Here is a 57,671-nt window from a genome sequence, read left to right on the forward strand (position 1 = left end):
GCCGATTTTCTATACCTCTGCGGATTCCGTTTTCCAGATTGCCTGCCATGAAGAAACATTCGGTTTGGATAAGCTGTATGAATTATGTGAGATCGCCCGCGAAGAACTGAATCTCGGTGGTTATAACATCGGTCGTGTTATTGCCCGTCCGTTTGTGGGTGATAAAGCGGGTAACTTCCAGCGTACCGGTAATCGCCATGATTTGGCGGTTGAGCCTCCTGCCCCAACCATTCTGAAGAAACTGGTTGATGAAAAACAGGGGGAAGTGGTTTCCATCGGCAAGATAGCCGATATTTACGCTAATGTTGGTATCACCAAAAAAGTGAAGGCAACAGGGATTGATGCTCTGTTTGATGCTTCATTGGTTGAAATGGAACAGGCTGGGGATAACACAATCGTGTTTACCAATTTTGTTGATTTCGACTCATCTTATGGTCATCGCCGTGATGTGGCAGGTTATGCGGCAGCGCTTGAACTATTCGACCGCCGCTTGCCGGAGATGCTGAAACGGGTTAAAGAAGATGACATTCTGATCCTGACGGCTGACCACGGTTGTGACCCGACCTGGCCAGGCACAGATCATACTCGTGAGCACATTCCAGTGCTGGTTTATGGGCCAAAAGTGAAACCTGGCTCATTGGGGCATCGTGAAACATTTGCAGACATTGGTCAGACAGTGGCGAAATATTTCAACCTGACGCCAATGGATTATGGTAAAGCGATGTTCTGATTTTTCCGGGGACGTCATTGGCTGCCCCGATATTTACCTATTTTTAATTACTCAATAAAAACAAGGAATAAATTTATGGCTACCCCACATATTAATGCTGAGATGGGCGATTTTGCTGATGTTGTTCTAATGCCAGGTGACCCACTACGTGCAAAATACATTGCGGAAACCTTTTTAGAAGATGCCCGTCAGGTTAACAATGTTCGTGGTATGTTGGGTTTCACCGGTACTTATAAAGGCCGCCGCATTTCAGTGATGGGTCACGGTATGGGCATTCCATCCTGCTCCATCTATGCGAAAGAGCTGATCACCGAGTTTGGTGTCAAAAAGATTATCCGTATTGGCTCCTGTGGTGCAGTGAGTAAAGACATTAAAATTCGTGATGTTGTGATTGGTATGGGGGCTTGTACTGACTCCAAAGTCAATCGTGTGCGTTTTAAAGATCATGATTTCGCGGCAATCGCTGATTTTGATTTGGTTCGTAATGCCGTTGATGCCGCTAAAGCGAAAAATATTAACACACGTGTTGGCAATATCTTCTCTATAGATCTGTTCTATACCCCAGATACACAATTGTTCGATATAATGGAAAAATACGGCATTCTGGGTGTTGAAATGGAAGCGGCAGGTATTTACGGTGTTGCGGCTGAATTTGGTGCAAAAGCACTGACGATCTGTACTGTTTCAGACCATATTCGCACAGGTGAACAAATGACTGCTGAAGAGCGTCAAACAACTTTCAATGACATGATTGAAATTGCACTTGAATCTGTTTTGTTGGGTGATAATTAAAAAAGCCTAAGTAATTTTATCCTCTGATTAAAAATAAAAGCTCTTCTCAACAATGGGAAGAGCTTTTTTGTTGCTCAAATTAATACCTTATTTAAACAGATTGTTTAAAAATAACTCTCATCTATTTATTCAGTTGCCATTTTATTCCACATTAATACACCTGTAAAAAGAGTGGAGAAATCAATCTAACAAAAAGTAAATGTTTTAAATAAAAATAATAATTTAATTATATTATAATTAGTTTGTTAATTTTATGTTTTTGATAAATAGTTTGTTTTTATTTTGATATAAGCCATGAGGACAATAGTAAAAACTATATTTAATAATTATTTTGATATAATCATATGACTATTTTTTTCGGAAAGATAAAGTCGCTCAATAAAAACACACAAACTAAGATTCTGAACTATTCATCTTTGTTCGATACAATTTAGGAAAATAACCCAAATTCACAAAATTGACAGTAAAATATACTACTGCTTATGGGGACTTTTTGATAAAAACTCATATTTCATACGCAGTTAAGGAGCATTACCAGTTTTATCGGCTGAAATTTGACTTAAGGATTTTTGTGTAGAATGATACCGCCGGTTTGGTTTATTTGAATCAGTCAAGCTATCTGTCAAAAAACTAAATAGTCATTATCCTAAGTATCAGAAATTAATTTCTGTACTTCGGTTTCTCTTTATATATAAGTCTGTCATTTTTTAATTAAAAGGTATAAATTCGATTATGAAAATGAATAAATTGGCAATGATTTTAGGTTTTGGTGTGGCTTTAACAGCAGGTGCTGCAAATGCGGCTAACCAAGGTAATGGTACGGTTACATTTACTGGTTCTATCATTGATGCACCTTGTTCAATTAAAAATACCAATATTGCAGTTGATATGGGGGCTGTTTCCAGCCACATCTTGAAAAAACAAGGGCGTTCAGAATCTAAACATTTCAAAATTGAATTAGAAAACTGCACTATACAGACTCTGAAAGGTGTAGAAACGACTTTCACTGGCTCTATGGCTAGTGGTGAGCCAGGTTATTTAGGTATTGAAGGAACAGCGAAAGGTGCGGCAATTGCTATTACTGATGCTGGTAATAACAGATTGCCTCTGGGAACAGCAAGTAAACTATTATCTCTGCACGAAGGTAACAATGATTTACAATTTGCAGCGTACCTGCAAGGTATTAATTTAAGTGATGAGAAAGGTGAGAGCTTAGTTGTCCCTGGTAACTTCACTGCTATTGCTAACTTTACATTAAATTATCAGTAATATTTTTACTGACTGATAATTTTGGTAATTAAACATCAGGAAATTCATGCTACTGATTTACCGGGTTTCTTGATGTGTCTTTAGGGTATTTCTGGGAACTAATATGCTAGCAGGACATGATTAGAATATTCTATAATGTGCTTTGTCTTATTGATATAAATCAATATTATTGTCAAATTAGTCAGCAGAGTATGGCATTAATAGAATTATTCCCATAGAAGTAATTTGAAATACCCTTTTTTATTGATTTAATCTATGGTGTTCTCTATTGGTGGTATTCGGAAAATAAAGATATTTTGCCATGTTAAGTAATTTTTAATGGCTACCGATGGTGACATGTTTCCTCTACTTCCCGCTGTACGGTAATTCAGTGAATCACAAACAGAGAACGTAATATATTACGGATAAGCAGGACATGTGGTTACTCCTGCAATCCCCGGTATCTGTAGGATCCTTAAGTGAGAGCGATGAACTTTAATGATGCGATCTATTAGGCGATAGTCCTATACGCATACAGACTTGGCAGTATCAGACAACAGCTAATTTCAAATTGGGTTATTAACGATTCATTGCTCAGAGGATGTTATGGCTTTGTTTTCAGATTCTATGAATCATTATTTTTCTTCTATTAATAAAAAAAAGAACAGTAATAGGATAAACACCTTTAATAAAAAATACGTGATTAATAAAAAGAAGATAACGAATAAAATACAAATAGAACACTTAATATCCGGAATTAAACCTCTTTCTGTTTTGATACTGTTTGCAGTGTCCGGTATTCAGATCGCTTATTCTAAGCCAATTGAATTCAACATTGATGCGCTGGATATCAGTGAACGTAGCAATATTAATTTAGAACAGTTCTCTCGGGCAGGCTATATCATGCCGGGGAATTATATGATGGCTGTTCGGATGAATAAGCAGGAATTTCCAGATACTTATTCTATCGATTTTATTGCTTCGGCTGATGATTCGAAAGGTAGTGAAGCCTGTATATCTCCCGAATTAATCAAACAAATTGCTCTTAAACCAAAGTGGGCTGAAAAATTAGGTTGGCAGAATGAAGGAAAATGTCTTGATCTCAATACACTACCGGGTATGTCAGCAAGGGGGGATCTGGCCACTTATACGTTGTATCTGATTGTTCCTAAAAGCTATCTGGAATATGACTTGCCGGATTGGGATCCTCCTTCCCGCTGGGATGAGGGGATAACCGGATTATTGTTTGACTATAACGTTAATGCGCAAACATCGAAACCGACTCATGATCGTAATAACCAACAAATAAGTGCTAACGGAACAGCGGGCATGAATTTGGGTGCATGGCGTTTTCGGGCTGACTGGCAGGCCAGATATCATCGTTTCAAGACCAAACATGATAAAGCAGATAACTCACATCGAACCGGTGGCAAAGAACGCCGTGACTGGGATTGGAGCCGATACTACCTGTATCGTGCACTTCCCCGTTTAGAAGCAAAGTTGACGTTGGGAGAGGATTACCTCAATTCTAACCTCTTTGATAGCTTCCGTTATACCGGTATCAGTTTGGTGACTGATGAGAACATGTTGCCACCGAACTTACGCGGCTATGCCCCTGAGGTTACTGGTGTTGCGAGAACCAATGCCAAGGTGACGATTAGTCAGATGGGGAGAGTATTGTATGAAACTCAGGTTGCGTCAGGGCCATTCCGAATTCAGGATCTCAGTGATGCAGTTTCAGGCGCTTTGGATGTCAGAGTTGAAGAGCAGGATGGAAGTGTACAGCAGTTTCAGGTTAACACTGCAACGATCCCTTACCTGACACGTCCGGGACGTGTGCAATACAAGTTGGTTGGTGGACAATCTACCAATGATAAGCATCGTCGTGAAGGGCCGGCCTTCGGTCTCGGAGAATTCTCCTGGGGGATCAATAACGGCTGGTCATTGTATGGTGGTTTTTTGGGAGCAGGTGACTACAACGCTTTATCACTGGGGGTTGGTCGTGACTTGATGGTGTTGGGTGCATTGTCGTTTGACGTGACGGAGTCAAGAGCAAAATTGCCGGGAGAGAAAAAAACCTTTACCGGGGGATCTTATCGTTTCAGTTATTCGAAACGTTTTGATCAATACAACAGTCAGGTGACTTTTGCCGGGTATCGTTTCTCTGAACGTAACTTTATGAATATGGGGCAATATATCGATCGCCGCTATCGCAACGTTTCTTCCGATAGTGGAAAAGAGATGTATACCGTGATGTTTAATAAACAGTTTACAGATATTGGCCTCAGTGCTTACCTCAACTATAGCCATCAGACCTACTGGAATCGGTCAGCAAACGATTACTATAACGTATCTCTGACTAAGTATATTGATATTGGGCGTTATAAAAATATCAGTGTGAACCTGTCAGCTTACCGTAACAACTTTGATAATAAAAAAGATGACGGTATGTACCTGAATCTTTCTATTCCATGGGGAGAAAGTAGCACCTTTAGCTATAACGGAATGGCCAATCGTCAGGGAAATTCCCATTTGATAGGTTATTTTGAGCGTATTGATGATCGCAATAATTATCGCATATCAGCCGGTACGAATATTCGTGGTAAGGCATCAGCAAATGGTTATTACACCCACTATGGTGATCGGGCATTGCTGACTGCCAGCGCCAGTTATCAGGATGGTGGCAATACTACCGCAGCACTCGGCTTGCAGGGGGGAGTTACTGTCACTGCCAATGGTGCAGCTTTGCATCGTACTAATATGCCTGGTGCAACCCGCCTGATGGTGGATACAGAAGGTGTTGGCAATGTTCCTGTCCGGGCATTCGGTTCGTCAGTATATACCAACCATTTTGGTAAAGCTGTGCTGGTAGATGTAAACAATTACTACCGTAATACCGCAAATATTGACTTAGACAAATTACCGGACGATGTAGAGGCATTGCGCTCTGTTCAATTGGCAACATTGACAGAAGGTGCGATTGGTTATCGTAAATTTCAGGTCATATCAGGGCTCAAGGCTATGACAACTATTCGTTTGCCTGATGGTTCATCTCCACCTTTTGGGGCATCTATCGTAAATGCAAACCAACGGGAAATCGGGATTGTCAATGATGACGGATATGCCTATCTGACCGGAATGAACAAAGGTGAAAAACTGAAAGTGCATTGGGATGGACGTGCTCAATGTGAGATTACCGTGCCAGATGAAATTTCGGCAGATTATTTAACTGCATTTTTGCTACCTTGTCAGTTTTTAAAAGATGAAGATAAATAAAATGTAATAAAAAAATCCATTTAATTGATCTTTAATAGAGTATTGCATTGCTTTATTTGGCATAGGTATACCGATATTAGTCGGCACCAACAATATAAATATGATCTTTTTTGAGTATAAGCAGATGACACTATGAAACTAAAAAAAATTCTAATGATGGCGGCCATAACGGTAACAAGTTTAATGTCAGTGCATCAAACAATGGCGGCGATAGCATTGGATCGTACCCGCATTATTTTTAATGGGAATGAAAAATCTGTCAGCCTGAATATTGAAAATCAACATCTTGATTTGCCGCATTTAGCACAGGCATGGCTTGAAGATGATAAGGGAAATAAGATCAACAGCCCACTCGTCGTTATTCCCCCTGTGCAGCGTGTTGAAGCTGGAGCGAAGAGCCAAATCAAGATCCAGACACTGCCAGCAGTGACCCAGTTGCCACAAGATAGAGAAAGTGTGTTTTATTTCAACGTTCGTGAAATACCACCGCGCAGTGAGAAACCAAATGTCTTGCAAATAGCTTTACAAACGAAAATCAAATTGTTCTACCGCCCGGAAGCAATTATCGCCCGTCGTATTGATCATGATAACCCATGGCAGGAAAAACTGACCTTAAGCCGTCAGGGAAACCAATATGTGGTGAACAATCCAACACCTTATTACATCACGATTTCAGAAGCTTCAAATAAGGTAAATGGTAAAAGTGTAGACGGTTTTAAACCCTTAATGCTGGCGCCCAAAAGCAGTGACAAACTGGGAGGAACGGTTAGTTCATTCGGTAATCAACCGGTACTGACTTATGTTAATGATTATGGTGGACGCCCACAGTTAACATTCAAATGTAGTGATAATACTTGTGTAGTGACGAAGATTGTAGATGCAGGAAATTGATTAGCTCTTGGTAGCCATATCCCGTCATAAACAGCTTGATGGGATCATAAAGCAGATTTCACCAGATCGTAACGGATTTTGGGATAAATGATAATGAATTTGTTAAGTATGAAGCTCTTTCACTACGCACTGAAAACATTGGTGCCACCGGTATTATTTCTGCTGGGGATTGGCAGTCAGCAAGGTGCTTATGCAAAAGATAACCTACGCCAAAATGTCAGAATCACGATGACTGTACTCGCTCCCCCTTGTGTGATTAAACCGGAAGATAAAGTTATAGAAGTTAATTTTGGCAACATTATCAACCGGGATCTTTATCTGCATCACCGAACGCCAAGCCAACAGCTCCGGCTACATTTGGAAGAATGTGATCCCAGGGTGGCCCAGACAGTGAAAATCAGGTTTGTCGGACAGGAAAGCAGAGAGCAGCCCGGATTATTAGCATTCGGTCATGGCAGCAGTGCTTCAGGTGCAGCCATTGGTATGGAAAAACTGGATGGTACACCACTCCCTTTTAATAAAACGGCTCAATTTAGACTCTCTGATACGAGCAGTAACAATGTAATCCCGTTTCAGGCATATGTAAAAGCTGATCCTAGTGCGCTGCTGCAAAACAAGATTGGTGTAGGAGAGTTCAATGCAATGGCAACTTTTGAGCTCAGTTATGAATAGCGATTTCGGCTTCTTTTTTACCCCATGATATTCAACCTGAGTTTGATGTTATTTAGGGAAATAAAATTATGCACCATATTAAAAAATCGTTGATGAAGTTCGCAGCATTGTTGCTTTTCCTTAGTGCTCCATATGCCTATGGTGGAGCTTATGTTATGCCAGTGAATACTATTATATCGGGTAAACGAATTATCACTACCATGGAGATTATTGAATGGACAGAAGAAGAGGGGATCGGCAATCCTTGCTATGGTAATGAGCCATGTTATGTTGGCCCTGATGTTCAATATAGTAACAACCAGCCGGGCATGTATGGTTCCTGTATTGAGGCAAATGTATGCCTGAATGACGCACATAAGTACCGGACAACCGCAGAAGTCATGCGAGCCTACAAAAGACAGATCGGAATTCCTATACGGGTGACATTTCCTATTATTAGCGCAGATGCCGAGTGTATAGGTTTGTTTTACACCAAGCAGATATCATCAGGTTATGGTATCGCAATGAAATTTCCTAACTCCACTTGCAACAAATTACCACCTATAAATCAAAGCTGTGAAATCAGCATACCTTCTGAAATTGCCTACGGGGAATTAAAAGCTTCAGAAGTTAATAACGCCACTCGCTCAATTAATGGGCAATTCAAATGTGCACTTCGTAGCAACAAGATAATGTTGCAAGTCAAATCCATTAATAGTGAGCCAAAAATTTATCTCGATACTAATAAGCAAATTTACTCGACATTGCAGATTGATGGAAGGGATGCGACAGATGGCGTGCATGTTATCGCCCAGGGGAAAAATATTCCCTCGAATTTTACCCTGACATCAATATTGCACACATTAACACAACCAAAAGCCGGTAAGTATGAAGGTACAGCAGTTGTTTTATTAACCTATTTATAAATTGAGAGTAAAGAGATTATGCGAGTCAGTATGCTGGTAGGTAAAAGGATCCAAATGAAGCGAAAAGAGCTTGGGATAACAGCAGCAGAGCTGGCGGACAGAATTGGCGTCAGCCATCAGCAGTTATCACGTTATGAACGGGGAACTAACCGAATTAGTCTGGAGCAGCTAGTTGTTGTCTCTATTACCCTGAAAACACCGGCAAGCTGGTTTCTGGAAGATTGTTTTATTAAGCCCGCACCTCAAATGAAAAACCAACATACCTGTGTGGCTGAAACAATATTAGATTTATATTGAACAAAAAGTATTAATTAAAAAGACAGTTATTAATTTTGTATAAAAGCCATCTCAAAACAGGGATGGCTTTTTCTTTATCAGAATATTTACAGATGGGATGAACTCTCAGACTAATATGGATATGAGCCACATTAACCCCTTACAAAAAACTAATTGATTGTTGTATTTTGAAAATAAAATTAAGTTTATTTGCCGTTATTTTGTTGTTCAATTGTAATTAACCCCAATTCCGCTTAAGCTATTACTGAAATATCTTCTTCTGAGTAGAAAATTTTCAGTGATGGCTTTTTCTCTTTAAGGCAGTAAGCAATCAATCCCGTTAAAATGGTTAACAAAAAACCGGTTATACTTCGGTGACGAGAATGTTCTAATTGAGAGCCGTTTTTTAATTGTCCATTAATCGTTTCAATGATAAAACGCTTTTTAAGCATAACCTTATCCCACTCAGCCAGTGCAAGCGCTTTCATGTTGCGGCGCTTTTTCGTGATAAAGGTGATATCCGTTTTAGCTAAATCATCCGCCAATTCCTGACTCAGATATCCTTTGTCGCCGTAAAGAGAACCCGTGAGATCTTTTGATAATTCGCGTACAGGCTCCCTATCATCCACATTACCCGGGGTCACTTTAAGCGCTAAAATTTCGCCCAGATGGTTAATAATCAGGTGTAATTTGAACCCATAGAACCATCCCATTGAGGTTTTTCCGCGTTGCGCTATGCCCTGAAAGACCTTATGACGAGGAATACGGATGTTATGACAAACGCGCAAACTCGTGGAGTCGATAAAAGCAATGCCTGTCGGTTTTCCTTTTAATTGAGTCAGATAACTGGATAAGGGGACCAAAACGGACGGGGCAACGCTGATAAAACGGGTATAACTGAGCAAGGAGGGGAAGTCGCGGTGATGGTATTGCCAGATATGCTCCAAATAAAAGTTTTTAAAATCACGGTAATGCGACCGCTGAAAGCAGAATTCAGGTTAATTAAATATGCGGATTTCAAACTATACATAAAATTATAGCGGATAGTGTATAGCCATTACTGATCCCCAGATAGACAACCGTCACCGTGACATCACGCGATCTGGCTACATTGAGTTCCTGCCCCAATAAAGAGAAATAACCATCCAGAGCAGTAAGTTCAATTACACCAGATTCACCGAATCGGGATTCGACAGCGTTATAAGTTGTATTTTTAACCACATGAGTTTTATGCAGTTTAGTAACAAATTGATAAACAATGAGGATATCGATATAAACATAATATTATAATGCTTTATATATAATCTACATTAGCTGAAATGGCATTCAATAATTTACTGTTATGTGATAACAGGTCATAAGTGTTGGGTTTCTTATGTGAATATAAAATCCAAATGGAGAAGAATATTAATTAAAATATTAACGCGAAAACATGACTTATTTTAATTATCGAAACAATTATCAATAGATCAAATAAAGGAAATATCAAATTCAAACTTAATTTAGAGGATAGGATCCTATCCCTTAATTCTTGGTCATGAACCCAATAGTTAGATTGCTTGTGAAACATAATAGTTACACTCAATGAATGTTCCTATCACCTTATCGTGTATTGCTTCGGATTTAGAATACCCTATCGTTTTTCGATTCAGCCTATTTATCCGGATACGGAGGGTGAGATGAGTTCTCTCAATACGTTGGGTAAATTTCTTTCCTGTGAGGTGTTTTTCCTCAGGAAGGCAATCGTAAACGGCATCATTATCTGTACAGGATCGGATGCTGAAAGGGGCAGGAGTGCCAGCAGTTTTTTCAACGTTTTCCTGCTGCGAGCCCCAAACACATGCGCCACTATCCGCTTCCTATTCGGCTCCCAAGCATACCAGAGCCAGCGCTGATTTTTCTTATTACCGATAAATGACTACTGTTCGTCTATTTCACAGACAATCTGAATATCACTGCCTGCAAGCGGCACGGCCTGAGCCCGCCTTCTATGAAGGCGGGCTTTATTTCTCCCCAAAGTGGTATAATAACATACCTAAAAATCAATAAGGCAGAACCAAAACCTATTTCTGACCATCTTCACAGGAGATGGTTATTCAATTAAGAATAAAAAAATCATTCGAGAAATAATGTTTTTAATTCCCATAACAAATTATATTTATATTCACTAAGTAACAACTAAGCTTTCTCATTAAGAATTATTTTATGCTTTAAAATTTGATACATAGATTCTTGGATTAAAAATTCAACCAAACAATCCACTTAACAATAAGTAGTAGAAATTACATATCATAAAAACGTCCATCTCACTATATATGCGCCAGCATCCAGTTTAATCGCAATTTTATTTAATCTAAAAAGTTCACTAGATTGTTTTTTAAGTTCATCAGGAGATAATTTATCTTGCATTGAAACATTGAAACTATGTGTTATTGAATCTTTGATTTCATCTGTGAATGCAGAATAAATTTCAGTACTTATTTTAGACATAACAATCACCTTATTTAAAAGTTAATGTAATAGATATTTTACGCATCAACTAGCCAATTAAAGAATTAATTATAATCTTCATTAAGTTATAATTAATCGAATAAACTCAATTACCCATATACTTTCAATATAAAATTAAAATCATAAAAAAACTTCATTAATAAAACATAAAAACTAATGCTTAAGGTTAGTTTTTTCGATTATATTAGTGACAACACATCATATATCCAGATAAATAACTCTCTATTATAGTTATCTCTTTAAACCCATTGAGTATATCACTGGACATACGTTCCTATTTCCCATTAACCAGTAGTTGCTTTATCTTCTGATATTCAGTCTAATTTTGCCTGCTATTTTCTAAACCAAAATATATAGAAAAAATGACAAAGATATTTATCTTGATTTATTTTTATAACTTCACAAAAAATATCATACTCGACATACAAATAACGAATACCTTATTCGAATTTCCTTGGCATTTTACACCATTATCTTTATGTATAGATATCTCCATTTAATATATAGGATAAATCCACACATGCTTAACTTTGATAATTTCCTAAGATATAAATATGAACCAAGCTTGTATAATAATCAATTTCTCTCATCTAATTATAGACATTATCTAACAATGGGTAGATTATTCACTCATCAATATGTTTATCATTGTTATTTAGATTTACTTCCGACAAATTATCCCACCTATCTTAATTTAAAAATCATTAATACATATGCATTTGCAAAAATAAACTTTGGCTCAATAATTGAAAATTATGTTTTAATAGGACCACTATTATGTCATGTTAAAATTTAACAGATTAAATTAATTATAACCAATTAATTTCAAACTCAAACTACTTATTTCATTCTCCATATATACAAGATCATATTTTACCGTACCAAATAGTCTTTTCTCTATATTTTAAAATATTAGTACACATTGGAGTAATTTCAACAATAAATTATGAAATACACATGGAATTTTAAAAAAACAAATTAATAATAATTTTATTATTTTTTATCATTTAATTGAATTTAAAAATAATTTAAAAAAATTAACATAATCTTATTACTACAGCCGTGACCCGCATTATATCATGATGGCTCTCTTCTCTATCCTAACCCCTAGGGAGGTGTCACATGACATCACCTATCAACACCTGGGAACAGGAACTGTTGGCTGCCCCATTCCCGTCTGGCTCCACTGTTTCATCCTGCGGGACCTCAACAACGTTGATCTGGGCGATGTGCAAGGGAGTCTAACTCAGTTTTGTCCAGAAGCAAGTTAGAGATAACACATGAATAATCGGCTAAGGTTTGCTCGCACTCCAATGACCAAAGCGGGCAGACCGTATGTGATCCAATACAGCTTATTCGCCCTCAATATTCTGGTAATACACCAGCCGGATATAGCGTTCTCACGCATCGCCATGCCCTAAATCCATCGACACCAGTGTGCCAGTGCTTCCCGCTCCCGCCCGCCTGTCAGGCATGAGTAAATTTGCCGATGGAGGCGTTTACGGCCAATGACATCATGGATATTTATCGTTGTCGCTGGCAAATAGAACTGTTGTTCAAAGAGCTAAAATCCCACACAAACTGGCACGGGTTTGCGACAAGGAAAGAAACGTTAGCACGGGGCTTATCTGGCTCAGGCCAATAATAGGAAACTGGCTTCAAAGAGCCTGGACGGAAACGTATCTTTGGCTGGAAAAAGCGCAAGCATATTTATACCGGAACGCTATCAAAACGCAACAAAGAAAATCGTGTAGAAACAAGATATTGGATGCGTTTTTTGAAAGGCATAATTCTTAAGATCCTGTATATGATAACGCCCAAAGAAAGTATTTAGAGAGCCCACCAAGATAACTAAAGAAAGAAATTTAATTAATCAACACATCAAAACACACAAATAAGAAAAACATCAAAAGAATGCACTACGAATTGTTATTCAACCTAATTTATTAAAAATAATAATCAATATTTAAAAAATAACAAAAAATACAAATAAATTAATATTAGTAACTTAATTGGCAATTTTTACTTGCATATTCTATAAATTATCTATACTTAGTTCAGCTAATAAACATTAAAGGTATAAATCATGGTAACAAAAAAAGCGCTTCTAATGACGTTGGCTACGTCTTGCTTTATATATGGTTCATTTGCCAATGCAAATTCACATACTATAGGAATAGGATATGCGAAAAGTAAGATAGCCAAAGTAACAAAACTTCAGGGAGCTAATATTTACTATCGCTATGAATGGGATTCTCCAATCAGTATTGTTGGAACATTCACCTATATGAGAGGAGATGATTCGTTACCCAGTTTTCTGGATTATTACAGATCACGAGCCGTGCAGAGCGGGATAACACAATTACCAGATCCAAGAAAAAAAATACCATTAAAAGACGCACTAAAGGAATACTCTGGTCCAGTAACTGAAAAACCTGATGCAAAATACTTTTCCCTGATGCTGGGACCTGCCTATCGTATAAACGATTATGTAAGTATATACGGTTTACTAGGGATTTCACATACATCGTTCAATGCAAAACGATGGACAGATAGTTATTATCTCAATCACCCTTTTATAGTTAACTCAGAAGACCTAAGTCTTCGGGGAATAAATCAAAATAACTATCAGCAGGCGGGAAAACATGTGTCTATTCGGGTTCCTCAAAAGACAAATAATATTGCCTATGGTGCCGGTATTGAAATCAATCCCGTTAAAAATATCAGCCTTTATTTCAATTATGAAGGCTCCATAACGAAATACCAGAGAATGACAACTGACCCCTTTTCATATGAGGCCTTTGCTAACGGCAGAAATGGACCATATGATACAAAATCAGCCAAAACTAAGTTAATACACGGATTTAACATTGGTATAGGATATAAGTTCTAATTAGAAAAACATAAATCACTATGTGAATAAAATAAACAATAGTTTTTTCATATTTTATAAATCACGCTTTATTCAGCTTTATGTATGGTTCATTAGCTAATGCTGATACACATACCATAGCTGCTGGGTATGCAAGAGGCAAGATAACCAAACCTGCTGATAAGATTAATCTCAATGGATTTAACATTCATTATCGCTATGAATGGGACTCCCCAGTCAGCATAATTGGTCAGTTCACTTATATGCAGGGTCGTGGTGGCAGGAGTTTTCGGTTTAATAATTATCCAAGTGGTGATACGACTGTTATTGCACCTACATATTTTGAGGCAAGAAATTCATATAAAGCAAAATATTTCTCCCTAATGGCAGGCCCAGCTTACCGCATAAATGATTATCTGAGCATTTATGGTCTGCTTGGTATTTCTCATGTAACATATCATATAAGTGCCCCCTTTGGAGTGAGTGATAATATTAATAATATAGATCCTACGACTGGACAAGTAGCAACGTGGAGAGGCCTCGGATGGAATTCTTACAATGAAAATATCGATAACAAGCATAATACTAAATTTTCTCTACGCACTAATAATATTGCCTATGGTGCTGGTATTGAAATTAATCCTGTCAAAAATATCACTCTTTACCTCGCTTATGAAGGTACGCTGTCAAAATTTACTGACACAGTTCCATATGGTGAGGGAACAAACAATTATATTAATGGATTTAATGTTGGTATAGGATATAGATTTTAAATAAAAAAAATAGCAATGTTTTAAATTTAATTTGAACAGAAGGAAGGTATTACTCAAATATTACATGTCATTGAATATTGATTAGTACCTTCCTTTTTTCATTCGATGAACACTCTGCTCCACTTTTCAAGTTACTTTTACAACGGAGGAAGCTCAGACAATGGCCAGCGAGCTTTAACAGTCACACCTAGAGCGCCTTTGGTAACGCTTTTCAAGCGGATCATCCCTGTTAATGCAATCATTGCTCCATTATCAGTACAAAATTCAGGGCGGGCATAAAACACTTCACTACGCAATTTTTCCATCGTATTTTGCATACTAATGCGTAATGCCCGGTTTGCACTAACCCCTCCCGCCATAACTAATCGTTTAAAACCAGTCTGCTCTAGTGCCCGTTTGCATTTTATTGTCAGCGTATCAACAACAGCATTTTCAAAGGCATAAGCAATGTCTGCTTTAGCCTGTTCATCTTGTTCAGCATCATCACCAAGAATGTGCTTATGAATCGTATTGGCTGCGAAAGTTTTCAAACCTGAGAAACTAAAATCCAGTCCCGGACGATCTGTCATTGGACGAGGGAAAACAAAACGACCTGCCTTACCTTTCTGTGCCATGCGGGAAAGAGCCGGGCCGCCAGGATAATCCAGTCCCAATAATTTTGCCGTCTTATCGAAAGCTTCACCTGCGGCATCATCAATGGATTCACCCAATAATTTATATTCACCAATACCAGTCACACTGATGAGCTGAGTATGTCCACCAGAAACCAGTAATGCAACAAAAGGAAATTCAGGTCTATTTTCCTCTAACATAGGTGCCAATAAATGGCCTTCCATATGATGAACAGGAATGGCGGGAACATCCCACGCGAAAGCCAATGAACGGCCAATAGTTGCTCCAACCATCAATGCCCCTACTAAGCCCGGACCTGCGGTATAAGCAACAGCGTCAATATCTTTACTCGTTAAACTCGCCTCCTTCAAGGCCGCCTGAATCAGCGGAACCGTTTTACGGATGTGATCACGGGATGCAAGCTCAGGCACAACCCCTCCATAATCAGCATGTAGTTTTACCTGACTGTACAATTGATTGGCTAGCAGACCGGATTTGTCATCATAAATTGCGATTCCAGTTTCATCGCAGGACGTTTCTATACCTAAGACTCGCATTGTACTTGCACTCACCACTATAATTAAAGCAAACGCCAGTGTATCACTATCTACTTACAACCACTATTCACATCAACTCAGTTATAATCGTCTCCATTTACATGCTGACTCTTTCTTCTGTTTAGTCTATAATCAGACTCCTACTTGAATATCCTGTGTGGTTAATGTTAATAACGTCAGCATTAGATTGTTCGTTTTACGTCCAAAAAAAACAAACTATAATCTGTGGCGTTGTATGTTTCAATTTTCCTCGGCACTTTACAAAGCCGTGTTCATTGAAGTAAAATTCCGCACCATTTTTAAAGACGGCTGGCACTATCACGCCAGCGACAAACCCGATTTCTATTGAGGTGAGAGGCACATGCCAGTAATTAAAGTACGTGAAAACGAGCCATTTGACGTAGCTCTGCGTCGCTTCAAGCGTTCTTGCGAAAAAGCAGGCGTATTAGCAGAAGTTCGTCGTCGTGAATTCTATGAAAAACCAACGACTGAACGTAAACGTGCTAAAGCATCTGCAGTTAAGCGCCATGCTAAAAAGCTGGCTCGTGAAAACGCACGCCGCACTCGTTTGTATTAATCTTTGCGGTCTATCCGCATAGTGGTTATATTGACAAACTACTGCAGTTAAAGGCCGTGCTTTCCCAGAGAAAGCGCGGCTTATTCTCGTTCATCAACAGGCGTAAAAGGGCTTATGGCTGGACGAATTCCACGCGCATTTATCAATGACTTATTAGCTAGAACCGATATCATTGATCTTATCGATGTCAGAGTGCCTCTTAAAAAGAAAGGTAAAAACCATCAGGCGTGTTGTCCTTTTCATAACGAAAAAACTCCTTCATTTACTGTTAATGGCGATAAACAGTTCTATCATTGCTTCGGTTGTGGGGCGCATGGTAATGCCATTGATTTTTTAATGAATTATGACAGGTTAGACTTTGTCGAATCCATTGAAGAGCTGGCTGCTATGCACGGGCTGGAAGTCCCTTATGAAGCAAGTTCTGGCGGCGGTCATATTGAGCGCCACCAACGACAAAATCTCTATCAGTTGATGGATAAACTAAACAGTTTCTATCAACATTCACTGACAATACCAAACGGACAGGCAGCCCGGCAATATCTGGCCAGGCGCGGACTCAGTGAAGAAATCATTCAGCGTTTTGCAATCGGCTTCGCTCCAGCGGGGTGGGATAATGCCCTGAAACGGTTTGCCCATAACGCCGAAGACCACAAGCAGTTAAACGACGCCGGAATGCTGGTCACGAATGACAATGGTCGTACTTATGACCGTTTTCGTGAACGTATTATGTTCCCTATCCGTGATCGCCGGGGTCGCGTTATTGCATTCGGTGGCAGAGTACTGGGAGATACACTTCCCAAATACCTCAATTCACCGGAAACAGAGATTTTTCATAAAGGCCGCCAGTTATATGGCCTTTATGAAGCACAGCAAAACCACAATTCCCTTTCAAGGCTATTGGTGGTTGAAGGTTATATGGATGTTGTCGCGCTGGCTCAGTTTGGCATTGATTATGCCGTGGCTTCGCTAGGAACATCCACAACTGCCGAGCACATTCAGTTACTTTTCCGGACAACCGATAACGTCATCTGTTGTTACGATGGAGACCGTGCAGGTCGTGATGCTGCATGGAGAACACTGGAAACAGCACTACCCTATCTGAATGATGGCCGGCAATTACGTTTTATGTTCTTGCCTGATGGTGAAGATCCGGATTCACTGATCCGTAAAGAAGAGCGTGAATCTTTTGAACAGAGAATGGAAAAGGCACAAACCTTATCTGAGTTTCTGTTCGATTCACTGCTACCACAGGTTGATTTGAGTACCCCGGAAGGTGCAACCAAGCTTAATTCACTTGCTATGCCATTGATTAGTCAGGTTCCGGGAGAAGCGTTGCGGCTCTATCTGCTTAAAGAACTTGGGAAACTACTGGGCATACCTGATACGACACAATTGGAACGATCTCTGGCAAAACTTGTCAAAAAAGATACCAATACATATCAGGCGCTAAAACTGAAACCAACAACAATGCGCATACTTATCGCATTGCTGGTGCAAAATCCGCATTTAGCGACATTAGTTCCTTCATTACAGGGAATGTTTTCTGCTCAGATAGCGGGATTACCGTTATTTATAGAGCTCGTCGACACATGCCTTGCCCAACCAGGCTTAACAACCGGGCAGCTTTTGGAGCAATATCGCGACAATAAGTACGCAAAACAGCTTGAAAAACTCGCCGCATGGAACGATATACAGATAGAAGAAATTGCTGAAAAAACGTTTAGTGATGCGTTGAATCATCTTTTTGCATCAGCTCTGGATGAGCGTTTCAATTTTTTGATTGCCAAAGAGAGAACAGAAGGACTGACCCCAGAAGAACGTGAAGAAGTCCGGTTAATCACAGAATCCGGAGCCAAAAGATAATAAATGTTATTTCAATTAGGGCTGTGTTACCTGACAGATCTGATCCAATTCTATATGTGTAACATGGTTTGATAAAATTAATTTTCTGAAACTGAGTGGCTGAAGACAGCCAAGTAAAACAGACTCTGAATTAAAATTCGGATCATAGATACAAAATTTACGGCTTAAATGCCGAATGAGGTAGGGAGATAACCCTACGATTGCCGCTATTGAGGGCAGTGGCAATATAACGAAAATGCCCCTAAATGTTATTGTTGGCATAATTTGTTTCGCCGACCGACACCAACCAATACTCTGAAGTGTGGATACCGTCTTATGGAGCAAAACCCGCAGTCACAGCTAAAGCTACTTGTCACACGAGGTAAGGAGCAAGGCTATCTGACCTATGCTGAGGTCAATGACCATCTGCCGGAAGATATCGTCGATTCTGATCAGATAGAAGATATCATCCAAATGATCAATGACATGGGCATCCAGGTAATGGAAGAGGCACCTGATGCCGATGATCTCATGTTGGCAGAAAACACAAACGACACCGATGAAGATGCTGTAGAAGCAGCAGCGCAAGTGTTATCCAGTGTCGAGTCAGAAATCGGTCGTACTACCGATCCGGTTCGCATGTACATGCGTGAAATGGGTACAGTTGAGCTACTGACTCGCGAAGGTGAGATTGACATTGCAAAACGCATTGAAGATGGCATCAACCAAGTACAGTGCTCCGTTGCCGAATACCCTGAAGCTATTACCTACCTGTTAGAGCAGTATGACCTTGTTGAAGCAGGTGAAAGCCGCCTGTCTGATTTAATCACAGGATTCGTTGATCCTAATGCAGAAGAAGATCTTGCACCGACAGCTACTCACGTTGGTTCTGAACTTCCTCAGGAAGAGCTTAATGATTCTGACGATGATGACGATGACGATGACGATACTGACAGTGAAGACGATAACAGCATCGATCCAGAACTGGCTCGCCAGAAATTTCTGGAGCTGCGTGAACAACATGAAACTACCCGTCAGACAATCAAAAAATACGGTCGCAGCCATCCAAATACTGCAGCGGAAATTTTAAAACTGTCCGAAGTATTCAAGCAATTCCGTCTTGTACCAAAACAGTTTGATTACTTGGTTAATAATATGCGTTCCATGATGGATCGCGTACGTCTTCAAGAACGTCAAATCATGAAGATGTGTATTGAACAGAGCAAAATGCCGAAGAAAAACTTCATCACTCTGTTTTCTGGTAATGAAACGAATGATACATGGTTTACTGCTGCAAAAGCGATGAACAAACCATGGTCTGATAAACTGCTGGAAGTTGAAGAAGAGGTCATGCGTAGCCTGCAAAAGCTGCGTCAGATTGAAGAAGAAACCGGCTTAACTATTGATCAAGTCAAAGATATCAACCGTCGCATGTCAATCGGTGAAGCAAAAGCCCGCCGTGCGAAGAAAGAAATGGTTGAAGCAAACTTACGTCTGGTTATTTCGATTGCCAAGAAATATACCAACCGTGGTCTGCAATTCCTTGACCTGATCCAGGAAGGTAATATCGGCCTGATGAAAGCGGTTGATAAGTTTGAATACCGTCGTGGTTATAAGTTCTCAACTTATGCTACATGGTGGATCCGTCAGGCTATTACCCGTTCTATTGCGGATCAGGCCCGTACCATCCGTATTCCTGTACATATGATTGAGACGATCAACAAACTCAATCGTATTTCCCGTCAGATGCTACAGGAAATGGGACGTGAACCATCACCGGAAGAGCTGGCAGAACGTATGCTGATGCCAGAAGATAAGATCCGCAAGGTACTAAAAATTGCCAAAGAACCCATTTCCATGGAAACACCAGTTGGAGATGATGAAGATTCACATCTCGGTGATTTCATTGAAGATACCACATTGGAGCTGCCGCTGGATTCTGCCACTTCAGAAAGCCTGCGTTCTGCTACCCACGATGTGTTGGCAGGCTTAACTGCACGTGAAGCGAAAGTTCTGCGTATGCGTTTTGGTATCGATATGAACACTGACCATACACTGGAAGAAGTTGGTAAACAATTTGACGTAACCCGTGAGCGAATTCGTCAGATTGAGGCTAAGGCTTTGCGCAAACTGCGTCATCCAAGCCGTTCAGAAGTACTGCGCAGCTTCCTTGACGACTAATCAAGGGCTCTGCTGAAAAACCTGAAAAGCGTCTGTTCCGGCAGACGCTTTTTTATTATTCATACGTAGCCTTCTTTTCACGAATAAATCCCTGACATTCAAATAATGGTTTAAAACCGATGCGACGATATAAGCCATTTCCATCACGCGAAGCCTCCAGATAACACATAGTCGCGTTATGCAGCTTAGCTTCTTTCAGTACATAATTAATCAAAGCAGAAGCATATCCCCTTCTCTTCTTTTCCTTCACTGTACCGATATCATCAAGACGGATGATATTGTCCAGCCTTGATAAAGTTAGGGTACAGATTGGCTGATCATCTACATACAGGGCGTAATGTTGCAGACATTTTCCAGCATTCAATGCCATCTGATGACATTGCTGATACTGTCCGGAAATAAAATGACCTATTTCAAATGCACTTTCTACCGGAATAGCCCAATCAATCAAACAATGGTCAACACACCGGATTTCATATCCTTCAACACCCTCATCCGCCATATGCCAATTCATCAAATCGAGCTGCATGACGGTAGTTATGCTATCAGGATCAAACACAAACCCAGCCTGCTGGATAACCGCTAAAACCTGACTACCTGGCACTGCGGTAACAATCAAAAACGGAACATTCGTTTTCTCATCAAGTAACCGAATCCCTGTTTTTAGCTCTTCTGCGGTTTGTTTATGTTCATCTACCACCAGCAAAAAATTTAATGCATCAGTTTCAACACCTGTTACATAGGCTCGAACCCCAGTGCCGATATGTTGATACATTCGGCTGATAGACGAGAAGAAATAATCTTCCAGTTTTCGATGGGCCAAAACAGCCTCTGATAAGCTGTATATGCTCATATTTGAATTACGAAAATATTTTTACAGGAAAACATAAGAACGGTTTCAAATTAAAAAAACACAAAACATAACCAACAAATATTTTTATGTTCAAACAATAATCAAGACACAATAAATAACCAGAGAAATTTATCAAAAAAGCAATCAGTATCACTAAAAAATATTTTATAGTGACTATAAATAGTTTAAATACATTAAAAGGCACTGATTTTTGTCTATAAAACGCGCATATGAATTTTGAGGACTAGACCTAGTGCCACACAGTACCGTATAATCCTCCCACTTCAACGGCCCCTTAGCTCAGTGGTTAGAGCAGGCGACTCATAATCGCTTGGTCGCTGGTTCAAGTCCAGCAGGGGCCACCAAATTTAAGCTGTAAAATCAGCAAGATAGACCACTCAAACACGAGTGGTTTTTTTATGTCTATTAGTCGGTGTCCCTTTTTTGTCCCCTGAGAAAAATTTAGTGCCCCTGCGCTACGTTCGCTGACATATAAAGCAAGATTGTTTTTCAACCAAACAAACCAAACCGGAAAAAAAATTCTGCCACGGAAAATATCTTTACCGATTCAATTGATTTCAGTTTCCTTATCAGCACAAAACCGCATGGCTACTCTATTCTAAAATGTTCGCTAGCTTGCCACCGTGATCTAACCTCCCACGTAAAATACAATTTTCTCTTTAATATCATTGCATTGAAATTTTTCTCCGCGATCCTCCCTTGATCCAAAAACTGAAATTTCCTGAAAATCTTTTCACTCCTTTCAGTTTGGGATTTTTCCCACACCGCCAGTTATGGTGCGCTCTGGCTATTCCCTTTGTAGGATTTGAAAACTGAAATAATTTTTTGATCTAAAACGTGCAGGCGGGTGCGGTGTAGTGCGTTTTACGTCAGGTTGACGTTTATTTCGTGGGGATTGTGCGGCGTGAGCGCGATGCAGTAACGCAAATCCAAATGAACCGTAGCCGAGAGTGAATTGAGGAGGGAACGGTGCTGTGTACGTCTGGTAGCGTTTTTGAGGGTACGCTAGAAATGTTAAAGGCCACAGAGTGGTTAACCCGATGGCCTTATCTACGTTTCCGTTATTTCTTACAGAAATGCACGGATCAATTCTAAAAGCGCAACTAACGCCTTGAGAACGATGATAGCAGTGTCAATAAAGGCCTTGAATGCTTTCATCCGCTGACTCCTATTTAAGGAGCGCGATTTCCCCAACCTTTGCCTTTACACTGCCTGTCCGGTTGGTTCTCATCAGTGTTAGTTGAAGAGTAACGCGCTCTGACCGAGGCACTGAACCAGCACCACCTGTATTCAGTCAGGGCTTTGATAAGTCCTGTAAAACTTACAAGACACCGAATTCCATTTCCTTACTCTTTTAAGGTTAAGGTCATTACGCTTATTCAACTAACAGCCGTAGATTATAGGATGATTTTCAGATGATTCAATCAATTAAAATAATGAGTCAGTAAATACAAAAAAACCAACGGGTGAGGTTGGCTTTTTTGTATTTCCCTTAAGAAGGGATATCTGTTTTGTGCTAACCAAGGTTGGTAGCCTCGGTCAAAGCGCGTTACTCTTCAACTAACATCATCAGTCTAATACCTATAGCATTAAATATCAACCTATGGTATGGCGTACAAAATATCACACAAATAAACGATATTCAGCCAATCACAGGCGAATACTTCTGTTTCAGCTCATCCGATTTATGGGCTGTACCTTTAATGGCGCTGGCGTTCTCCGGGGTGCCTGTGTTGTGATGGGTATGGACGGCGGTCAGTTCGGCCAGTTCCCTGACCACATCCAGCGTCTCTAACATCAATGTCATGACGTTCAGTTGCTGGCTGCCCACCCAGACGACAGGGGCAACAATTTCCTGTTTAACGCCTGCAATGCTCTGTTTCAGCAGGCCGATTTTCTCAATCAGCGTTTGCCCCACTTCTACATTGGCATCTTTCCCCACACTGGCAAGGTAATTGCTGGATGCGGCCAAACTGTAATCACCATCAGCCACCTGCTGAACAGCCCCTGCCAGTAGGGTTGATGTACCTAACACCAGCGTTTTATCTGTGGCCTGAATCGTGGTATCCCGTGCCACCACGGTGCGGGTTTCGGTGTCGGCCTTGATTTCACGGTGCATGGACGATTCATTAATCGTCTGGTCAGTCTGGCGTATCCAGCTCCCTTCCTGCGTCACGCGCTGCGAGACTTCCGCCCGCTGTTGCTGCAATTGTTCACCGGGTTTGATATCCGGCAGGGTATTGCCCTGACTTAGGGTCTGGCGGATAAACGGCTTATCCGGTCGCCCGCCTTCAAAGGCAATTTCAACCACGGTGCCAACAGGCGGATACTGGAACATACCCGATTCAGCACCTGCCATTGGCAAGGGGAGCGGTACGGCACGATAAACCGGGGCAGCGGCGTCTTTGCCGTTATCATCCAGCAATTGCACATCGACCGCATAGCGCGGGCGGAACGGATCAGAAATATCGCCGCTGACGGTGTTTTCGGTGTGTGCTTCAATACGGGCGAATTTGGGCAGGTGTGTGCCCGCCGATAATTCCGGGTAAGCGGCATCAATCTGACGCTGAACAGGGGTTTTATTCTCCGTCTGACCTTTCGGCTGCCACGTGATGCTCATGTTTTCATTCATCAGATTGACTTTGGTCAGCCGCTGCTGATTGACCACAAAGCCGGGGCGCAAGGATTGGATCATGGGAATGGTCATGGTATTGCCTGCCGACTGGCTCTGGCTGAATTCATTCGGGATTTCGACAGGCTTTTCAGCAAACATCGAATGTGCCCAACTACCCAGATACACCGAACCATCTGGTAACTGGTGCCAGAGATAATCGTCAATGGCAAAAAGCGGGCCCAGACTGCCCAATAACTGGCAGCCCGTGCCATTATGGGTATAGTGCGGGATGGGTTTATCAGTATAGGGGGCATCTGGTAGCGTGAACGTCAGGCCACTGTGTTCCTGCAACCACGCTACCATCTGGCGTAACGTCGGGTGCTGAAACGAACACGGCCACGGGCGATCAAACACGCCGACCAGTTCACGCACAAACAGGCGTTGGTAACCGTTCTGGGCAGGCTGTGAACGTTCCACATACCCCGTAAACCAGCGCAGCACCAAATCTGTATAGCCCACATCAAGGCGCACCAGTTTCCCGGTGTAATCGGTGGTCGTCTCTGCCGTGATAAAGCCCCGGCCACAGGCGGACAATTCCAGCATGAGATTGGCATCGACCACATGAACCTTATCGCCAGATAAGTAGAGTCGCTGGATGGATTTCATTCGCTTGCGTCTCCGATACCGTCGTTAATCGGTTTCAATACCTTGCGTTCAAACCAGCTTAACTTTTCCGGGTCTTCCCCGGCTTTCGAGCCACCCTGTCCGGTTTGTTTTTTCGCCTGAATAGAGTCGGTTGCACGGGCATCGCGTTTTTCTGCCACCGATAAATGCTCCCGCAAGGTAAACGTCACCTGCCATGCCTGTTTGCCGTCCACCTTACTGGCATCAATCGTACCCGTAAAAGTACCAATACGAAAATTGATAGCCTGTGCGGTCAGGTTGGCCACCCGGTAGCGTTTCAGGTTGCCATTGTCTTTGGCTTCCGCCAAAGCAAACAGGCGCGACAGGGTTTTCTGTTCAGAAAAGGGAATAATGCCCGTGATGCGCAGTTCTTTCGGCTTGATGCCCTGTTCAGCCACGGCGGTACTGGAAGACTGGCCGCTCTGGTCTTGATCCTGAAACATCACCGACGGCGTGACGGTCAGGCTTTTTAACGGGATAGCCTCGCCATCAAGGGCGAGGGTGATAATCTGGCTCATGGAGCATCCTTTCTAATGGGCTGATATTGTCTCCGGCAAACAGGATCGCCAGCGTGTAAACGGCGTCCGGTTCGGGGATGTTCTTACGTAACTTTTCTGCCACATGTGCGCCGTTCCCTTTCCCAGAGAACGCCCAGACCGTGGCCGATTTTTCCGTCAGCCCGCTCATGGCATCGGTGACTTGCTGCAAGGCCGACTGCCGGGCAGCGGTCAACGCGGTTAACTGAGATTTTAGCCCCGCGATACTGCTGCCTGCGCTGGCCTGTGCTTTGGCTTTGGCAATCAGTTGCGCATTCACCGCCAGACGGCTGGTCACAGTGGATAGCGGTTGCGGCAGCGGTAGCCCACCGCCCAGCTTGCCCGGCAATTGCATTTTTGTTGTTGCCAGACTTTCCGCCGTCTTTGCCATGCGTTTGACCTGTGCCAGCACAGGCAGCGGCAGCACCGCCGCAAACTGTGCAAGCTGCTGCATAAATTCAGCATGGGTTTTGGCGCACACCATCAGCACCAGACTGTTAATATTGCCTGCCCTCGTGAGTTTATTGGCCAGCGTGTCAATGGCGTTCGCCGGGCTTAGGTAACTGCCGCTGTCGGTTTGTTGCCCGATGCCGTAGAGAAACGGATGCACGGGCACAATGGCGGCAGAGAGCCCCGATAAATTCGGGGACAGTTGCATTCTTTTACGCTGCCAGTGCATTATTCGGGCTGCTCCGGCCAGTCAATGTCTGGGGCAGTGGAACAATCTGTTCGGTTCAGCAGCACACGGTAAATTCGCCATTTTATCAATGCGTATTTTTCCAAATCAGTGGCAATCTCTAAATCAACGGCATCCTGACAAATGCCAATTTTCTCAGCAGCTTTCTTCAGTAACTGCTGTTTTACAGCTTCGGCCTGTTGTTGTAGCTCTTCGGGCGTTGGTGGCGGAACCTCTTTCAGTTTGGGCAATCCGTTAGCACTCGCAATAATCAATTTTCCGTTTTTCTGGCCCTCAAACAGTTGCTGGTACAGCTCATTACTAATTGGTTGAAGATCATCTGGGTAATTTCCTGATTCCTGCGGTCTGTAAAAAAAACCTTTTAATGATGCACTGTAAAAATAATCATCATTACCAATAGGTTTTGTTTTATTATTTTTCATTTTATTATTTATCCTTATTTCCCTATCGCCCACCATGCAATAGGAAAGTTATTCACTTCACCCACATCATTTTTCGTCGCGGCAAAAAACTCTGTTCTGCTGATAGGATAACCAAACGCATTATCTATACGACTTCCTTGCCCATTTGTATTAGTGACCAATCATATACAGGATCTTAAAAATTAAGCCTTGCAAAACACGCTTCCAATGTCTTGTTTTTACATGACTTTCTTTGTCGGGTTTTGAAGGCATTCCGGCATAAATAATCCTTGGCTTTTTCCAGCCAAAAACAGGTTTCCGACCATGCCCTTTGTAGCAGGTTTTCAATTATTGGCCGCAACCAGATATCCGTATTTTGCGCCGCTTTAAGTAAGGAAACCTCCGGAAATAATCGTCTTGCCATTGTCCGTCTGACCAGTAAGGTGAGCAGACTTGACCAGATAAGTCCGGTGACTAACGAGTCTTTCCGGGTGGCAAAACCTTGCCAGTTTGTGTGGGATTTCAACTCCTTAAATAACAGCTCGACCTGCCATCGACAGCGATAAATATCCATCACATCATTAGGTGTAAATTCTTCCGCTGGTAAATTCGTCAGCCAAATACAAAACCGTTTTTCCTCCTTAAGCCAACGGCGGATAATGCGAAATTCATAACCGTTACGCTGACAATGCAAATCTAACACTTCAGAGCGGTGAATTCTGCACGTGACCGTTTTTAACCTTTTTCCTGCCAGTTTAGGTAACAATTTTCCTTGTCCATTGTGGGCGGCGACAATCAGGGGATTGAGGGATTTTTTCCCTCTGACAATAAATGAAGCATCTGAATGCGAGAGTTGTTCAAAATAGTCAAAATCAGGATACCCCGCATCAGCAAGCAGAAGTTGTCCCTTCAATTCGGCCGGAGCAGGCAAATAAGCGCGTTCCGCTGCGGTATCTGCTGTGACGGTCATTGCTGTTGGTGTTTGACTGAATAATGACATGGTTATATGACATTCAACGGCGGCAGCGGTTGTTTTGAAGCGATAAGGAAAGACTTCAGCGAGAGCAGGATGAACCTGAAATGAGCTGCCATCTTGTAAAATAACATTTTGGAATTTAGCTAATTTTTGGGGTATCGCTACTTGTTTTTCAACCCACTGAGCCATAAAAAATCGGACGATGATTTTAATAAACGCCTCAAAAGCCGGTTTGCGTAATTGATTATAAAAAGGCCGGTAACTGACTTGCTGGGCGTCGGGGCATAGGCCGTTATACTTCTGATGTAATTGGGCAATGGCGTTAATTTTACCGGTACTGAGTGCAGAAATCAGACTGAGGATCAACGTGCGTGGCTCAATATTTCTGACACGTTGGGTGAACCCACAGCCAAAGGCTATTTTATTCAAAGAAACGTCACTGAATAATTGCATTAACTGGTGTTTTATAGCAATAATCGTCATAGGCTTCATCCGTGGTTTTTGATATTTGTTTGGCGACGATAATCAGATCATAAATGAAGCCTTTTTTCTATCTAAAATATACGGTTACTGCTTAAGATCCTGTATATGAGTGACCAATACTGCAAAACATTTTTCGTCAAACGCTCTTGGAAAATTAAAGTTTCGGTTACCACCCGATGCCGATCCCCACTGCATAATTAACCCCGTTGATTCATCCTTAAACCAACCATCATCACCCAATACGGCTGAATTTTTTCTCGCTAAGTTGTTATTAATCCAGTGACTTAACCAACCACCCCATGTTGAACCCGAAATATCACCCCATGAAGTGTACCCTGCACTACCTGCAACAAAACCGCCCTCAGCACTGATTGTTCCCTTAGCCGAAATATTTTTCTGGGCAACAACATCCCCTTTGGCTGAAATAGTCTTATTGGCTGTAATATTTCCTTGCGTTGCAATGTCGCCATCACGAGTGTTGAAATAAATTGAGGTGACGTTATTTGGATTATCACATGTCGTTTTAAAACCTACGCCAAACCATGAGCGGATCTCAATGTTATTCCCCTCGAAACTTGCCGCATCCCGTGAGCCAACTTCCAGACTCCCACTACCCAATATCAAAGATTGTGTAATCAGCTTTCTTGTCGTCACATCGCCATTAACTCCGCCACCAGTACGCGTATCAAGTGAATTAAGTGCCCTTTCTTTCGTTTCCCGTAAACCAATATTGTCAATAAACGCATTTTTATCAGGAATATCTGTCCCGTTCAGGTGTATCGCCAAACGACGATTAGCATTATCATTCACCGCATTGAGTGCTGGGTTAGTCGCATAATCCCCTTTTGGCTGTTTCTCATTCAAGCCATCAGATAATGCCACTTTCGTCGCATAGTCCTGTTTAACTCTGTCAAGCTCACCATTCAATGCAGCAATATCCCGATCATTCAATGACCCGGCCGGGCGTAAATCCTGCACATTCCCATCACCATCAATACTGGCAACAGCAAACATATAATGCGGATAGCCCGCGGTATCCAGATAGTTTTTCAATTCATCAGACGCCGTAATCTTCACTACGGTTTTCCACTGACTCACCAAATTACCCTGATAGCTAAAATCCGCATATACACGGGTATTGCGCAGGCTGTTTAACGTCTGGTCAAATTCCAGCATCCCGCGAAGCCCGCCAACATAGGCCAGCCCCTTTTTCACAACGTACTGTTCGCCCTGACGTACCACGGCAAAGCCGTCACCGAAGAATGCGGCCTCGCCGTAACTGTCGGTATTAATCAGACGCTGCATTTCGTCAATGCCCGTCAAACGCGCGGTAAAATCAATCTGCCATGTTTCCGCTGTGGTGGTGATCGCGGTTTCTGTCGCCGCGCCGTCAAACTCCAGCAGGAAAGAGCGGGTTAACACATTGCCCTGTAAGCCGTTGGCGGTTTTGATTTTCTTCTGGGTCAGCGCATGGGTGATCATGCCAATCACACCGGACGCCTTATTAATAAGACCAATCCAGTTAAAATCAAAATTGCCCACTTCCGTCCCTAATGTGACGCTGTAAGCCACCGCGTTCTCACTGGCCAGTCCGGTTTTATTGACTGCCTGACGGTGTACGATTTGGCTTTGCGCAGGCAATTTCTCATCGCGGCTGATGGGTTGAGCGGGATCTAAATCCGGTAGATACGCGAAAACAAATTCATCCAGTACCACAGGATTGCCTGCGGCCACTTGCTGAGTCTTCCATTTTTCAAAGTCTGTCGTGATCACTGAAGACATACTATTTCCTTATAATGACGCACCGTAGGTGATATTCGGTGCTGAACTTTCCTTGAGGCGGGCACTGTCACAGACGGCAACGCCTGCGATATGCCCCACTTTCAATAATAATGGCTGTGTCGGGATGGCAGCGGCATAAGTGTAATATTCAGCACCCACGCTACCCACCCGCATTAACAGTTGGTTTTTGGCTATCACTTCAAAACGGTAACGGCGGCAGGTGCGGCCATACTGGCGGATGATATTCATCAGCAAATCGGGGTTAGCCGCTATCTGGCTATCACTGAGACGCAGGATAATCACATCCCAGTCAATGTCCGGCTGACGCTCCAGCAATTCCACATAGCCCACGCCCAGCCGCTCAAAAATGGCAATAAACCCGGCGATACTGCCGGCATCTTTGGCGTTGATAAACGCGTACTTCACCCGCTTGCGAAACAGGGGCAGCGGTTCGCCGTTAAAACGCTGGATATCCCGCTGATAGGCCAGTACCGATAACAGCGACTCAGTACAGGTTTCGGCGTCCAGTTGAGCCAGTGGCCATGTCAGCCAACCGTAAACCTGTGCCCAGAATACCCGTGCTGCATTGAGCAGTTTGGCGGGTTCGCCCTTATCCATCCATGAGGGCAGGGCCAGTCGCTTAAGGCGTTCCGTAAACTCAGACATTCTTTACCTCCACTGAGAGCGTTTTCAGCCTCGGCACACTTAAGTCACTGAGAATATCCCTCAGTGAAAAGGTCAGGGATTCAATCTCACTGAATTCACGGTGAATTTCCCGCCCTAAGTTGGAAAAGGAAAAACGCGAGTACGGCCACGTTTTCTTCACCGCATACTGACTGTTTTCCCGGAATGCGCAGCGGATCAGGTTTTCCACATCCCGTTTCAGGGTCGCTATCTGCTCCTGATTGTAGTTCGCCAGACTGACCACAAACAGCGTGACCGATAAATCATGCTGGGTTTCCGGCATCGGCAGGCACTGCATATCATCGCCATGCCCGTGATGGCCCTGATTGGTGATGTAATCGTTGACCGCTTCAATAAAGGGCTGACTGGTTACGCCGGAATCTAACAACAGATAGGCATTGGCTGTACCAGCCTCACGAGGCGCGTCATGCAGAAAGAAGATGCGATCAATGCTTAAGCCCGCCACTGCCGCAATCATGCCCCGATAAACCGCATCGGTATGATAGTTACCGACGAGGTTATATTGGTTGCGGCAGCGGTCGCGTAAATCATCATCGGATTCCGCATCCGCACCGGGGGTTAACAGCCAGCCTTCTTCATTCTGTACCCGTGCAATGCCGGACACGGCTACAGGCAGGATACGAAAATAACCGGGTGCAAGATTAAAGGCACCGCCTGCGGCATCGGCCGCGACAGGCAACAAGGCACTGCTGACCCCTTCGGCTATCACGACACTTTCCGTGGTGCTGACCCGGTAAATTTCGCCGTTAAGACGCTCGGTCTGGATCACCGTTCCTGCTGGCACCGTCACTGCCGAAACCCCCGCCGCTTTATAAAAACGGATCACGCCCTGTGCGGCAGAAGCAGGCTTGCGTTTCAGGTTGACGCCCCAGGCGAACATATCCAGCCATGAACCCGATGCCGTGGCTAAGTACATATTTTTCAGCGTCACGTTGATTAATGCATCTTTGAGCCACAACACCGGGCGCGTGACAAGGGTGTTAATCAGTCGCCAGAACGGGGACATACGCGAGGTGTTGGTAACCAGCCCCGCCTCATCGACCACGTTGGCAAACGCCTTGCTGATATCGGCCTCCGTGGTTGGCATCCCGCTGTCACGCAGTACCTTTTCATAATCCATCGTTGGTTTAGTGTCCATTTTCCACACTCACATCAATACGGCCAAAATCGTAGGTTTCTGCCGTGATCCATAATTTGGTCGGTGATTCTTCATTGATGCTGACGGTGCCCGGAATAATCCGTTCATCATTTTCGATTAGAATCACCATTTGAGTCTGAATATCCGCGCGTAATGTCGGACTGCGTTCAGCAATTAAGTTTGTTGCCAAGCCACTTTCAATAATCGCGTGAACACAATCCTGTCCAATAGAGACTCGGTTATTACAGAAATGCGGTTCATTCCCAGAATTAAGCGTGAAATCACGCTCACTAATTAACAAATCAATATATTTAGGCTCATCCATAGGCCACGTGTTCCCATTCCGTAAATTGATCCGGCGTCATGCTATTGGAAACATTGAATGTCACACTTTCAATACGGCGGCTGTTATCATTAATAGTCTGTGAATTTGATGTCACTGACTTCATCAGCCCCTGCCTTCCAATCCCTTGCGTTTTCCCGCCAGTTAAAACATTCCCGGTTTCAAGTGGCTTAATCGCGTTGACAGGCTGAACGAGCGCTTGCGGCTGGTCCTGCAACAATCCATTGGATTGAGCCAACATCTTTTGTGTTTTTTCTCCGATGCCTGTATTAGGCACAGCGGCTTTGGTTACAGGTTCAACGAGAGTCTTCTGCACTTCCATTGTTTCAATACTCACGCCCGGAATGTGGTTTAACTTCTCAACAATGCTGTTATAGATCCCCGCGAATGACGTTTTCAGCCAGTCCCATAATCCGCTGAACAAATTGCTGACACTGTCCACCATATTGGAAAAAGTATCGGCCAGTGAAAAGCTGCTGAACCAGTTACACAGGTTATTCCAGCCCTCAGCAATCCAGTCCCAGACCGCGCCAAAAATGCCTCCGACCCATTTCACATAAGCTGCCACAACCTTAAAGGCAGCAGTGTTCATAATGGCGGCTTTAATGGCATCCCAGTGCTTAATCAACAGGTAAATGCCAACAGCCAGCAAGGCAATCGCAGCGATAATCAGTAATATGGGCCATGACATAAAGCTGAATGACAACCCCGCCAAGAAAGCGGCAATCCTGATCGCCACTAAAACCCCGCGCAATATGCGCAAGGTGGCATTCCAGACGATAATCGCCCCGTTACACAGCCATACTGCCGCCGTCCACAGTTTCATCACCAGCGTACAGGCAACCCAGATCCCTTTAAGCCCCAACCAAATAAACCGGGACACCCCCATCACTATATTGGCGACAGCCCCCACAACGGCAAAGTTCATAATCACAAGCGTGATATACCCAACCCAACGAGCGATATTGGGGAACAATTTCATCCAGCGCACCAATACCTGGCTGGTATCGGCGAGTCGGTTAACCAGGGGTTTTATAACAGGCAATAATGCTGAACCAATCAGAATATGCAGGTTTTGCCAGATTGCCTGTAGCCGTTCCCACGGATCAGCCATCTGTGCTGCCATTTCGCGGGTACGTTCCATCCCATCATTTGCACCTAATGCAGCCATGTTCTTGTTTAACACATCAACATCGTTGAAAAGCGCTTTGACTACTACAGCAGAGTCACCAAATGCCGCTTCAATCTCAGCCTGAGCTTTCAGATTACCTTCGATGCTTGTGCCATATTTGGCCTGAAGTTGTTGCAGCATTTCCGGCATGGAAAGCATCTGGCCGGAAGCATTAACAAAACTCAGTCCCAGACTTTTCGCACCACCCGTTGCGACGGATAAGAATGTCTCATAAGCGCGGCTGGCATCGCCTCCCAACGTACTCTGTAACTGCCCCAATACAGCCAACTGTTCATCTATCCCCACACCAAAATCTGTTCCTGCTTTACGGGTATTTTCCAGCATCTGTGTCATTTCGGGCATACTGGTGCCGAATGTCTGCGCCATAAAAACAGCCTTGCCTGATAGCTCCTCAGCAAATTGAAGATGTCCTACTGACTCGGCATGATCGGAGAACAGATCAAACATTTTCCCCATATAATTTGCCGCATCTGTTGAGCTAGTTTTCAAAGCAACGGCGGTGGTATTGGCAATTTTGGTCATCTGGGGCAATTCCGTTTGCTCCAGCCCTTGTACTGCCTTGTTAATTTCCGTCGCTGATTTCACAAACTCAATGGCTGATTTGCCATATTGTGAGCTAAAGGTGACAGAATCTTTGGCGATTTTTGCCATAACGCTGCTATCAATTCCCTGTAATGAGGCTGATTGCAGGGCATCATCCATTTGAATGGCTGGCTCTAGGAAGCTATGCGTTGACCAGAACGAGTCAGCGATTGTTTTCCCACCCGCCGAAATTTTGCCAAATGCCTTTTGTGATTCCTCTGTAACGCCAGAGACTGCATTTTTTATACGATCAAGTGGTTCTGTAACCTTATTGATTAGATTTAATATAAAATCGAGCTGACTCATGGCTCACCTTTTAATGCCAATGCAATTCCATTTGCAGTTGCAATACGCGTATATTCCCAATATCGATTATCTAACCAAATTGCACGGGCTAAATTTTCCGTATCATCATTTTCATTTGGTAAATAATGACGACGCAAAGTTAAGGCTTGCTCGAATAAGCTATTGTCGATAGCCCTAACCCGTGCATTTAGTTTTTTATTTCAATTTCCAGTTTTGGTGCATATTCGGAATTAATTTTTTCAACCAACTGCATTGCTGCACCCGGAATTTGTAACAGTTCATCAAGAGCAGGTTTAGAAGCAGACTGAACAATACGTCGCAAGTAAGTTACAATCGGCACAATTTTATTGTCCATTGTCATGTCATTAATCATGTTATTGTAAGCGACAATATTTGGCTCAAATTTAATTTCATTTCCACTCACCATTAAAGTAATAATTTTATTTTCTTTGGTCATGATTTAATTCCTTTCTTTTATTTTATCCACTAATAATTTATTCGATTATTTTGATAAACATCGTCCCTGATGCAATGAGCGCCTTAATTACACGGATGTAATAAAAGTTTTCTCATACTCTTCCATAAATATCTGTGTTTACCCGATCAGATTCCGGGTTAATTCTGCTTCGAGATAGGGAATACCATTAATACGCACAAAATCAGGTGAAGTGACAACAAATTTAATTTTATGTGTCATCACGCTACCACCTTTAGGGTCAACATCCAGAATATCACTCACGATCAGTTTGCAACCGTAAGCTTCGACTTTCATTTCCTCATTTCCTGCTTTGGCATACCACATCAGATCAACAGGCTGAATACCGCGCCATGAACCCGCAGCACGCGCTTTCGCTGTCACGATATCCAAATACTTAGTACTGAGTTCAATTTCACCTTCTGCTGTTACATCACCGGAGATATAACCATCCGGTATGCCCTGTGTTTGAGCAGCGGCTGTATTGTCAGTAACGGACAAACTGACCTTTTCCGCATGAACCAGATCCCCATCCATATTAAAATCGACCGACTGGCCGGAAATACGCTGGCTCATTTAATTCCCTCCCAAATCCAGCAACAAACTCGCCGTGATCCCTTTCGGGCATTCGTAAGTGCGAATCGTGATATAAATTTCTACCGTGTTTTTATTGCGCCATGTGATAACAATGTCACCATCCTGAGGTGATTTCACTTCACCCGGAAATGTCACACCATTAATTTCCGTACTACGGGACATTTCACGTAAAGTACGGGCGAAATACGCCTGATGCGTTGCGATGCTGCCCGGTGTACTGTTTAGACTGCGATCAGCAATTTTAGCGATGGCCTGCAAACGAATACGGCGTGCGACCTTATCCACAACACGCAGATTTTCGATACTCTGGTAATCTCCGCCTTCCACATCCAATGTGCGGCCATCTGACCAATACATACCATCGTAATCGGGATACCACATTGGCACACTGAAACGTAATTTTTCCAATGCTTGTAGTGTTGCTAAATCAATCGGCTTCCCTGCACCATCGAGGGGAAAATCTGTTGATCCCAGATCCATCAATGGCCCTGTCTGAACTCGTGCCGGGCTGTCAGCCACAGTTACAGCACGATTGCACAGACGGCCAGCCAGTACACCGGCTTCATTGCCCCACAGAGATGGCACTAATTGAATCGATGAAACTGCTTCTCCTTTTTGCAGATCAGCCAGACGAGTAACATAATCCGACCAGGTTTCTTTCGGCTGTGTTCCTTCAACAGCCAAAATAGCCCACTGCCAACGCCCAAATTTAGCAATAGTATTTGCCCGCAAAGTCTGCGCAGCCTTGATAACGGCTTTAGTTGCACCAACTGTCAGCACATATCCTTCTACACTGGCAACACGTTGTGCTGCTGTTACCACTTCAACAAAGGCCAGTTCATCTGCCGACTCCGGCAAAACATGGACATACCCCGACCAGTTTTGTCCTGCGTTTGCCATCGCCGCCAATATGTTACGTTTCAAAACGGTATTTGTTGTACCCAATACAGAATCAAAATCCGTCTGAGTATTTACAGAGATCGTTTTACCTGTGTTGGTTTTTCCCGTCCCAATAAAGAGCAATACGCGCTCTATTTCCTTGGTTTCGCCTTGCAGTTGGTTAACTTGGTTAACCTGCACATGTGGCCACATAATTTATTCCTTTATTTATGTTTTATTTGTTCAAGGTTGCAGATGTGTCTTGCATTCCTTAAATTTGCCCATTAATCATCGTCAGATTTATCCAACAGGTGTTCCTGATTCGTCCACAATATGAATAATACCGTTTTCAGCAAACCAGATTTCAGGGGTTGCCAGCAGCCAACGCTTGCCATCAAAGGGGACAATACCGTTTTTATCCTCACGCATAATCACAGGTTCTGACAGTGATAACGACACGACAACAATGGCCGTTTCTTCATTCACTTTGACAGTCATAGTTGGACATTCCTGTCCCTGATTGCGATCCCTCAATTCATCATTTTGTTCTGTCAGCCAGGCGTTGATTAACAGTGAGATATATCGGGGATCATATTCTCTGTGTGGAAAATTCTCCCACTTAATCACTGCCTTATACTTTTGGATAAACATCTGGTATTGTCCCAACCCTAAATCCCGTTGAGCCTGAATAAAGCGGATTTCTCCCATTTCACTGGTAAATTCCGTTTTACACGTGAGTTCTGGTAGGTTTTCCCGTAAAAATGTTGTTAATTGCTGTAACTTATTCATTTCATACATCTCGCTTTCAGTTTCAATCTTTTCATTCTTTACGGGTAAAAAAACTACGGGTAAAAAGCTGCCTTAGCTCATAAACGGGTGGCAATCCTTCGCCGATGCGTTCTCACACATAACCCCTTCCGTTTGAATCAAATGTATTATTGCGGATCTATTAAAATGCTGCGAAGGGTTTGGTTTAGTTCTGATAAATTCGGATATAACTCAATAGCCGATTCAAATCGAAATCATCTGCAATTTAAGATGCTTCTTTCTTGATAATCTGATTCTCCCCATAGCGTCATTATCCGATAAAGCAATTATTGATGATTAAACAACCAAACAAAGTAGAGATGAGATGTAAGTATTGAGATGTAAGTATGAAGAAATTGAGGCTATTTGACTGGAGTGATAGGGGTGACTGAATTCACCCCAGGGGTATGAGTTCGATAAAATATGACTTTCTATCAAGCAGCAGAGCTGACTTTCAACAAATCTAATGCTGCTTGGCGTTGTTGGGGATTAAGGTTGTTGATCACAGTCTGCAATAACTTATCGCCAGTTTTAGCACTGGGGCTTAAGGTATGCGAAAAAGTCAGATTCATGACGAATCGATAACCACATTCAATGTCAGAACACATACAGTAAAGATCGGCAATTTCAGGGTGTTTTCGATTGGTTTTACTGATAGCAGCCTTAGCACCACATTCAGGGCAAATAATCTTTAATACGCGCATCTTATTTATTTCCAAAGAATTTATTTTCAGAGATTTCAACTTGTTGCGTATTTTACCCCAAACGGATGTGTTCTTATTTAATAGGGATATGTGATATCACTGATACATCAGATGCTTTCCAATTCCAGCCACAGCAACGCATCACCGGGGCTAACGGTGTTACCTGGCTGGCAACTGATACGCTTGATCCGCCCAGTATGTGGGGCATAAATGACCAGCTCCATCTTCATAGCTTCTACAATGATCAGCGGCTGTCTTTTTGTCACTTCATCACCGAGTTTGACTAATATCTTCCAGATATTTCCACTCATATCCGCACTGACTTGTACTCCACTTTCATTGATATCAGCCCTTTGAGGTTGTTCCTCAATGTTCGAAACAGAGCTTTCCTCCTCCTGTTGCCAATGTTTTATCTCCTTTTCGAAAGCCACTGCCTGTCGTCGTTTAAAACAGGCAATATCTTTGGCATTTTCTTGCAAAAATCGCAGGTGTTCGGCAAAGTCAAACTGAGTTTCTTCAACACGGATGGCGGTACGTCCTTCTCGAAAATCTTCGCGCAACTGCACCAACTCTTGCTCACTGACAGGATAGAAACGTACTTGATCGAAAAAACGCAGCAACCACGGTTTATCTTTAGCAAACTGCTCGTTTTTCAGAAATTTGTTCCAGATAGGCAAGGTTCGTCCCACTAGCTGATAACCGCCTGGGGAATCCATGCCGTATATACACATGTACATACCACCAATACCCACGGTTCCTTCCGCGGTAAAGGTTCGTGCCGGATTGTATTTCGAACTTAACAAGCAATGTCTGGGATCGATCGGAACCGCACACGGTGCCCCCAGGTATACATCTCCCAGACCAAGGATCAGGTAACTGGCATTGAATATAATATGGCGTACTGCTTCTCGATCCGGCAATCCATTAATGCGCTGAATAAAATCAACATTATTAGGTAACCAAGGTGCACGGTTACGCACAGTATCCTGATAACGACTGACAGCACCAAGTGTTGCGCTGTCTTCAAATGTCATCGGCAAATGTATAATGCGTGATGGTACTTTCATCGTACTGACATCACCAAGTTGCTCCTCTAAAGACAGTAATAAAGCCACAAGTCTCTGCTGATCAATTTGCCGATTGTCATAACGGATTTGCAGGGAGCGTACACCAGGAGCAATTTCTTTGATCCCCGCCTCTGCTAAGTCATGTAGTTTATCCATCAGTAAGTGGATTCGCAGACGTAATGCCAGATCCAGAACATTCTCGCCATATTCAATCAAAATATAGCTGTCACCCGCCTGACGATAAACAACAGCTGGCGTAGAATCAGTGGCTACCATTGCTGCCAGTACAGCACCACACCTTTTCTCTTCAGATATCGATAGCGGTGTGTCTGATACTGCGGTTTGATTGGGTAACGAGACTGATTTCAGCGTAGTCATGACACGATTTTGCTGTTCTTCTAAAGCGACAGCTTCCTCAATAGTAATGGAATAGAACCGGATGCGATCCCCCGGTTTTACTTGCCCGACTTTCCACAGTTCAGCTTTAGCTATAGTTACCGGACAAACAAAACCGCCAAGGCTAGGCCCGTCACGGGTGAGGATGACGGGGAAGTCTCCGGTAAAATTGATGGAACCGATGGCATATTCGCAATCATGAATATTCGAAGGATGTAACCCTGCTTCACCACCATCGGGACGAGTCCAGACAGGCTTCGGGCCAATCAAGCGCACACCTAAACGATTCGAGTTGTAATGTACCTGCCATTCACTGGAGAAAAACTCATCAATGTAGTCCTGTGCAAAAAAATCAGGTGCACCGTGCGGCCCATGAAGTACCCCGATATGCCATGTTTCGCCATAGGCAGGGATCAACGCGGGATCAAGTGCCTGTGGGGCACTTACAGGTGCAGGTGTTGTACAGGCAGGTAATGACGGCTGTGAGATTGGAAGCATATCGGCAATTTTTAAAGTACGGCCAGCATGTCCGCCAAATTGTCCAAGCACAAAGGTAGAACGGCTTGCGAGGTAACAAGGCACATCAAAACCATTTCTGACAGCAAGGTATGTCCGGCAGCCAGATTGTGTTCGGCCAAGCGCCAGAACTGTCCGGTTTTGACATACAGTGGCTGCCAATAAGGCACTGCTTTCCCGTCTAACAGAGCCGGGCAATCTGCCCCGGTCAGTGCAATTAACGCGTCGCAATGAAATTGTAACGTTGGCCCCTCTAACGTAAACTCCAACCCGGCGGCAGATTCATGATTGCCGACTATACGGTTAGCCAGCCGGAAAGCAAAGTCATCCATCGGACCGGATGGTGGTACACCTATATCCCAATAACCCAATCGACCGGGATAATCCTGAATACTGCTCCAGGTTCCCGGTTGCAGAACTTCAATAGCATTTGCGTGTGGCACAAAATTATCGAGCATCCGAGTCCAGACCTGCCCTTTTTGAAATGGTTCGCTGGTTGTAATCTGGCGCAGATATTCCAGATTGGTGGTAATACCGTGCAACTGGCAGCAATCTAATGCCTTTCGCAGTTTGTTCAGGGCCTTATCGCGGTTTTCTCCATAAACGATCATTTTGGCAATCATCGGATCGTAAAATGCAGAAACTTCACTGCCCGTACTCACGCCACTATCAATACGTATACCTTCAATACGTTCACCTGCAATTTGTACATCAGCGGGAAATTTAACTTCTGTTAGTACGCCCGGACTGGGCTGAAAATTCTTCAGCGGGTTTTCTGCATACAGGCGAACTTCAATGGCAGTACCGACTGGTGCGCGATTTAAATACTGCCAATCGATTGGCAGATCAGCAGCAACCCGTAACATACATTCCACTAAATCGAGTCCTGTGACACACTCAGTTACAGGATGTTCAACTTGCAGACGGGTATTGACTTCAAGGAAGTAGAATTCACCCTGTTCAACATCGTAAATGTACTCCACCGTCCCTGCACTGCGATAATTAACTAACTTGCCCAATTGTACTGCGGAAGCCAGTAACGCCGTGCGGGTCTGTTCTGACAGGTTAGGAGCAGGGGCTTCCTCCACAACCTTTTGATTGCGACGCTGCAAAGAACAATCACGCTCTCCCAGCGCCACGACATTGCCTTTACCATCACCAAATATCTGTATTTCAATATGACGAGCCTGCCTGATACATCGTTCCAGAAATACACCAGCATCACTGAAAAACTGCTCTCCAAGATGACGTACGCTCTCCCATGCCTGACGCAGTTCATTGATATCATTACAGCAACTAAGGCCAATGCCACCACCACCCGCAGTACTTTTCAGCATGACAGGATATCCGATAGCCTCAACCGCACTGAATGCCTCATCCAGTGAGTTAAGCAACCCCGTTCCCGGTGTCATCGGTACACCCGCTTCTGCGGCCAATTCACGAGCCCGGTGTTTCAGACCAAATTCGGCAATTTGCTGTGATGTCGGGCCAACAAAGACAATACCTGCTTTTTCACACGCTTTTGCAAACAACACACTTTCAGACAGAAACCCATACCCCGGCCAGATCGCTTCCGCATTACTCTGTTGCGCAGCATCAATAATTTTATCGATGCACAAGTAACTCTCACAGGCTTTTTCCCCATGTAACGGCAATGCAATATCTGCTGCTTTGACATGTTGTGAATTTTTATCTGCATCTGAATACACAGCTACACTAACAATACCGAGGCGTTTCAGAGTGCGGATCGCACGACAGGCGATTTCACCACGGTTAGCAATCAATACAGTCTTAAACATCTGTCGCCTCCTGGTTGATGATCCAATTACGCCAGCCACCAAATTCTGTGATATCGGTTGCACCATTCAGTGCTATCGGTTCACAGATAAAACCTTTTACCCATCGTCCATCCGATAACTCCAATGAACCGATGCCAAGTGGAGGAAGAACTTCGGCAACAAATGCACCAAAATAAGCCAGTGGAATATCCCAAAGCTCAATACTTATCGCAGCACCTTCAACACTACGCACTAATCCAGGTTTAGCGGGGTGGGTATTGGCGAGCGCATAAAGCCGATAACAACTGGCTGTCTGAGTGGTTTCAACAAATACGGCCTTACGATCAATTAATTGGTAATTCAGTGACATGCCCCGAAGATGGGCACCAACCACCGCTATACGAATATGTTGTTCCGACGGCGATAATTCTGTTCCAGCTCCAGTAAATGTTTTTCCTTTTGTCTCAATAGGTAATGCACCAAGAGCTAATGCCCCTAGAGGCAATGTAAGGTGCTGTTGCCAACGGAGCCCGAAGGATGCAAGTGCACGATCATGCCAGGCAGGCGCAAGTAAGGTAATACCTGCTGGCAGCCCATCAGACCGGAATGGTGCAGGTAAAGCGAGTGCGGCGAGATCTGCCAGATTGGTAAAATTGGTATAAGTGCCAAATTCTGAGTTATAGCGAATCGGTTCCTGCTTAATTTCTTCAATGGTTCTGATTGTAGGCGTGGTCGGAACGACAAGAGCATCAAACTTAGTCAACGTCTGTTGGATCTCCCGTGCCAATTCCGCCCGCAGATATTCCGCCTTAAATGCCTCGACAGCACTGTAATTCTCACCACTGGCTATAATTTGGTGTACCACCGACTCCATTTTTTCCGGGGAATTTAGCATTTCACCAACTACAGCCGTGCGTTCAGCAACCCATGCTCCCTGATAGAGTTGTTCAGCCAGTTGTTTGAATGCTGATAAATCAATGGGATGCAGTGTGACACCGATGGCTTGTAACTCGTTCAAAGCATTCAGCCATGCAGCTTCGGCAATGGAGTCATTACAAAATGTAGGATTCTCAGGGATGGCAAAGAGAGGATTATCCGGTAATGTTGCAGGAGCTGAAGCCGGGTTGATGCGGGAATAAGCATCATTTTCGTCAAATCCACCAGCAAGACAGGCAATATTGAAAGCATCTTCCACGGTCAGAGCAAAAACAGACAAAGTATCATTGAGCCGACAAGCAGGTACAACGCCTTTCCCAGAAAGCCAACCTTTGGTCGGTTTTAAGCCAACAATATTATTGAAACCCGCAGGCACCCGCCCAGAACCTGCGGTATCGGTTCCAAGTGCAAATGGCACCAATCCTCTGGCAACGACAGATGCAGAGCCAGAGCTGGAACCTCCGCTGACATAACTTGCATTGAAACTATTTTTTACTGCGCCAAAGGGTGAACGGGTTCCAACTAAACCGGTAGCAAATTGATCCAGATTGGTTTTTCCCACGACAATCGCTCCTGCCGCTTTTAATCTGGCAACCGCAGTAGCATCATCGTCAGCGATATATTCAAAAGCCGGGCAAGCAGCAGTGGTCGGCCAGTCAGCAACATCAATGTTGTCCTTAACAGCAAACGGAATGCCAAACAAAGGAAAGGCGTCAGGATTGCGCTGGTAAGCAGGTAGAAGTTGATCAATCTGAATTTGTAATTGCGCCGAAGTCGCAAGATAGATCCAGGCATTATCATCAGGTAAAAAAGAATCCAGATGCTGTTGCAATAATGCAGAAATGGATGCTGCATTTTGTCGTATCCGGTCTTGCCAATCTTTTAAGGTATAACCTGTTACTGGTGCCATACTGTGAAACTCCAATTGGTATGATTGGATTTACACAGCAATACACATGCCAAATAATATATGTGCTAATATTCAAATAATTAACTTGAACAAGTGTATTAGCAAGCAACGGCTTGCACAATAATGGTTCATGCGATGAACGATAATGGTGCTTCTTTTGAGTTCAAGCTATTAACGATAAAAAATTTAAGATTCATCATTAGCAATATACCCTATGAATTTTAAAATACATCGCGACGGCAAGGGAGCGAATAAAAATAATGCAAATTGATGAAGTAATATTTAATTTATCAATTAAATAATAAAAGCCATCGAAATTTGATTACTAATTTTATTACTATTTAAAAAAATAAAATAGATTAAAATGGACATTATTATTTTGGTTGTCAATATAACATTAAACAATGGTACGGGTACTGATTTTAAGTCAATCCGTTGAACGGAAACGCAGCGGAGAAGAAAGTGTGCGTCTTGTTGAGCATATTTTAAATAATGTCGATATTCCTAGACAGTATCGTCATAAAATATTTAACCAAAGAGCGAGACAGCGGATCTTAACGGCAGCAAGAAATGAGGCACTCTTTTTGGTGTAACGGATCACTATACCACGCCAGCGTTTAAGGTGGAGAAAAGCATTTTCATTGAGCCCCCTTTTGTACGCCCCATACCCTCATTGCCCCCTTCTGCCCCTGCGGTATGGGGATGAACATTAATGTGACTGGCGTCAATCATCAGCCATTCGAAATCCGGTTCAGAGATGAGTTCTTCAAGCAATCCTTCCCAGACGCCTTTGTCACGCCACCGACAAAAACGGCGATGCGTATTTTTCCAATCGCTATAATCGGGAGGTAAATCTCGCCAGGGGGCGCCTGTCCGTAAAATCCAGAATACCGCATTAATAAATAGTCGATTATCATAAGCGACACGTCCCCAAGCGCCCTGACGTCTTGGTAGGTGAGGCTCAAGTAAACGCCAAACACGATCAGAGATATCGTGACGACGGTGTGCGGGTGTGCTCATAGTGAAGTCATCCATTCGTGTAATAAAGGATTATTATGACATAAATTAATTCTGTCGATATCATCCAAGACATAGAACCATTTATCATCTACTTTATTCATAAATCTTTTCATTCATCAGTATTAGTTTTTCTCATTGTATCTCTCTGATAGAAAGGGCTATAGTCCGCACAACTCAAAATTCTTGAGCAACTTATCTACTGCTTAAATCACCAAGATATATACCAGTCCTTGGCATATATCATTATTGCTATTCGGCAAGATCTTGATGAGAAGCAGCGCATATCTGGCTGATTTTTTTATGTGGAGACGACAGTAGTGAAACTGCTGCGCAAAAATGACAGTGCATTTGTACCTGTCGCGGGCTTGACTGTATTTGCGATTGCTTCTGGTTACTTGATGAGCTTAATTCCATTATCGATGGCAAGTTTCAGCATCGATACTGGTTATGCTAGCTGGTTAGCCAGTGCTTATTACATAGGTTTATTAATAGGCTCAATAATGATTGAACCTGTCATTGCCAAAATAGGGCATCGTTTTTCATTTGTCAGTTTTTTATTGCTTTTAGCTGTAACGGTTGTGGTATTACCTTTTTTTCCCAATAAAGAAATCTGGTTACTTGTTCGTTGCATAGCGGGAATTGCCGTTGCCGGTATTTTTGTGGTGGTTGAATCTTGGTTATTGATTGGCGATAGTCCCAAAGCGCGCGCCAGGCGTCTGGGGCTTTATATGACATCACTCTATGGGGGAACAACATTCGGTCAACTGGGCATCGGTTTTATTGGTACGCAGGGAATCATACCTTTCGCCGCTATTCTGGCTCTGCTACTGATTGCCACTCTACCCCCGTTATTTGTACGTCATGGACAACCACCGATACTGAACCACCAACGATTATCACTGAAAAAAATCACCCGCTTCAGTAAGCCTGCAATTGTCGGCTGTATGACATCAGGAATTGTGATGGGCACTATCTACGGCCTGATGCCGCTATCATTAAGCCAAAGTAAGTTTAATACTGAACAGGTTGGGGTATTAATGGCTGCCATTATTCTGGGTGGGATGGTAATTCAGCCAATTATCAGCAAGCTGTCTATTATAATAAGTAAGACACTGTTATTAGCAATGGCTTCGCTACTCGGTGTATTCGCTATAGGCATGACGTATCTTTCTGAAAGTTACCTGATCATGATTGTGGCACTGGCCCTTTTAGGAATGTCTTCTTTTGCCCTCTACCCAATTGCTATCACGCTTGCTTGTGACAAACTTGATTCATCCTATATTGTCGCAGCGACACAAGTTATGTTGTTAAGTTATAGCATCGGCTCTGCTATCGGCCCATTAGGAGCAGGCAGTTTTATGTTTCAACACAATGCGATTCAGCACAGCGGGACTATGCAAAACAATGGGTTAATGAACTTCTTCTTCCTTGTCTTACTGACCACTGCGGTTTATATGCTGCTGGCAGGTCTTTGCCGCAAAGATCGTGTATTGGCAAGTTAACTTATTAATGTAGAGGTAATTAATGCAGATACAGAAAGCCACCGAAGATGATTTCGCGACACTTATCCAGATCTGGGAAGCCTCTGTCCGGGCGACTCATAATTTTCTGCCTCAGGGTATGATCGACGAATTACGTCCATTAATCCAGAACAATTACTTACCCAATCTGGTCGTATATAAGGCAGTGAATGAACAACATGTCACTGTGGGTTTTGTTGGTATCGATCAAAATCGAGTTGAAATGCTATTTGTGTCACCACAAACACGCGGTAAAGGGATTGGCAAGATGTTGTTAACATTTGCAATCAATGAATTGCAGATTGAAGAACTGGATGTGAACGAGCAAAACCAACAGGGTGTTGACTTCTACCAGCATATGGGGTTTAAAACTTTTTCCCGCTCAGAGATTGATGAGCAAGGAAATCCATTTCCGTTACTACATATGAAGCTTGCTTAACATCTATACCCAATGGATTTCAAGTTGCATCGCGGCGGCAAGGGAATGAGGAATTCGTCGGGAACGAATTCGCCCAGCCAAAGGCTGGGCGCTGGTGAGAGGCAATGTGAAAGACAAAGGGGATATCTCCTGGAATGATATTTAATATTTCATAGATAATCACTTATCAACATAGATTTGATTATCAATATAACACTACATATCATTAGCAAATAATGACAAAAATAAAAACATAAAGTTATGGCTAACGAATTAACTTATTCAATGTTCATTGAACAAAAAATAAAACAAAGTAATACTGATAAAATAGAAAAATGAAAATTTAACTGAAAATCAACATAGTAAAGTTAAATTAATCTGTTTTTAATACGTTTTGATATATCCAATAGAAAAATGGTAAAATAATGCGCTGTCTATTATTTTGGATTTTACAATCAATGAAATATCTACAACAATCTAAAACTACAACATATTCAGGCGTGAAGCTGTTTACCGATCTTGTCGGACAGCGTGTTTCTCCCGGAGTATATTGGGATTCATCCAGTTATCGTGCAAAGTTCGCTTTACGTAGCTTTTTTACGCCTATCTCTACACTTAAGCTACTGGATAGAATTGCTAATACTCCAATTTATCTGGATATTTTAAAGAAACAGCCTAGCTTACCTTGTAAATTACATCGCCCGTATCTGAGTATTAACTTCAAGCGTAATCAGATTGTCGGTGCACTTAGTGATCATTATAGAATTTTATTTCAACAGTTAACACCCACTGTTATTAATAAGATATTTAATACTAATTCTTATTTACTGGCAACTATCCAGGGGAAAAATGAATCATTTAATGTATATATAGATTCTTTGGACAACCTGAATAAAGAAGGTGAACTTGCGCTATATATGACTACAGAAAAAAATGTCACTTTGGCAAAATGTGCATTCACCTTATTAACGGTTAATGGTAAACAAACATTGTTTATTGGCGTATTACAAGGCCCTGCCAAAAGGGATAATTCTTTGGATGTTATCCGTAATGCCACTAAAGAGTGTTATGGCCTGTTTCCTAAGCGTTTATTGATCGAATCTATTTGTCGTTTTGCTGAACATACGAATTGTGAACAAATCTTAGCTGTCAGTAATGAAACACATATTTATCGTAGTATCCGCTACTGGCATAAGAAAAAACACCTGATGGTAGCGGATTATAATGCTTTTTGGGAGTCTCTGAATGGCATCAGGAAAGAGAATAATGATTTCCATCTGCCATCCAATATCGAAAGAAAATCATTGGATGAAATCCCCAGTAAGAAACGCGCGGAATACCGTCGCCGTTATCAACTACTGGATGATTTAGATAGCCACATTAAAGCTTCTCTCACCAATTAGCCATCATTAGGAAGTCGTTCCTGATGTGATGCTTAGCGGGGCTTCGCCATTAGCCAGATAAGATGGTTTTTTATGGCAGGCCATTCGCTACGAAGAATGCTATATACGCAAGTATCCCGCATTGAACCATCCCTTGTTCGTAAATGGCAACGCAGAATACCATCCAATTTTGCGCCTAAACGCTCAATTGCCCTGCGACTCTGGTGATTCAGGAAGTGAGTTCTGAATTCCACAGCAACACAATCCATTTTTTCAAACGCATATTCCAGTAACAAAAATTTTGCCTCTGTATTAATAGGCGTACGTTGAACTGATTTTGCATACCATGTCGAGCCAATCTCCAGTCTGGGAAGATTGGCATCGATATTCATATAGGCCGTCATTCCAATTGCTATATTCCTTTGATTATCAATAACGGTAAAAGGCAACATCTTTCCCTGCGCATGAAGAGCTAAACGACGCTCAATTTCTGTTTGTACCCCATCCGGCGCTGGTACATTGGTATACCACAATTGATGTAATTGTCCGTCTTCAATGGCACGCGCGAATTCATCATGTCGTTCCTGCGTCAAAGGCATTAAAGTGACATTCTTTCCGGTCAGAGTGATCCATTCGGTTATGTTTTGCATCGTATTACTGTCTCTATAGAAAAACTATTTTCCATTCAATGCAGAGTAGCTGAAAAAGTTACCCTTATCTTAAATAACCATTAAGTTACAACGAAATATTTTTTATTGATATGACCTTCGTTTTTTACATTACTACTTTGTTGACGATATCTTGAAATCTGTTGGGTATAGATGATTTCATGATATCTGTCACAATCAATTAACAAAGTGATTCCAATCGGGCTGGAACCCTCTAAATTTGATAGCAATCTCATCCGACCACTTAGCTAACAGCTAAGTCATATTGAAAACAATAATACTGTGTGAGTCGCCAAATTATTCGATGGAGAATGTAATGAGCAATTACCCTCATCTGTTTACCCCGCTGGATTTAGGCTTTACTACCTTAAAAAACCGTGTCTTGATGGGCTCAATGCACACAGGACTTGAAGAACATCCTGATGGAGCCGGGCGATTGGCCCAATTCTACGCAGAGCGGGCTGCTGGTGGTGTGGCATTGATAGTCACAGGCGGTATCTCCCCCAATCCACAGGGCGTTGTTGCAGCAGGAGCAAGCATTCTAAATAGTGAAGATGCTTTACCCCATCATAGGATCATTACCGATTCAGTCCATCAGGCTGGCGGTAAGATTGCAATGCAAATCTTGCATACCGGGCGTTATAGCTATCAGAAAAACCTCGTTGCTCCTTCAACCATTCAGGCTCCGATCAACCCCTTTATGCCTAAAGAAATGTCCGAAGCGGATATCCAACAGACTATCAGGGACTTTGCTCACTGCGCTCAGCTCGCACAACAGGCAGGTTATGATGGCGTTGAGATCATGGGTTCAGAAGGCTACCTCATCAATCAGTTTCTGGTTGTCCGTACTAATCATCGTCAGGACAAATGGGGAGGAAGTTTTGAAAACCGTATGCGCTTTGCCGTGGATATTGTCAAAGCAGTACGCGCTATTGTCGGAAAACGCTTCATTATTATCTATCGCCTTTCTATGCTGGATTTAGTGGAAGATGGCTCCAGTTGGCAGGAAGTCGAACAATTAGCACTGGCGATTGAACAAGCTGGTGCTTCCATCATCAATACCGGTATCGGCTGGCATGAAGCCCGTATTCCAACAATCGCCACAATGGTGCCCAGAGCCGGATTTAGTTGGATCACCAAAAAGCTGATGGGGAAAGTCAGTATTCCCTTGATCACAACGAATCGTATTAATGATCCCCATGTTGCAGAACAAATCCTTAGTGAAGGCTGCGCAGATATGGTTTCTATGGCTCGCCCTTTCCTGGCAGATGCTGAGTTTATTTTAAAAGCCGAACAGAACCGTGCAGATGAAATCAACACTTGTATTGGCTGTAATCAGGCGTGTCTGGACAGAATATTTGTCGGGAAACTGACTTCATGTCTGGTGAATCCACGAGCCTGCCATGAAACAGAACTTATCGCCGAATCGGTAAAACAGCCCAAAACTATCGCAGTAATTGGTGCCGGACCGGCTGGCTTATCCTTCTCGGTCACTGCCGCCAGTCGCGGACATCATGTCACGTTATTTGAACGAGAAAATAAAATTGGCGGGCAGTTTAATATTGCCAAACAAATTCCCGGCAAAGAAGAATTCCATGAAACACTGCGCTACTTTGAGCGCCAATTGGCATTGAATGGTGTTGAAGTAAAACTGAATCATACCGCAACAGCAGACCAGCTTGCTTCGTTTGAAGAAGTGGTCATTGCCACCGGTATCACGCCACGGACACCGAATATTGATGGTATTGAACATGAAAAAGTGCTGACTTATCTGGATGTATTAAAACATAAACGTGATGTTGGCCCATGTGTTGCCATTATTGGTGCTGGCGGTATTGGCTTTGATACAGCGGAATATCTGAGCCAGAGTGGACAGAGTAGTAGCCTGAGTAGCCACGCATTCAGTCAAGAATGGGGTATCGACCAGACGCTTTCCCATCGTGGTGGATTACAGCCAGAAGGTGCTCACATGGAACCCTCACCACGAAAAATCTATCTATTGCAGCGCAAGGATTCCAAAGTCGGGGAAGGTTTAGGTAAAACTACCGGTTGGGTTCATCGGGCCAGTTTACTGATGCGGGGGGTCACTATGTTAAACAGTGTGCAATACCTGAAAATTGATGATCAAGGGCTGCATATCCTGCGCGATGGTGAGCAACAATGCCTTGAGGTGGATAACGTAATTATCTGTGCAGGTCAGGAACCATCGAAAGAGCTTTACCAACCTCTGCAAGCAATGGGTAAAAACGTGTATTTGATTGGCGGAGCCGATGTCGCCGCCGAATTGGATGCCCGCAGGGCAATTGATCAGGGAACTCGACTGGCAATTAAGATTTAATAAAAAATAAAAGGCTAATAGAGGAACGGTGATAACAAACGAACGATTCATTATCACCGTCTTATTTCTGCGACTGATACAAATTAACGCTCTGCTAACTGTTCCGATGTTTGTCTTGCTTCTTCTGCCTGACACACCGCAGCCGTAAAAAGTACGTCTGTTGAGGAGTTCAGCCCCGTTTCAGCCGAATCTTGCAATACACCAATAATCAAACCTACTGCCACAACCTGCATAGCAATCTCATTGGAGATACCGAACATGCTACATGCCAACGGGATCAACAATAGTGATCCCCCCGCCACACCTGATGCGCCACATGCTGCAATTGCTGAGACGACACTTAACAGTATTGCCATTGGGATATCAACAGCTATGCCCAGGGTATTTACCGCTGCCAGCGTCAATACGGTAATAGTTACAGCAGCTCCCCCCATATTGATCGTTGCTCCCAAAGGAATTGAAACAGAATAAGTATCCTCATCCAGATTCATACGACGGCACATTGCCATGTTAACCGGAATATTAGCTGCTGAACTACGGGTAAAGAATGCAGTTACGCCACTTTCACGTAAGCAGGCAAAAACTAAAGGATAAGGATTACGGCGTATTTTCCAATAGACAATCAATGGGTTAACAACCAGTGCAACAACAATCATACAACCTAGTAGTACAACCAACAGTTGTGCATAGCCAAACAACGTTTCGAATCCTGTTGTAGCTATAGTGGAGGCAACCAAGCCGAAAATACCAAGGGGAGCCAGACGAATAACAACACGAACAACCAGAGTCACGGCTTCGGCCAGATCCTGCACCATTGATTTAGTTGATTCCTTTGCATGGCGTAACGCGATACCCAGACCAATCGACCATGCCAGAATACCAACATAATTACCTTTCAATATCGCATCAATCGGGTTAGCAACGATGTTGAGCAACACTCCTCTTAGTACTTCAACAATATTTTCCGGTGGTGACATCTGAGCATCATTAGTCGCCAGGATTAATGTCGATGGAAACAGTATGCTGCCGATAACAGCTACCAATGCGGAGAAGAAAGTTCCGGCAATATAGAGAATCAAAATCGGTCGGATATTGGTTTTCTGACCTTTTTTATGGTTTGCAATAGAAGACATTACCAGAACCCACACCAGGACTGGTGCAACAGCTTTCAAAGCACCAACAAAGAGCGTTCCCAATAGACTGACTGATTGCGCGGCAGAAGGCATTGTCCAGGCCAGTAATACCCCTGCAACTAAACCGATGATAATTTGAGTGACGAGGCTTCCTCGTACAATATATTGCACAAAGCCTTTTTGTTGTTTTTCCATAATCTATCCATTTGATATTGTTTGATATTTAGGCTTAATAAGCCTGTTGTTTTTATGTTTGCTTTTCCAGTATAGAAAAGTACAAAGAACTAAAAAGAATAATTAATAAAAATATACAACTAGCTCAATAATTGATAACAAAATCGTCACATTTGTGTGATCAAAACGACAGATTCACTGTTTGATCAGATATTGACGAAATAAAAAGAAAAACAAAAAACTAAAGTTTTTATTTAAATTCAAACAGTTAAATAAATTATTTATTTTTGAGACAATAATTGTGATCTGCATTAGCGCCAATATTATTGCTAGATTAATTTCGCGATCAGCCGATAAACGATGAATTTTGTATCTGGAAAAATCGGGCATTCAGGCAGGTGGAAGAGTAAATAAGTAAATAGTGCGGTTTTATGAAAACCTCATAAAACAATTAATCAATTGATATATCTGGGAGATTTTATTTTCCTCCCCCTTATTAATGTTCAATTGATCACCAAAATTTTCTGTTTCACTACCGATGATTTTGTTAGAGTGTCACTATTACTTATTAATGCCTTTTGAAAAAGTATTTAAAGGTACTTTATTGACAATCTTAATATAATGCTTTGTATTCTCTTGCTATATAATAGAAATACACCATAAATACACCATAAAAGTAAGATGTAATCCTTAACCCGCGTTTTAGGAACATTTGATGGAAATTGTAACAGACCTCATTTATGCACTGTGGCACCAAGATTATGAAACACTCGCTAACCCGTCATTGGTATGGGTAATCTACCTCCTGCTCTTCACAATCCTGTTTCTGGAAAATGGCGTGTTACCCGCCGCATTTTTGCCAGGTGACAGCTTACTCATATTGGTTGGCGTCCTGGTAGCCCAAGATGCAATGTCGTTTCCCACCACGTTAATCATCCTTACTATCGGTGCAAGCCTCGGCTGTTGGGTAGGTTATCTTCAAGGAAGGTGGCTTGGTAATACCAAATTGGTCCGGGGCTGGCTGTCACATCTTCCTTCACATTATCATCAACGTGCTCATAATCTGTTCCACCGTCATGGGCTATCAGCCCTGCTAATTGGCCGCTTTCTTGCGTTTGTCAGAACGTTGCTACCTACATTAGCAGGTCTTGCAGGATTGGATAATGCACGTTTTCAGGTGTTCAACTGGTTAAGTGGTTTCTTGTGGGTAATTATTCTGACGACGCTGGGCTATGCGCTCGGTAAAAGCCCTTTGTTCCACCAATACGAACAATTCCTTATGAATTTTCTGGTGTTATTACCCGTAGCTCTGTTACTCATTGGCTTAATTGGCAGCCTGACGTTCATCTGGCGTAAGAAACGCACAAATAACTCTATCCAATAATTCCAAATTCAATAACTCTAACTTTCACATCGCCCTGTAGCATTACGGCAGGTAACTTGTTACAGGGGCTTTCTCCCGCTTGATAATCATTTAGGATTAATCTGCCATATTAGATGACAATTTTTCACCATTCAGACTTTAAACTCTGCATAAAAACGTCTATGTTAGAAATTCATCCACCGTATATTATGAGGAGAGTTCTATGCCAAAGATGAAAAACTCTGAAGAATTACGTGCTGAATTGCAATCCCTTGCGGATACGTTGGAAGAAGTTTTAAACAGCTCCGAGGATAAGTCCAAAGCTGAGTTGGAAAAATTACGCAGCAAAGCAGAAAAAATGGTGAAAGATGCCCGCACAGCTTTTGGTGATGCCAGTGATAAACTGACAAATCAGACAAAAGAAATAGCAAGCTGTACAGACAGTTATGTCCGTGACAATCCCTGGACTAGCGTAGGTATCGGTGCCGCCGTGGGTATCATATTGGGCGTATTACTGGCAAGACGCTGAAATGACCCAATCATCCCATTCACAAGGTCCGGGAAAAGGAATTTTTAATACCTTACGGCGAGTGGTCACGCTGGTTGTCGGTATGGTTGAGACTCGTATCCAGCTTGCAACCGTTGAGTTGGAAGAGGGGGCAGCCACACTGGTACAATTATTGTTGCTGGTAGGGTTCACGCTGCTATTTGCAGCCCTTGGCATAATATGTCTGTTAATGCTGGTCTTTCTGGCTGTCGATCCGGCCTACCGGGCTACAATCATAGCCATTGCAGCAGGAACTCTGCTACTTCTCGCCGTGTTTGGCACAATTTGGACTATCAGGAAATCCCGCCAGCTAACTTTTCTTAATGCAACTCGTGAGCAACTCAGAATAGATCGCAAGATGTTGGAGAATGACCATGAATAAATCACGGCGTCAACAGCGAGAACGGAAAAAACAAGCATTGTTACAAAAAATTCAGCAGCAACGGCAATCTCTCTCAGCTTATGGCCAGCATTGGCTTACCATCACTCGCTCTTACGATCATGGCTGGCAGACGCTACTCTCTTTCAAACCTTATTTTGCTATTGGCAGTGGTATATTACTGCTCTATGGCATTCGTCATCCCAGAAAACTTTATCACTGGTCACGTCGTCTAATTAGCATTTGGACACACATCAAAACCCTACGCAATATATTGAACGGGCGTTAATCGTTTTTATTGCTCTTGTCCTTCTTCAAATCCCTTTATGTACATTGGGTTATTTTTTCAAAAAAATTGTACTAAATTGTTAATATTCCTTACTATCAACCTGTAATACCTCTCCTTAGAATACTCTCCATCAAGAAAATATTAGCTAATTGTGCTTTTAGAACACATACCTGGAGATGTTCATGAAAAAATTTGAAGATAGTGGCTTATTAGTAGCGCGTATTTTAATGTCAATCCTGTTTATTATTGCAGGTTATGGAAAATTAGGCAGTGCTTACGCTGGAACGCAGGAATTCATGGAAGCAATGAAAGTCCCTGGAATTCTACTGCCACTCACTATCTTACTTGAACTCGGTGGCGGAATTGCTGTGTTGTTAGGGCTGCTGACCCGCACTACAGCAGTGTTTACTTTTATTTTCTGTATTCTGACTGCAATTCTGTTCCACTATGATTTTTCAGATGGCATGAACCAGACTATGTTCCTGAAGAATTTCGCTATCGGTGCAGGTTATCTCATGCTGGCAATGATGGGGCCAGGCAAATTCAGTATTGACCGTGTCCTAAGTAAGAACTGGTAATTGTTTGCTATTACAAAATCTATGGTCACCCCACTCTATCTATTCTCAGGGCGGGGTGATCATCTCATTAGCCCGTTGCCTGTTTACCTACAAGGGGCTTTTTGATTATTTTATTTCATAAATAATTTCGGGATTTCTCGCAGACACCAGGTCTTAGCTTCCCCCATCTTGTCACGTCTCCATGCCATAATAATGTTAGTTTCATGGATATATTCTGAGCCAATAACCCGCAGACGCCCTTCTGCAATATCGTTCTCCACCATCGGATATGGCATCGTTGCAACTCCCAACCCCGCCAACAAAGCCCGTCGTTTATCTTCCAATGAGCTGACCGTGAGGCGTGGTTGTTTATCCAAAAGTTGAATTGTCAGTACCGGACGTTCCCTTGCTGTATCAGCCACGGCTATCCCACGGTACTTAACCCGTGTGGCATCAGATAACGGTTCCGGTTCAAGGTGAATAGGATGATCCACACTGGCAACATAGACGTTTTTTATGGAATAAAGTGTTCGTGAATTGGTTTCCGCAGATGCCCTGAAATGAATATCTGGTGCAATCACAATATCTGCATGGCCTTTTTCCAGTCGTTCCCAGGCACCAGCCAACACTTCGGTCATTAATGAAAGCTGTGTATGCGCTTTATTTGCCAGCCTATCCACAAGAGGAAATAATGACTCAACGGGAAACAGCGCTTCACAGACAATAGTCAGTTGAGTTTCCCACCCACGGGCAAGTGCTTGTGCATCTGCCGTCAGTTTATCCGCCGCTTCAAGCAAAAGCCTGCCCCGATCAAGCAACATTCTGCCGACATTGGTAAACTTTGTACGATGCCCGGAGCGATCAAACAACACCACATCCAGCTCTTCTTCCAGTTTCTGCATGGTATAACTTAATGCAGAAGGCACACGCCCCAATTCATCCGCTGCTGCGGCAAAACTTCCTCTCCGATCTATCGCATCCATCACCCGCAAAGATTCCAGTGTAAGCGCTCGTTCTTTCCCCATGTTCTTTACCTATATAGCTTTCAATCAGTAAATTTGAATATAGAGAACAGATTAACTGGCTAACATTTCAACGTCCAGAGAATTAAGATCAAGTGCAATAGGTCTATAACAAATAAATATGTGGCAAGCAGACGTATGGAAAAGAGACAGTCGTCATGATAATAACCAGAACAGCAAATCAATGCGGGAAAGCCGATTATGGCTGGTTGAAAGCCCGTTATACTTTTTCATTCGGCCACTATTTCGACCCAAATTTTTTGAACTATGGAGCACTTCGGGTACTTAATCAGGAGAGCCTTGCCCCAAAAGCAGAATTCAAGCCAAAGGCTTATCCTCATGTCGATATCCTGAATATTATCCTGCAAGGAGAAGCCGAGTACCGTGACAGTGCCGGAAACTATGCTCAGGCCCGTCAAGGAGAGTGCCTGCTATTCTCTACCCGTCAGGATCTGCGCTACAGCGAGCACAATATCAGTGGTAAAGTACCGCTCAACCGCTTGCAACTCTGGCTTAATGCCAATCCACATCAGGCACCACAATCCGTGCAGCGTAGAATGTTATCTGCTCAACCTTTGACTCTGTTGGCCTCACCCACAGCCGAAAAAAACAGTATGTCCCTGCGCCAATCAACCTGGATAAGTTCTCTTATGCTGCAAGCTAATGGCACACAGACAATATTTTTGCAAGGGAAACGGGCTTATCTGCAATCTATCAATGGTAATGTTGAGATTCATGTCCAGAGCTATACCAACGACCAGTTTAATGTGAATATCAATTGTGGGGATGGGATATTTATTCAAGACGAGCCACAACTGCGCCTGCGGGCAATCTCTTCATTTCAGGGCTTGCTAATCGATTTGGGGAGTTAATATCTCTGCCTGAGTATCTGTCTAAAATGAATAAGCCCTATAAAGCAGATGCTCTATAGGGCTGAATCTGTGGAGTCGGCCGATAAGCCGGGTTCTGTCGTGGACAATCATTCATCTAGGCCAGAACTTACGCGCTGGCTCAAGCAACCTACCCGGGTTCGATACGGGCCGTACCATGTGAACCTCTATTTGGTCTTGCTCCGGGTGGAGTTTACCGTGCCACGGACTGTTACCAGCCGCGCGGTGCGCTCTTACCGCACCCTTTCACCCTTACCTGATCTCAGTTTTTTACAAAGCTGAGCCATCGGCGGTTTGCTCTCTGTTGCACTGGTCGTAGGCTTTCACCTCCCAGACGTTATCTGGCACCCTGCCCTGTGGAGCCCGGACTTTCCTCCCCTTTACTACTTTCTTCCGAAAGAGACTCCCGAAAGAAACAGTAAAGCAGCGACTGTCTAGCCAACTCCGGCGCGGATTATAAGGGGTTTATCACCTGATGTATAGGGGTTTTCATGTTCCCGCTACTTTCATGTACTTTCTTCAGTTAGCTCAAGGGCATAACGGTATAAGGCATTTTTCTTCACACCATGAATGTCTGCCGCCAGTGCTGCCGCTTTTTTCAGCGGTAGCTCTTTTTGTAGTAATGCCAGTGTCCGCAAGGCTTCTGGAGGGAGATTATCATCTGCTGGTTTGCGATATCCTTCAACAATCAGCACCATTTCTCCCCGCCGGCGGGTTTCATCTTCCCTGATCCATGCCAGTAACTCTCCAGCAGGCATCCCCTGAATAGATTCCCATGTTTTTGTCAGCTCCCGCGCTAATACCACATAACGATTTGCACCCCATACTGTGACAATATCTTCTAAACTGTCCAACAAGCGGTGTGTGGATTCATAGAA

The 57,671-nt window shown here is 43.0% G+C and carries 54 protein-coding genes, 1 tRNA gene, 1 other RNA gene and 4 pseudogenes (2 of these 60 cut by a window edge); 27 read left to right on the top strand and 33 right to left on the bottom strand.

Annotated elements, in window-relative coordinates:
* From deoB to AAC852_RS14540, 8 genes are all read left to right on the top strand, one after another.
* Nucleotides 1-730, top strand: the 3' portion of a protein-coding gene (deoB, locus tag AAC852_RS14505; RefSeq protein ID WP_340621622.1) for a phosphopentomutase. 494 nt of this gene lie to the left of the window's left edge; only the last 730 of its 1,224 coding nucleotides appear in the window; its start codon lies beyond the left edge, outside the window; the stop codon is at nucleotides 728-730.
* A gap of 75 nt (nucleotides 731-805) precedes the next feature.
* Entirely contained in the window at nucleotides 806-1,522 is a 717-nt protein-coding gene (gene deoD, locus AAC852_RS14510; protein WP_340621623.1) for a purine-nucleoside phosphorylase, read from the top strand.
* Between the two features lie 732 nt (nucleotides 1,523-2,254).
* A complete protein-coding gene (locus tag AAC852_RS14515; protein WP_340621624.1) occupies nucleotides 2,255-2,791 on the top strand; it encodes a fimbrial protein in 537 nt (178 codons plus the stop codon).
* Nucleotides 2,792-3,397: 606 nt separating this feature from the next.
* Nucleotides 3,398-6,046, top strand: coding sequence for an outer membrane usher protein (locus AAC852_RS14520; protein WP_340621839.1), 2,649 nt, complete (start codon nucleotides 3,398-3,400; stop codon nucleotides 6,044-6,046).
* A gap of 132 nt (nucleotides 6,047-6,178) precedes the next feature.
* Nucleotides 6,179-6,937 carry a fimbria/pilus periplasmic chaperone gene (locus AAC852_RS14525; RefSeq protein ID WP_340621625.1) on the top strand — a complete coding sequence of 253 codons (759 nt, stop codon included), beginning with the start codon at nucleotides 6,179-6,181 and terminating at the stop codon, nucleotides 6,935-6,937.
* 93 nt (nucleotides 6,938-7,030) lie between these two features.
* Nucleotides 7,031-7,609 (top strand): fimbrial protein, encoded by a 579-nt coding sequence (locus AAC852_RS14530; protein ID WP_340621626.1) that lies wholly within the window; start codon nucleotides 7,031-7,033, stop codon nucleotides 7,607-7,609.
* A 68-nt stretch (nucleotides 7,610-7,677) separates the two neighbouring features.
* The gene (locus AAC852_RS14535; protein ID WP_340621627.1) at nucleotides 7,678-8,514 is read left to right on the top strand and encodes an MrpH family fimbial adhesin; all 837 of its coding nucleotides are present in this window, start codon (nucleotides 7,678-7,680) and stop codon (nucleotides 8,512-8,514) included.
* A gap of 18 nt (nucleotides 8,515-8,532) precedes the next feature.
* Nucleotides 8,533-8,811: a helix-turn-helix domain-containing protein gene (locus tag AAC852_RS14540; RefSeq protein WP_422824305.1), complete on the top strand. Its 279-nt coding sequence runs from the start codon at nucleotides 8,533-8,535 to the stop codon at nucleotides 8,809-8,811.
* Nucleotides 8,812-9,044: 233 nt separating this feature from the next.
* Here the strand turns inward: AAC852_RS14540 and AAC852_RS14545 are convergent.
* The 4 genes and pseudogenes from AAC852_RS14545 to AAC852_RS14560 form a co-directional block, all read right to left on the bottom strand.
* Nucleotides 9,045-9,776: pseudogene (locus AAC852_RS14545) on the bottom strand (IS982 family transposase); the annotation flags it as partial.
* 31 nt (nucleotides 9,777-9,807) lie between these two features.
* Nucleotides 9,808-10,011, bottom strand: coding sequence for a hypothetical protein (locus AAC852_RS14550; protein WP_340621628.1), 204 nt, complete (start codon nucleotides 10,009-10,011; stop codon nucleotides 9,808-9,810).
* 329 nt (nucleotides 10,012-10,340) lie between these two features.
* A pseudogene (locus AAC852_RS14555) lies at nucleotides 10,341-10,759 on the bottom strand (IS1 family transposase); the annotation flags it as partial.
* Nucleotides 10,760-11,079: 320 nt separating this feature from the next.
* Nucleotides 11,080-11,280 (bottom strand): hypothetical protein, encoded by a 201-nt coding sequence (locus AAC852_RS14560; RefSeq protein WP_340621629.1) that lies wholly within the window; start codon nucleotides 11,278-11,280, stop codon nucleotides 11,080-11,082.
* A 1,143-nt stretch (nucleotides 11,281-12,423) separates the two neighbouring features.
* Between AAC852_RS14560 and AAC852_RS14565 the strand changes: the two genes are divergently transcribed.
* The 5 genes from AAC852_RS14565 (at nucleotide 12,424) to AAC852_RS14585 (ending at nucleotide 14,946) form a co-directional block, all read left to right on the top strand.
* Entirely contained in the window at nucleotides 12,424-12,546 is a 123-nt protein-coding gene (locus tag AAC852_RS14565) for a hypothetical protein (protein ID WP_340621630.1), read from the top strand.
* Nucleotides 12,547-12,581: 35 nt separating this feature from the next.
* Nucleotides 12,582-12,722, top strand: coding sequence for a hypothetical protein (locus AAC852_RS14570; protein WP_340621631.1), 141 nt, complete (start codon nucleotides 12,582-12,584; stop codon nucleotides 12,720-12,722).
* Between the two features lie 68 nt (nucleotides 12,723-12,790).
* Entirely contained in the window at nucleotides 12,791-12,946 is a 156-nt protein-coding gene (locus AAC852_RS14575) for a transposase (RefSeq protein WP_340621632.1), read from the top strand.
* A gap of 441 nt (nucleotides 12,947-13,387) precedes the next feature.
* Nucleotides 13,388-14,194, top strand: coding sequence for an Ail/Lom family outer membrane beta-barrel protein (locus AAC852_RS14580; RefSeq protein ID WP_340621633.1), 807 nt, complete (start codon nucleotides 13,388-13,390; stop codon nucleotides 14,192-14,194).
* A gap of 80 nt (nucleotides 14,195-14,274) precedes the next feature.
* On the top strand, nucleotides 14,275-14,946 hold the full coding sequence (locus AAC852_RS14585) for an Ail/Lom family outer membrane beta-barrel protein (protein ID WP_340621634.1): 672 nt from the start codon (nucleotides 14,275-14,277) through the stop codon (nucleotides 14,944-14,946).
* A gap of 137 nt (nucleotides 14,947-15,083) precedes the next feature.
* Here the strand turns inward: AAC852_RS14585 and tsaD are convergent, their stop codons facing one another.
* Entirely contained in the window at nucleotides 15,084-16,115 is a 1,032-nt protein-coding gene (gene tsaD / locus AAC852_RS14590; RefSeq protein ID WP_340621635.1) for a tRNA (adenosine(37)-N6)-threonylcarbamoyltransferase complex transferase subunit TsaD, read from the bottom strand.
* Between the two features lie 361 nt (nucleotides 16,116-16,476).
* Here tsaD and rpsU point away from each other — a divergent pair, with 361 nt between their 5' ends.
* From rpsU to rpoD, 3 genes are all read left to right on the top strand, one after another.
* Entirely contained in the window at nucleotides 16,477-16,692 is a 216-nt protein-coding gene (gene rpsU, locus AAC852_RS14595) for a 30S ribosomal protein S21 (RefSeq protein ID WP_001144069.1), read from the top strand.
* 114 nt (nucleotides 16,693-16,806) lie between these two features.
* A complete protein-coding gene (gene dnaG, locus AAC852_RS14600; RefSeq protein ID WP_340621636.1) occupies nucleotides 16,807-18,555 on the top strand; it encodes a DNA primase in 1,749 nt (582 codons plus the stop codon).
* 315 nt (nucleotides 18,556-18,870) lie between these two features.
* Nucleotides 18,871-20,715, top strand: coding sequence for an RNA polymerase sigma factor RpoD (gene rpoD / locus AAC852_RS14605; RefSeq protein ID WP_340621637.1), 1,845 nt, complete (start codon nucleotides 18,871-18,873; stop codon nucleotides 20,713-20,715).
* Between the two features lie 55 nt (nucleotides 20,716-20,770).
* Here rpoD and AAC852_RS14610 read toward each other — a convergent pair whose 3' ends face one another.
* Nucleotides 20,771-21,538, bottom strand: coding sequence for a GNAT family N-acetyltransferase (locus AAC852_RS14610; protein ID WP_340621638.1), 768 nt, complete (start codon nucleotides 21,536-21,538; stop codon nucleotides 20,771-20,773).
* A 319-nt stretch (nucleotides 21,539-21,857) separates the two neighbouring features.
* On the opposite strand from AAC852_RS14610, the gene AAC852_RS14615 reads away from it, so the two are divergent.
* A tRNA-Ile gene (locus tag AAC852_RS14615) sits at nucleotides 21,858-21,933 on the top strand.
* Between the two features lie 724 nt (nucleotides 21,934-22,657).
* On the opposite strand, the gene dinQ is transcribed toward AAC852_RS14615, so the two are convergent.
* From dinQ to AAC852_RS14720, 22 genes and pseudogenes are all read right to left on the bottom strand, one after another.
* Nucleotides 22,658-22,747, bottom strand: a complete 90-nt coding sequence (gene dinQ / locus AAC852_RS14620; protein WP_340621639.1) for a damage-inducible type I toxin DinQ — start codon at nucleotides 22,745-22,747, stop codon at nucleotides 22,658-22,660.
* Nucleotides 22,748-23,231: 484 nt separating this feature from the next.
* Complete coding sequence (locus AAC852_RS14625; protein WP_340621640.1) at nucleotides 23,232-24,869, bottom strand: hypothetical protein; 1,638 nt, start codon at nucleotides 24,867-24,869, stop codon at nucleotides 23,232-23,234.
* Nucleotides 24,866-25,405, bottom strand: a complete 540-nt coding sequence (locus tag AAC852_RS14630; RefSeq protein ID WP_340621641.1) for a baseplate complex protein — start codon at nucleotides 25,403-25,405, stop codon at nucleotides 24,866-24,868. Before AAC852_RS14630 ends, AAC852_RS14625 begins: the two co-directional genes overlap by 4 nt.
* On the bottom strand, nucleotides 25,377-26,102 hold the full coding sequence (locus tag AAC852_RS14635) for a hypothetical protein (protein ID WP_340621642.1): 726 nt from the start codon (nucleotides 26,100-26,102) through the stop codon (nucleotides 25,377-25,379). The genes AAC852_RS14630 and AAC852_RS14635 overlap by 29 nt, the downstream gene beginning before the upstream one ends.
* The gene (locus tag AAC852_RS14640) at nucleotides 26,102-26,542 is read right to left on the bottom strand and encodes a tail fiber assembly protein (protein ID WP_340621643.1); all 441 of its coding nucleotides are present in this window, start codon (nucleotides 26,540-26,542) and stop codon (nucleotides 26,102-26,104) included. The genes AAC852_RS14635 and AAC852_RS14640 overlap by 1 nt, the downstream gene beginning before the upstream one ends.
* A gap of 14 nt (nucleotides 26,543-26,556) precedes the next feature.
* A complete protein-coding gene (locus tag AAC852_RS14645) occupies nucleotides 26,557-26,703 on the bottom strand; it encodes a hypothetical protein (protein WP_340621644.1) in 147 nt (48 codons plus the stop codon).
* A gap of 14 nt (nucleotides 26,704-26,717) precedes the next feature.
* On the bottom strand, nucleotides 26,718-27,980 hold the full coding sequence (locus AAC852_RS14650) for an IS4 family transposase (protein WP_340620463.1): 1,263 nt from the start codon (nucleotides 27,978-27,980) through the stop codon (nucleotides 26,718-26,720).
* A gap of 84 nt (nucleotides 27,981-28,064) precedes the next feature.
* The gene (locus tag AAC852_RS14655; protein WP_340621645.1) at nucleotides 28,065-29,762 is read right to left on the bottom strand and encodes a phage tail-collar fiber domain-containing protein; all 1,698 of its coding nucleotides are present in this window, start codon (nucleotides 29,760-29,762) and stop codon (nucleotides 28,065-28,067) included.
* Between the two features lie 9 nt (nucleotides 29,763-29,771).
* Nucleotides 29,772-30,428, bottom strand: coding sequence for a phage tail protein (locus AAC852_RS14660; protein ID WP_340621646.1), 657 nt, complete (start codon nucleotides 30,426-30,428; stop codon nucleotides 29,772-29,774).
* A complete protein-coding gene (locus AAC852_RS14665; RefSeq protein WP_340621647.1) occupies nucleotides 30,421-31,605 on the bottom strand; it encodes a baseplate J/gp47 family protein in 1,185 nt (394 codons plus the stop codon). Before AAC852_RS14665 ends, AAC852_RS14660 begins: the two co-directional genes overlap by 8 nt.
* Nucleotides 31,595-31,930 carry a DUF2590 family protein gene (locus AAC852_RS14670; protein WP_340621648.1) on the bottom strand — a complete coding sequence of 112 codons (336 nt, stop codon included), beginning with the start codon at nucleotides 31,928-31,930 and terminating at the stop codon, nucleotides 31,595-31,597. The genes AAC852_RS14665 and AAC852_RS14670 overlap by 11 nt, the downstream gene beginning before the upstream one ends.
* Nucleotides 31,923-34,028 carry a phage tail tape measure protein gene (locus AAC852_RS14675; protein ID WP_340621649.1) on the bottom strand — a complete coding sequence of 702 codons (2,106 nt, stop codon included), beginning with the start codon at nucleotides 34,026-34,028 and terminating at the stop codon, nucleotides 31,923-31,925. The genes AAC852_RS14670 and AAC852_RS14675 overlap by 8 nt, the downstream gene beginning before the upstream one ends.
* Nucleotides 34,025-34,165, bottom strand: a complete 141-nt coding sequence (locus tag AAC852_RS14680; protein ID WP_169923060.1) for a DUF6890 family protein — start codon at nucleotides 34,163-34,165, stop codon at nucleotides 34,025-34,027. The genes AAC852_RS14675 and AAC852_RS14680 overlap by 4 nt, the downstream gene beginning before the upstream one ends.
* Before the next feature lie 50 nt (nucleotides 34,166-34,215).
* Nucleotides 34,216-34,485: a putative phage tail assembly chaperone gene (locus tag AAC852_RS14685; protein ID WP_340621650.1), complete on the bottom strand. Its 270-nt coding sequence runs from the start codon at nucleotides 34,483-34,485 to the stop codon at nucleotides 34,216-34,218.
* A 138-nt stretch (nucleotides 34,486-34,623) separates the two neighbouring features.
* Nucleotides 34,624-35,079 carry a DUF2597 family protein gene (locus AAC852_RS14690; protein ID WP_047679895.1) on the bottom strand — a complete coding sequence of 152 codons (456 nt, stop codon included), beginning with the start codon at nucleotides 35,077-35,079 and terminating at the stop codon, nucleotides 34,624-34,626.
* The gene (locus AAC852_RS14695) at nucleotides 35,080-36,195 is read right to left on the bottom strand and encodes a DUF2586 domain-containing protein (protein WP_340621841.1); all 1,116 of its coding nucleotides are present in this window, start codon (nucleotides 36,193-36,195) and stop codon (nucleotides 35,080-35,082) included.
* 84 nt (nucleotides 36,196-36,279) lie between these two features.
* The gene (locus AAC852_RS14700; protein ID WP_340621651.1) at nucleotides 36,280-36,768 is read right to left on the bottom strand and encodes a phage tail protein; all 489 of its coding nucleotides are present in this window, start codon (nucleotides 36,766-36,768) and stop codon (nucleotides 36,280-36,282) included.
* A gap of 452 nt (nucleotides 36,769-37,220) precedes the next feature.
* Entirely contained in the window at nucleotides 37,221-37,490 is a 270-nt protein-coding gene (locus tag AAC852_RS14705; protein WP_340621652.1) for an Ogr/Delta-like zinc finger protein, read from the bottom strand.
* Nucleotides 37,491-37,597: 107 nt separating this feature from the next.
* A complete protein-coding gene (locus tag AAC852_RS20050) occupies nucleotides 37,598-37,801 on the bottom strand; it encodes an acyl-CoA carboxylase biotin carboxyl carrier protein subunit (protein ID WP_422824311.1) in 204 nt (67 codons plus the stop codon).
* Nucleotides 37,802-37,887: 86 nt separating this feature from the next.
* A pseudogene (gene uca, locus AAC852_RS14710) lies at nucleotides 37,888-41,268 on the bottom strand (urea carboxylase); the annotation flags it as partial.
* Nucleotides 41,261-43,093, bottom strand: a complete 1,833-nt coding sequence (gene atzF / locus AAC852_RS14715; protein ID WP_340621653.1) for an allophanate hydrolase — start codon at nucleotides 43,091-43,093, stop codon at nucleotides 41,261-41,263. The pseudogene uca and the gene atzF, both read right to left, overlap by 8 nt.
* A 517-nt stretch (nucleotides 43,094-43,610) precedes the next feature.
* Nucleotides 43,611-44,113, bottom strand: a pseudogene (locus AAC852_RS14720) (IS5 family transposase).
* A gap of 317 nt (nucleotides 44,114-44,430) precedes the next feature.
* Here AAC852_RS14720 and AAC852_RS14725 point away from each other — a divergent pair.
* The 3 genes from AAC852_RS14725 to AAC852_RS14735 all read left to right on the top strand — a co-directional run bounded on the left by AAC852_RS14725 (nucleotide 44,431) and on the right by AAC852_RS14735 (nucleotide 47,454).
* Nucleotides 44,431-45,615 carry an MFS transporter gene (locus tag AAC852_RS14725; protein ID WP_340621654.1) on the top strand — a complete coding sequence of 395 codons (1,185 nt, stop codon included), beginning with the start codon at nucleotides 44,431-44,433 and terminating at the stop codon, nucleotides 45,613-45,615.
* Between the two features lie 22 nt (nucleotides 45,616-45,637).
* On the top strand, nucleotides 45,638-46,072 hold the full coding sequence (locus AAC852_RS14730; RefSeq protein ID WP_340621655.1) for an acetyltransferase: 435 nt from the start codon (nucleotides 45,638-45,640) through the stop codon (nucleotides 46,070-46,072).
* Nucleotides 46,073-46,509: 437 nt separating this feature from the next.
* On the top strand, nucleotides 46,510-47,454 hold the full coding sequence (locus AAC852_RS14735; protein ID WP_340621656.1) for a VirK/YbjX family protein: 945 nt from the start codon (nucleotides 46,510-46,512) through the stop codon (nucleotides 47,452-47,454).
* Nucleotides 47,455-47,486: 32 nt separating this feature from the next.
* On the opposite strand, the gene AAC852_RS14740 is transcribed toward AAC852_RS14735, so the two are convergent.
* Nucleotides 47,487-48,083: a GNAT family N-acetyltransferase gene (locus tag AAC852_RS14740; protein WP_340621657.1), complete on the bottom strand. Its 597-nt coding sequence runs from the start codon at nucleotides 48,081-48,083 to the stop codon at nucleotides 47,487-47,489.
* Nucleotides 48,084-48,417: 334 nt separating this feature from the next.
* Here AAC852_RS14740 and AAC852_RS14745 point away from each other — a divergent pair, with 334 nt between their 5' ends.
* Nucleotides 48,418-50,439 carry an oxidoreductase gene (locus AAC852_RS14745; protein ID WP_340621658.1) on the top strand — a complete coding sequence of 674 codons (2,022 nt, stop codon included), beginning with the start codon at nucleotides 48,418-48,420 and terminating at the stop codon, nucleotides 50,437-50,439.
* An 83-nt stretch (nucleotides 50,440-50,522) separates the two neighbouring features.
* On the opposite strand, the gene sstT is transcribed toward AAC852_RS14745, so the two are convergent.
* Entirely contained in the window at nucleotides 50,523-51,767 is a 1,245-nt protein-coding gene (gene sstT, locus AAC852_RS14750; RefSeq protein WP_340621659.1) for a serine/threonine transporter SstT, read from the bottom strand.
* A gap of 694 nt (nucleotides 51,768-52,461) precedes the next feature.
* Between sstT and AAC852_RS14755 the strand changes: the two genes are divergently transcribed.
* From AAC852_RS14755 to AAC852_RS14775, 5 genes are all read left to right on the top strand, one after another.
* Nucleotides 52,462-53,130 (top strand): DedA family protein, encoded by a 669-nt coding sequence (locus AAC852_RS14755; protein WP_340621660.1) that lies wholly within the window; start codon nucleotides 52,462-52,464, stop codon nucleotides 53,128-53,130.
* 202 nt (nucleotides 53,131-53,332) lie between these two features.
* Nucleotides 53,333-53,638 carry an ElaB/YgaM/YqjD family protein gene (locus tag AAC852_RS14760; RefSeq protein ID WP_340621661.1) on the top strand — a complete coding sequence of 102 codons (306 nt, stop codon included), beginning with the start codon at nucleotides 53,333-53,335 and terminating at the stop codon, nucleotides 53,636-53,638.
* 1 nt (nucleotide 53,639) lies between these two features.
* The gene (locus AAC852_RS14765; protein ID WP_340621662.1) at nucleotides 53,640-54,038 is read left to right on the top strand and encodes a phage holin family protein; all 399 of its coding nucleotides are present in this window, start codon (nucleotides 53,640-53,642) and stop codon (nucleotides 54,036-54,038) included.
* A complete protein-coding gene (locus AAC852_RS14770) occupies nucleotides 54,031-54,324 on the top strand; it encodes a YqjK-like family protein (protein ID WP_340621663.1) in 294 nt (97 codons plus the stop codon). Before AAC852_RS14765 ends, AAC852_RS14770 begins: the two co-directional genes overlap by 8 nt.
* 182 nt (nucleotides 54,325-54,506) lie before the next feature.
* Nucleotides 54,507-54,902, top strand: a complete 396-nt coding sequence (locus AAC852_RS14775; protein ID WP_340621664.1) for a DoxX family protein — start codon at nucleotides 54,507-54,509, stop codon at nucleotides 54,900-54,902.
* Between the two features lie 110 nt (nucleotides 54,903-55,012).
* On the opposite strand, the gene AAC852_RS14780 is transcribed toward AAC852_RS14775, so the two are convergent.
* Nucleotides 55,013-55,906, bottom strand: a complete 894-nt coding sequence (locus AAC852_RS14780) for a LysR family transcriptional regulator (protein ID WP_340621665.1) — start codon at nucleotides 55,904-55,906, stop codon at nucleotides 55,013-55,015.
* Between the two features lie 155 nt (nucleotides 55,907-56,061).
* Between AAC852_RS14780 and AAC852_RS14785 the strand changes: the two genes are divergently transcribed.
* Nucleotides 56,062-56,775 (top strand): pirin family protein, encoded by a 714-nt coding sequence (locus tag AAC852_RS14785; RefSeq protein ID WP_340621666.1) that lies wholly within the window; start codon nucleotides 56,062-56,064, stop codon nucleotides 56,773-56,775.
* A gap of 67 nt (nucleotides 56,776-56,842) precedes the next feature.
* Here AAC852_RS14785 and rnpB read toward each other — a convergent pair.
* Nucleotides 56,843-57,239: RNase P RNA component class A (gene rnpB / locus AAC852_RS14790), an RNA gene on the bottom strand.
* A 60-nt stretch (nucleotides 57,240-57,299) separates the two neighbouring features.
* A protein-coding gene (gene rsmI / locus AAC852_RS14795) for a 16S rRNA (cytidine(1402)-2'-O)-methyltransferase (RefSeq protein ID WP_340621667.1) crosses the window boundary here: on the bottom strand, nucleotides 57,300-57,671 show its end. It continues 501 nt past the right edge of the window; 372 of the gene's 873 nt are visible here — the last part of the coding sequence; its start codon lies beyond the right edge, outside the window; the stop codon is at nucleotides 57,300-57,302.

This window comes from Xenorhabdus siamensis, from assembly GCF_037996745.1.
Lineage (GTDB): Bacteria > Pseudomonadota > Gammaproteobacteria > Enterobacterales > Enterobacteriaceae > Xenorhabdus > Xenorhabdus indica.

Bases quoted from the DNA above. Each gene is read 5' to 3' on its own strand.
- AAC852_RS14660 (WP_340621646.1), bottom strand. From the start codon at position 30,428: ATGTCTGAGTTTACGGAACGCCTTAAGCGACTGGCCCTGCCCTCATGG.
- AAC852_RS14630 (WP_340621641.1), bottom strand. From the start codon at position 25,405: ATGAGCCAGATTATCACCCTCGCCCTTGATGGCGAGGCTATCCCGTTA.
- AAC852_RS14745 (WP_340621658.1), top strand. From the start codon at position 48,418: ATGAGCAATTACCCTCATCTGTTTACCCCGCTGGATTTAGGCTTTACT.
- AAC852_RS14580 (WP_340621633.1), top strand. From the start codon at position 13,388: ATGGTAACAAAAAAAGCGCTTCTAATGACGTTGGCTACGTCTTGCTTT.
- AAC852_RS14525 (WP_340621625.1), top strand. From the start codon at position 6,179: ATGAAACTAAAAAAAATTCTAATGATGGCGGCCATAACGGTAACAAGT.
- AAC852_RS14540 (WP_422824305.1), top strand. From the start codon at position 8,533: ATGCGAGTCAGTATGCTGGTAGGTAAAAGGATCCAAATGAAGCGAAAA.
- AAC852_RS14690 (WP_047679895.1), bottom strand. From the start codon at position 35,079: ATGAGCCAGCGTATTTCCGGCCAGTCGGTCGATTTTAATATGGATGGG.
- atzF (WP_340621653.1), bottom strand. From the start codon at position 43,093: ATGGCACCAGTAACAGGTTATACCTTAAAAGATTGGCAAGACCGGATA.
- rpoD (WP_340621637.1), top strand. From the start codon at position 18,871: ATGGAGCAAAACCCGCAGTCACAGCTAAAGCTACTTGTCACACGAGGT.
- AAC852_RS14625 (WP_340621640.1), bottom strand. From the start codon at position 24,869: ATGAAATCCATCCAGCGACTCTACTTATCTGGCGATAAGGTTCATGTG.
- dinQ (WP_340621639.1), bottom strand. From the start codon at position 22,747: ATGAAAGCATTCAAGGCCTTTATTGACACTGCTATCATCGTTCTCAAG.
- AAC852_RS14775 (WP_340621664.1), top strand. From the start codon at position 54,507: ATGAAAAAATTTGAAGATAGTGGCTTATTAGTAGCGCGTATTTTAATG.
- AAC852_RS14515 (WP_340621624.1), top strand. From the start codon at position 2,255: ATGAAAATGAATAAATTGGCAATGATTTTAGGTTTTGGTGTGGCTTTA.
- dnaG (WP_340621636.1), top strand. From the start codon at position 16,807: ATGGCTGGACGAATTCCACGCGCATTTATCAATGACTTATTAGCTAGA.
- AAC852_RS14685 (WP_340621650.1), bottom strand. From the start codon at position 34,485: ATGACCAAAGAAAATAAAATTATTACTTTAATGGTGAGTGGAAATGAA.
- AAC852_RS14675 (WP_340621649.1), bottom strand. From the start codon at position 34,028: ATGAGTCAGCTCGATTTTATATTAAATCTAATCAATAAGGTTACAGAA.
- AAC852_RS14780 (WP_340621665.1), bottom strand. From the start codon at position 55,906: ATGGGGAAAGAACGAGCGCTTACACTGGAATCTTTGCGGGTGATGGAT.
- sstT (WP_340621659.1), bottom strand. From the start codon at position 51,767: ATGGAAAAACAACAAAAAGGCTTTGTGCAATATATTGTACGAGGAAGC.
- AAC852_RS14575 (WP_340621632.1), top strand. From the start codon at position 12,791: ATGGAGGCGTTTACGGCCAATGACATCATGGATATTTATCGTTGTCGC.
- AAC852_RS14740 (WP_340621657.1), bottom strand. From the start codon at position 48,083: ATGCAAAACATAACCGAATGGATCACTCTGACCGGAAAGAATGTCACT.
- AAC852_RS14535 (WP_340621627.1), top strand. From the start codon at position 7,678: ATGCACCATATTAAAAAATCGTTGATGAAGTTCGCAGCATTGTTGCTT.
- deoD (WP_340621623.1), top strand. From the start codon at position 806: ATGGCTACCCCACATATTAATGCTGAGATGGGCGATTTTGCTGATGTT.
- AAC852_RS14665 (WP_340621647.1), bottom strand. From the start codon at position 31,605: ATGGACACTAAACCAACGATGGATTATGAAAAGGTACTGCGTGACAGC.
- AAC852_RS14670 (WP_340621648.1), bottom strand. From the start codon at position 31,930: ATGGATGAGCCTAAATATATTGATTTGTTAATTAGTGAGCGTGATTTC.
- AAC852_RS14760 (WP_340621661.1), top strand. From the start codon at position 53,333: ATGCCAAAGATGAAAAACTCTGAAGAATTACGTGCTGAATTGCAATCC.
- AAC852_RS14570 (WP_340621631.1), top strand. From the start codon at position 12,582: ATGAATAATCGGCTAAGGTTTGCTCGCACTCCAATGACCAAAGCGGGC.
- AAC852_RS14565 (WP_340621630.1), top strand. From the start codon at position 12,424: ATGACATCACCTATCAACACCTGGGAACAGGAACTGTTGGCTGCCCCA.
- AAC852_RS14700 (WP_340621651.1), bottom strand. From the start codon at position 36,768: ATGAATAAGTTACAGCAATTAACAACATTTTTACGGGAAAACCTACCA.
- AAC852_RS14560 (WP_340621629.1), bottom strand. From the start codon at position 11,280: ATGTCTAAAATAAGTACTGAAATTTATTCTGCATTCACAGATGAAATC.
- AAC852_RS14735 (WP_340621656.1), top strand. From the start codon at position 46,510: ATGAAATATCTACAACAATCTAAAACTACAACATATTCAGGCGTGAAG.
- AAC852_RS14770 (WP_340621663.1), top strand. From the start codon at position 54,031: ATGAATAAATCACGGCGTCAACAGCGAGAACGGAAAAAACAAGCATTG.
- AAC852_RS14640 (WP_340621643.1), bottom strand. From the start codon at position 26,542: ATGAAAAATAATAAAACAAAACCTATTGGTAATGATGATTATTTTTAC.
- AAC852_RS14785 (WP_340621666.1), top strand. From the start codon at position 56,062: ATGATAATAACCAGAACAGCAAATCAATGCGGGAAAGCCGATTATGGC.
- AAC852_RS14655 (WP_340621645.1), bottom strand. From the start codon at position 29,762: ATGTCTTCAGTGATCACGACAGACTTTGAAAAATGGAAGACTCAGCAA.
- AAC852_RS14705 (WP_340621652.1), bottom strand. From the start codon at position 37,490: ATGCGCGTATTAAAGATTATTTGCCCTGAATGTGGTGCTAAGGCTGCT.
- AAC852_RS14635 (WP_340621642.1), bottom strand. From the start codon at position 26,102: ATGCACTGGCAGCGTAAAAGAATGCAACTGTCCCCGAATTTATCGGGG.
- AAC852_RS14585 (WP_340621634.1), top strand. From the start codon at position 14,275: ATGTATGGTTCATTAGCTAATGCTGATACACATACCATAGCTGCTGGG.
- AAC852_RS20050 (WP_422824311.1), bottom strand. From the start codon at position 37,801: ATGAGTGGAAATATCTGGAAGATATTAGTCAAACTCGGTGATGAAGTG.
- AAC852_RS14520 (WP_340621839.1), top strand. From the start codon at position 3,398: ATGAATCATTATTTTTCTTCTATTAATAAAAAAAAGAACAGTAATAGG.
- AAC852_RS14755 (WP_340621660.1), top strand. From the start codon at position 52,462: ATGGAAATTGTAACAGACCTCATTTATGCACTGTGGCACCAAGATTAT.
- AAC852_RS14730 (WP_340621655.1), top strand. From the start codon at position 45,638: ATGCAGATACAGAAAGCCACCGAAGATGATTTCGCGACACTTATCCAG.
- tsaD (WP_340621635.1), bottom strand. From the start codon at position 16,115: ATGCGAGTCTTAGGTATAGAAACGTCCTGCGATGAAACTGGAATCGCA.
- AAC852_RS14650 (WP_340620463.1), bottom strand. From the start codon at position 27,980: ATGACGATTATTGCTATAAAACACCAGTTAATGCAATTATTCAGTGAC.
- rpsU (WP_001144069.1), top strand. From the start codon at position 16,477: ATGCCAGTAATTAAAGTACGTGAAAACGAGCCATTTGACGTAGCTCTG.
- AAC852_RS14765 (WP_340621662.1), top strand. From the start codon at position 53,640: ATGACCCAATCATCCCATTCACAAGGTCCGGGAAAAGGAATTTTTAAT.
- AAC852_RS14530 (WP_340621626.1), top strand. From the start codon at position 7,031: ATGAATTTGTTAAGTATGAAGCTCTTTCACTACGCACTGAAAACATTG.